The 57,671-nt window shown below is 63.6% G+C and carries 51 protein-coding genes (2 of these 51 only partly in view); 32 read left to right on the plus strand and 19 right to left on the minus strand.

The window, feature by feature from the left end; translation table 11 throughout:
* From HWX91_RS15815 to HWX91_RS15825, 3 genes are all read right to left on the minus strand, one after another.
* On the minus strand, positions 1–1,569 hold the 5' portion of the coding sequence (locus tag HWX91_RS15815) for an MFS transporter (protein ID WP_028196268.1). It extends 90 nt beyond the left edge of the window; 1,569 of the gene's 1,659 nt are visible here — the first part of the coding sequence; it begins with the start codon at positions 1,567–1,569; its stop codon lies beyond the left edge, outside the window.
* A 231-nt stretch (positions 1,570–1,800) separates the two neighbouring features.
* A complete protein-coding gene (locus tag HWX91_RS15820; protein ID WP_028196267.1) occupies positions 1,801–3,339 on the minus strand; it encodes a sensor histidine kinase in 1,539 nt (512 codons plus the stop codon).
* A gap of 9 nt (positions 3,340–3,348) precedes the next feature.
* The gene (locus tag HWX91_RS15825) at positions 3,349–4,125 is read right to left on the minus strand and encodes a response regulator transcription factor (RefSeq protein WP_028196266.1); all 777 of its coding nucleotides are present in this window, start codon (positions 4,123–4,125) and stop codon (positions 3,349–3,351) included.
* A 232-nt stretch (positions 4,126–4,357) separates the two neighbouring features.
* Between HWX91_RS15825 and recA the strand changes: the two genes are divergently transcribed.
* The 8 genes from recA to HWX91_RS15865 all read left to right on the plus strand — a co-directional run bounded on the left by recA (position 4,358) and on the right by HWX91_RS15865 (position 12,736).
* Positions 4,358–5,434, plus strand: coding sequence for a recombinase RecA (recA, locus tag HWX91_RS15830; RefSeq protein ID WP_028196265.1), 1,077 nt, complete (start codon positions 4,358–4,360; stop codon positions 5,432–5,434).
* Between the two features lie 7 nt (positions 5,435–5,441).
* On the plus strand, positions 5,442–6,167 hold the full coding sequence (gene recX / locus HWX91_RS15835) for a recombination regulator RecX (RefSeq protein ID WP_028196264.1): 726 nt from the start codon (positions 5,442–5,444) through the stop codon (positions 6,165–6,167).
* Between the two features lie 125 nt (positions 6,168–6,292).
* On the plus strand, positions 6,293–7,033 hold the full coding sequence (locus tag HWX91_RS15840) for a DUF2889 domain-containing protein (RefSeq protein ID WP_028196263.1): 741 nt from the start codon (positions 6,293–6,295) through the stop codon (positions 7,031–7,033).
* Positions 7,030–8,199, plus strand: coding sequence for an ADP-forming succinate--CoA ligase subunit beta (gene sucC, locus HWX91_RS15845; protein WP_028196262.1), 1,170 nt, complete (start codon positions 7,030–7,032; stop codon positions 8,197–8,199). The genes HWX91_RS15840 and sucC overlap by 4 nt, the downstream gene beginning before the upstream one ends.
* Before the next feature lie 127 nt (positions 8,200–8,326).
* Entirely contained in the window at positions 8,327–9,208 is an 882-nt protein-coding gene (sucD, locus tag HWX91_RS15850) for a succinate--CoA ligase subunit alpha (protein WP_028196261.1), read from the plus strand.
* Positions 9,209–9,353: 145 nt separating this feature from the next.
* Positions 9,354–10,058, plus strand: a complete 705-nt coding sequence (locus HWX91_RS15855; RefSeq protein ID WP_028196260.1) for a TerC family protein — start codon at positions 9,354–9,356, stop codon at positions 10,056–10,058.
* A gap of 134 nt (positions 10,059–10,192) precedes the next feature.
* Positions 10,193–10,816, plus strand: coding sequence for a pilin (locus HWX91_RS15860; protein WP_028196259.1), 624 nt, complete (start codon positions 10,193–10,195; stop codon positions 10,814–10,816).
* 135 nt (positions 10,817–10,951) lie between these two features.
* Positions 10,952–12,736, plus strand: coding sequence for a PglL family O-oligosaccharyltransferase (locus HWX91_RS15865; protein WP_028196258.1), 1,785 nt, complete (start codon positions 10,952–10,954; stop codon positions 12,734–12,736).
* An 85-nt stretch (positions 12,737–12,821) separates the two neighbouring features.
* Here the strand turns inward: HWX91_RS15865 and moaC are convergent, their stop codons facing one another.
* Positions 12,822–13,298 carry a cyclic pyranopterin monophosphate synthase MoaC gene (gene moaC, locus HWX91_RS15870; protein ID WP_028196257.1) on the minus strand — a complete coding sequence of 159 codons (477 nt, stop codon included), beginning with the start codon at positions 13,296–13,298 and terminating at the stop codon, positions 12,822–12,824.
* Positions 13,299–13,432: 134 nt separating this feature from the next.
* On the opposite strand from moaC, the gene HWX91_RS15875 reads away from it, so the two are divergent.
* Positions 13,433–15,157 carry a M48 family metalloprotease gene (locus tag HWX91_RS15875; protein WP_028196256.1) on the plus strand — a complete coding sequence of 575 codons (1,725 nt, stop codon included), beginning with the start codon at positions 13,433–13,435 and terminating at the stop codon, positions 15,155–15,157.
* Here HWX91_RS15875 and HWX91_RS15880 read toward each other — a convergent pair.
* The 6 genes from HWX91_RS15880 to HWX91_RS15905 all read right to left on the minus strand — a co-directional run bounded on the left by HWX91_RS15880 (position 15,154) and on the right by HWX91_RS15905 (position 19,923).
* Entirely contained in the window at positions 15,154–15,726 is a 573-nt protein-coding gene (locus tag HWX91_RS15880) for a DUF2946 family protein (RefSeq protein WP_028196255.1), read from the minus strand. The two genes, HWX91_RS15875 and HWX91_RS15880, sit on opposite strands and share 4 nt — an antisense overlap.
* On the minus strand, positions 15,719–16,843 hold the full coding sequence (locus HWX91_RS15885) for a YheT family hydrolase (RefSeq protein ID WP_028196254.1): 1,125 nt from the start codon (positions 16,841–16,843) through the stop codon (positions 15,719–15,721). The genes HWX91_RS15880 and HWX91_RS15885 overlap by 8 nt, the downstream gene beginning before the upstream one ends.
* A 60-nt stretch (positions 16,844–16,903) precedes the next feature.
* Positions 16,904–17,350, minus strand: coding sequence for a nuclear transport factor 2 family protein (locus tag HWX91_RS15890; RefSeq protein WP_028196253.1), 447 nt, complete (start codon positions 17,348–17,350; stop codon positions 16,904–16,906).
* A gap of 178 nt (positions 17,351–17,528) precedes the next feature.
* Positions 17,529–18,554: a lipopolysaccharide heptosyltransferase II gene (waaF, locus tag HWX91_RS15895; protein WP_028196252.1), complete on the minus strand. Its 1,026-nt coding sequence runs from the start codon at positions 18,552–18,554 to the stop codon at positions 17,529–17,531.
* A 170-nt stretch (positions 18,555–18,724) separates the two neighbouring features.
* The gene (locus HWX91_RS15900; RefSeq protein WP_007180502.1) at positions 18,725–18,919 is read right to left on the minus strand and encodes a zinc-finger domain-containing protein; all 195 of its coding nucleotides are present in this window, start codon (positions 18,917–18,919) and stop codon (positions 18,725–18,727) included.
* A gap of 80 nt (positions 18,920–18,999) precedes the next feature.
* Complete coding sequence (locus tag HWX91_RS15905; protein ID WP_028196251.1) at positions 19,000–19,923, minus strand: branched-chain amino acid transaminase; 924 nt, start codon at positions 19,921–19,923, stop codon at positions 19,000–19,002.
* Positions 19,924–20,117: 194 nt separating this feature from the next.
* On the opposite strand from HWX91_RS15905, the gene HWX91_RS15910 reads away from it, so the two are divergent.
* The 9 genes from HWX91_RS15910 (at position 20,118) to HWX91_RS15950 (ending at position 29,787) form a co-directional block, all read left to right on the plus strand.
* Entirely contained in the window at positions 20,118–20,864 is a 747-nt protein-coding gene (locus tag HWX91_RS15910) for an AzlC family ABC transporter permease (protein WP_028196250.1), read from the plus strand.
* Entirely contained in the window at positions 20,861–21,184 is a 324-nt protein-coding gene (locus tag HWX91_RS15915) for an AzlD domain-containing protein (protein ID WP_028196249.1), read from the plus strand. Before HWX91_RS15910 ends, HWX91_RS15915 begins: the two co-directional genes overlap by 4 nt.
* Positions 21,185–21,456: 272 nt before the next feature.
* Positions 21,457–22,650 (plus strand): phosphoglycerate kinase, encoded by a 1,194-nt coding sequence (locus HWX91_RS15920; RefSeq protein WP_028196248.1) that lies wholly within the window; start codon positions 21,457–21,459, stop codon positions 22,648–22,650.
* A gap of 415 nt (positions 22,651–23,065) precedes the next feature.
* Positions 23,066–24,502: a pyruvate kinase gene (gene pyk, locus HWX91_RS15925; protein WP_028196247.1), complete on the plus strand. Its 1,437-nt coding sequence runs from the start codon at positions 23,066–23,068 to the stop codon at positions 24,500–24,502.
* Positions 24,503–24,769: 267 nt separating this feature from the next.
* On the plus strand, positions 24,770–25,834 hold the full coding sequence (gene fba / locus HWX91_RS15930) for a class II fructose-bisphosphate aldolase (RefSeq protein ID WP_028196246.1): 1,065 nt from the start codon (positions 24,770–24,772) through the stop codon (positions 25,832–25,834).
* A 131-nt stretch (positions 25,835–25,965) separates the two neighbouring features.
* A complete protein-coding gene (locus HWX91_RS15935; RefSeq protein ID WP_028196245.1) occupies positions 25,966–26,856 on the plus strand; it encodes a phosphoribosylaminoimidazolesuccinocarboxamide synthase in 891 nt (296 codons plus the stop codon).
* Between the two features lie 51 nt (positions 26,857–26,907).
* A complete protein-coding gene (gene purE / locus HWX91_RS15940) occupies positions 26,908–27,426 on the plus strand; it encodes a 5-(carboxyamino)imidazole ribonucleotide mutase (RefSeq protein ID WP_028196244.1) in 519 nt (172 codons plus the stop codon).
* Between the two features lie 101 nt (positions 27,427–27,527).
* Complete coding sequence (locus tag HWX91_RS15945; protein ID WP_028196243.1) at positions 27,528–28,724, plus strand: 5-(carboxyamino)imidazole ribonucleotide synthase; 1,197 nt, start codon at positions 27,528–27,530, stop codon at positions 28,722–28,724.
* Positions 28,725–28,734: 10 nt separating this feature from the next.
* Positions 28,735–29,787, plus strand: a complete 1,053-nt coding sequence (locus HWX91_RS15950) for an L-threonylcarbamoyladenylate synthase (protein WP_028196242.1) — start codon at positions 28,735–28,737, stop codon at positions 29,785–29,787.
* An 838-nt stretch (positions 29,788–30,625) separates the two neighbouring features.
* Here HWX91_RS15950 and HWX91_RS15955 read toward each other — a convergent pair.
* The 3 genes from HWX91_RS15955 to dacB form a co-directional block, all read right to left on the minus strand.
* Entirely contained in the window at positions 30,626–31,858 is a 1,233-nt protein-coding gene (locus tag HWX91_RS15955; protein WP_028198014.1) for an SGNH/GDSL hydrolase family protein, read from the minus strand.
* A 92-nt stretch (positions 31,859–31,950) separates the two neighbouring features.
* Entirely contained in the window at positions 31,951–32,901 is a 951-nt protein-coding gene (locus HWX91_RS15960; RefSeq protein WP_028198013.1) for a sterol desaturase family protein, read from the minus strand.
* Between the two features lie 195 nt (positions 32,902–33,096).
* Positions 33,097–34,770, minus strand: a complete 1,674-nt coding sequence (gene dacB / locus HWX91_RS15965; RefSeq protein ID WP_028198012.1) for a D-alanyl-D-alanine carboxypeptidase/D-alanyl-D-alanine endopeptidase — start codon at positions 34,768–34,770, stop codon at positions 33,097–33,099.
* A 215-nt stretch (positions 34,771–34,985) separates the two neighbouring features.
* On the opposite strand from dacB, the gene HWX91_RS15970 reads away from it, so the two are divergent.
* From HWX91_RS15970 to HWX91_RS15995, 6 genes are all read left to right on the plus strand, one after another.
* The gene (locus tag HWX91_RS15970) at positions 34,986–35,648 is read left to right on the plus strand and encodes a response regulator (RefSeq protein ID WP_028198011.1); all 663 of its coding nucleotides are present in this window, start codon (positions 34,986–34,988) and stop codon (positions 35,646–35,648) included.
* Positions 35,649–35,652: 4 nt separating this feature from the next.
* Positions 35,653–36,954, plus strand: coding sequence for an ATP-binding protein (locus HWX91_RS15975; RefSeq protein ID WP_028198010.1), 1,302 nt, complete (start codon positions 35,653–35,655; stop codon positions 36,952–36,954).
* 156 nt (positions 36,955–37,110) lie between these two features.
* Complete coding sequence (locus HWX91_RS15980; RefSeq protein ID WP_028198009.1) at positions 37,111–38,619, plus strand: DegQ family serine endoprotease; 1,509 nt, start codon at positions 37,111–37,113, stop codon at positions 38,617–38,619.
* Between the two features lie 231 nt (positions 38,620–38,850).
* Complete coding sequence (locus HWX91_RS15985; protein WP_028198008.1) at positions 38,851–39,345, plus strand: hypothetical protein; 495 nt, start codon at positions 38,851–38,853, stop codon at positions 39,343–39,345.
* Between the two features lie 176 nt (positions 39,346–39,521).
* The gene (locus HWX91_RS15990) at positions 39,522–39,914 is read left to right on the plus strand and encodes a DUF427 domain-containing protein (protein ID WP_028198007.1); all 393 of its coding nucleotides are present in this window, start codon (positions 39,522–39,524) and stop codon (positions 39,912–39,914) included.
* Between the two features lie 33 nt (positions 39,915–39,947).
* The gene (locus HWX91_RS15995) at positions 39,948–40,709 is read left to right on the plus strand and encodes an SRPBCC family protein (RefSeq protein ID WP_028198006.1); all 762 of its coding nucleotides are present in this window, start codon (positions 39,948–39,950) and stop codon (positions 40,707–40,709) included.
* An 84-nt stretch (positions 40,710–40,793) separates the two neighbouring features.
* On the opposite strand, the gene HWX91_RS16000 is transcribed toward HWX91_RS15995, so the two are convergent.
* Positions 40,794–41,789, minus strand: a complete 996-nt coding sequence (locus HWX91_RS16000) for a helix-turn-helix domain-containing protein (protein WP_028198005.1) — start codon at positions 41,787–41,789, stop codon at positions 40,794–40,796.
* A 179-nt stretch (positions 41,790–41,968) separates the two neighbouring features.
* Between HWX91_RS16000 and HWX91_RS16005 the strand changes: the two genes are divergently transcribed.
* Entirely contained in the window at positions 41,969–42,601 is a 633-nt protein-coding gene (locus HWX91_RS16005; protein WP_028198004.1) for a cysteine hydrolase family protein, read from the plus strand.
* A 31-nt stretch (positions 42,602–42,632) separates the two neighbouring features.
* Here the strand turns inward: HWX91_RS16005 and HWX91_RS16010 are convergent, their stop codons facing one another.
* A complete protein-coding gene (locus HWX91_RS16010) occupies positions 42,633–43,280 on the minus strand; it encodes a TetR family transcriptional regulator (protein WP_028198003.1) in 648 nt (215 codons plus the stop codon).
* Between the two features lie 426 nt (positions 43,281–43,706).
* Here HWX91_RS16010 and HWX91_RS16015 point away from each other — a divergent pair, with 426 nt between their 5' ends.
* The 3 genes from HWX91_RS16015 to HWX91_RS16025 are packed head-to-tail and all read left to right on the plus strand — an operon-like array spanning position 43,707 to position 49,698.
* Positions 43,707–44,939 carry an efflux RND transporter periplasmic adaptor subunit gene (locus HWX91_RS16015; protein WP_028198001.1) on the plus strand — a complete coding sequence of 411 codons (1,233 nt, stop codon included), beginning with the start codon at positions 43,707–43,709 and terminating at the stop codon, positions 44,937–44,939.
* An 18-nt stretch (positions 44,940–44,957) separates the two neighbouring features.
* A complete protein-coding gene (locus HWX91_RS16020) occupies positions 44,958–48,179 on the plus strand; it encodes an efflux RND transporter permease subunit (RefSeq protein ID WP_028198000.1) in 3,222 nt (1,073 codons plus the stop codon).
* Position 48,180: 1 nt separating this feature from the next.
* A complete protein-coding gene (locus tag HWX91_RS16025) occupies positions 48,181–49,698 on the plus strand; it encodes an efflux transporter outer membrane subunit (RefSeq protein WP_028197999.1) in 1,518 nt (505 codons plus the stop codon).
* A gap of 205 nt (positions 49,699–49,903) precedes the next feature.
* Here the strand turns inward: HWX91_RS16025 and HWX91_RS16030 are convergent, their stop codons facing one another.
* Positions 49,904–51,316 carry a nucleobase:cation symporter-2 family protein gene (locus tag HWX91_RS16030; protein WP_028197998.1) on the minus strand — a complete coding sequence of 471 codons (1,413 nt, stop codon included), beginning with the start codon at positions 51,314–51,316 and terminating at the stop codon, positions 49,904–49,906.
* Between the two features lies 1 nt (position 51,317).
* On the opposite strand from HWX91_RS16030, the gene HWX91_RS16035 reads away from it, so the two are divergent.
* The 4 genes from HWX91_RS16035 to fghA all read left to right on the plus strand — a co-directional run bounded on the left by HWX91_RS16035 (position 51,318) and on the right by fghA (position 55,465).
* Positions 51,318–51,533, plus strand: coding sequence for a prephenate dehydrogenase (locus HWX91_RS16035; protein ID WP_162181303.1), 216 nt, complete (start codon positions 51,318–51,320; stop codon positions 51,531–51,533).
* Between the two features lie 208 nt (positions 51,534–51,741).
* The gene (locus HWX91_RS16040; RefSeq protein WP_028197997.1) at positions 51,742–53,193 is read left to right on the plus strand and encodes a xylulokinase; all 1,452 of its coding nucleotides are present in this window, start codon (positions 51,742–51,744) and stop codon (positions 53,191–53,193) included.
* A gap of 256 nt (positions 53,194–53,449) precedes the next feature.
* Positions 53,450–54,556 carry an S-(hydroxymethyl)glutathione dehydrogenase/class III alcohol dehydrogenase gene (locus HWX91_RS16045; protein ID WP_028197996.1) on the plus strand — a complete coding sequence of 369 codons (1,107 nt, stop codon included), beginning with the start codon at positions 53,450–53,452 and terminating at the stop codon, positions 54,554–54,556.
* Between the two features lie 15 nt (positions 54,557–54,571).
* Positions 54,572–55,465 (plus strand): S-formylglutathione hydrolase, encoded by an 894-nt coding sequence (gene fghA, locus HWX91_RS16050; RefSeq protein ID WP_042275722.1) that lies wholly within the window; start codon positions 54,572–54,574, stop codon positions 55,463–55,465.
* Here the strand turns inward: fghA and HWX91_RS16055 are convergent.
* The 3 genes in view from HWX91_RS16055 to HWX91_RS16065 are tightly spaced (each overlapping or abutting the next) and all read right to left on the minus strand, a layout consistent with a single transcriptional unit that may run on beyond the window.
* Entirely contained in the window at positions 55,413–56,195 is a 783-nt protein-coding gene (locus tag HWX91_RS16055) for a metal ABC transporter permease (RefSeq protein ID WP_028197995.1), read from the minus strand. The two genes, fghA and HWX91_RS16055, sit on opposite strands and share 53 nt — an antisense overlap.
* Complete coding sequence (locus tag HWX91_RS16060; RefSeq protein ID WP_028197994.1) at positions 56,188–57,159, minus strand: ABC transporter ATP-binding protein; 972 nt, start codon at positions 57,157–57,159, stop codon at positions 56,188–56,190. The genes HWX91_RS16055 and HWX91_RS16060 overlap by 8 nt, the downstream gene beginning before the upstream one ends.
* Positions 57,156–57,671, minus strand: partial view of a metal ABC transporter solute-binding protein gene (locus tag HWX91_RS16065; protein WP_028197993.1) — the 3' portion only. It continues 459 nt past the right edge of the window; the window shows 516 of its 975 coding nt (coding positions 460–975); its start codon lies off the right edge, out of view; its stop codon occupies positions 57,156–57,158. Before HWX91_RS16065 ends, HWX91_RS16060 begins: the two co-directional genes overlap by 4 nt.

Consider the following 57,671-nt stretch of genomic DNA (forward strand, 5'->3'; position numbering starts at 1 on the left):
CCACAGCCCCGAGTAGATGTTGCCCTTGGCCGCCACGATCGCGAAGGCAGTCGCCGGCAGGAAGCCGCCGAACCAGCCGTTGCCGATGTGATACGGCAGCGACATCGAGGTGTAGCGGATGCGCGTCGGGAACATCTCCACCAGCATTGCCGCAATCGGCCCGTAGACCATCGTCACGTAGATCATCATGATCGTCAGGATCACCACGCTCATCGGCCAGTTGATCTGCGACGGATCGGCCTTCGGCGGATAGCCGGCGGTCTTCAGCGTGGTCGCGAGCGTCTTGTCGAACGCCTTGCCCTGGTCCTTGGCGTCGGCGGCCTTGCCGTCATACGTGTTGATCACCGTATCGCCGACCTTGATCTCCGCCAGCGTGCCAGCCGGCGCCGCAACGTTCTCGTAGTTCAAGCCGGCTTTCGAAAGCGCGCTCTTGGCGATGTCGCAGGAACTCGTGAACTTCGCCGTGCCGACCGGGTTGAACTGGAACGAACACTCGTCCGGGTTGGCGATCACGACGATCGGCGACTTCGCCGTGGCCGTTTCGAGCGCCGGGTTGGTGTAGTGAGTCAGCGCCTTGAACAGCGGGAAGTACGTGCAGGCTGCCAGCAGGAGGCCGGCCATGATGATCGGTTTGCGGCCGATGCGGTCCGACAGCGAGCCGAAGAACAGGAAGAACGGCGTGCCGATCAGCAGCGCGATCGCAATCAGGATGTTGGCCGTCGCGCCGTCGACCTTCAGCGTCTGCGTCAGGAAGAACAGCGTGTAGAACTGACCCGTGTACCAGACCACGGCCTGGCCGGCGGTCAGGCCGATCAGCGCGAGGATCACGATCTTCAGATTCTTCCACTGGCCAAATGCTTCGGTCAGCGGCGCCTTCGAGGTTTTGCCTTCGGCCTTGATGCGCTCGAACACCGGCGATTCATGCAGTTGCAGGCGAATCCACACCGACACGCCGAGCAGGACGATCGACGCGATGAACGGAATGCGCCAGCCCCATGCGGCGAACGTGTCTTCGCCCATGGCGGTGCGCACGCCGAGAATCACCAGCAGTGAGAGGAACAGGCCGAGCGTGGCAGTCGTCTGGATCCATGCGGTGTAGAAGCCGCGGCGGCCAGCTGGCGCATGTTCCGCGACGTAGGTGGCCGCACCGCCGTATTCGCCGCCGAGTGCGAGGCCTTGCAGCATCCGCATCGCGATGAAGATCACTGGCGACGCAATGCCAAGCGACGCATAACCGGGCAAAAAACCGACCAGGAAGGTCGACAGCCCCATGATCACAATCGTGACGAGGAACGTGTATTTACGCCCGACCATATCTCCAAGGCGGCCGAATACGATCGCGCCGAACGGCCGAACTGCGAAGCCCGCGGCGAAGCTAAGGAGCGTGAAGATGAAAGCGGCAGTCGGATTGACGCCGGAGAAGAAGCTCTTGCTGATGAAGATGGCGAGTGAACCGGCCAGATAGAAGTCGTACCACTCGAAAACCGTACCCAGCGACGATGCGAAGATCACCCGCTTCTCTTCGTGCGTCATCGGCGCCTGGGAGAGTTGTCCGCCAACGGTAGCCATATGTCGTCTCCAATATTGATATGTACACGTGGTCCGCCGGTAAAGGCGTTCCCGTGAAACGGATTATTGGAGTGGAAACTTACGGCCTACTGACGTGGAAGGGTCAAATGTCAGTATCGGCTGCACGCTATAAAATTCTGCAAAAGTACGGTAATTGACGCCTAAGTTCTTGCAAAATATGATAACGCCATCTCAATATGATGGCGGTCCTGATGGGTGCTTTTGGCCTCCCTAGGGTAAGTCCTGTGCCCGTTCGAGCACGTGCAAGCTGACACGGACAAGCGTTCCGGCAAGCCGCGGGGAGGTTTGGTAGACGTTGTCGTCGATTGTCATCTCGCCGCCGTGCATGGTTGTGATCTCGCGTACGATCGCAAGCCCGAGGCCGCTGCCGTCGCCCTCGCGACCGAGAATCCGGTAAAAGCGCTCGACCACCCGCGGGCGCTCGGCCACCGGAATGCCGAGTCCGGTGTCTTCCACTTCCAGATGCACGCGCCGCGCCGTCGCGTCGTGCCGCACCCGCACGGTGATCCGGCCGCCGGCCGGCGTGTAGCGGATCGCGTTGTCGATCAGGTTCGACAACATTTCGCGCAGCATGACCGGATTGCCGTCCACTTCGACCGGTTCTTCGGGCGCTTCGTAGCCGAGGTCCATCTGCTTGGCGAGCGCGGCCTGGACCCAGTCGCGCACCGCGCTGCGCGCGACTTCCGTCACCTCGACGGGCGTGAAAATCTGGCCCGACATGCGGTTTTCCGCGCGCGCCAGCGCCAACAACTGGGTGACGAGGCGCGCCGCATGCTCCGAACTGGTGGCGATCTGTTCGAGCGAGCGGTGGACTTCCGCGGAGGCGTCCTGGCGCAGCGCCAGTTCAGCCTGGGTGCGCAGGCCGGCCAGCGGCGTTTTCATCTGATGCGCGGCGTCGGCGATAAAGCGCTTTTGCAACTCCATGTTTTGTTCGAGACGCGTCAGCAGATCGTTGAACGACGTCACCAGCGGCTCGATTTCCGGCGGCGCGCGGCGCGCTTCAAGCGGCGACAGATCGTCCGGGCGGCGCGCGCGAATATGCGCCTGCAGCGCATGCAGCGGCGCGAGTCCGCGCGACAGGCCGAACCACACCAGCAGGATCGCCAGCGGCAGGATCACGAATTGCGGCAGGATCACGCCTTTGATGATGTCGTTGGCAAGCTGGCTGCGCTTGTCGAGTGTTTCGGCGACCTGTACCAGCACCGGCTGCGCGCCGGGCGTCTGCGGAAACTCGACGGTCGTATAGGCGACGCGGATATCGTTGCCGCGCAGCACGTCGTCACGAAATTCGACGAGGCCCGGCGGCGGCCGGTCTTCCTCGTGCGGCAGCGGCATGTCGCGCTCGCCGCCCACCAGTTCGCCGCGCGTGCCGAGCACCTGATAGAACACGCTGTCGACATTGTCGGCGCGCAGAAAGTCGCGGGTGGAATCGGGCAGCGACAGCTCCGCCACGCCATTGATCGGATGAATCTGGCGAGCTAGCACGTAGGCGTCGGTTTCGAGCGCGCGGTCGAACGGACCGTTGGCGATCGACTTGGCGACCAGGTAAGTGATCGCGAGGCTCATTGGCCAAAGCAGCAGGAGCGGCGCCAGCATCCAGTCGAGAATTTCGCCGAACAGCGAACGTGGGCGCGCTTCAGCGGCGGCTTCGGTCTCGTCGGGCGGGGCGAACGGATTGGCGTAGCGCTCGTCGCGCGCTTCGTCGAGGTCCGCCGCGTGCGCCGTGGCGCGGTCTGCGCGTGCGGACATGGGGGCTCTCTATTTGTAGTGATGACTCGCCGGCATCGCGGCCGACGGCGGCGATGCCGGTGGTTCGGGCTCGGCGGAACCGGGCGGCGCGAGCGCGCCGGCGCTGACGTTAGAAGGCTGGGCGGCTTTCTCGAGGCAATACCCGAGGCCGCGCACGGTGATGATGCGCACGCCGCTCGGCTCGATCTTCTTGCGCAACCGGTGCACGTAGACTTCGATTGCGTTATTGCTGACTTCCTCGCCCCATTCGCACAGATGGTCGACCAGTTGTTCCTTCGATACCAGCCGCCCGATCCTTTGCAGCAGCACTTCGAGCAGACCTAGTTCACGCGCCGACAGGTCGATCACCAGCTCGTTGACGTAGGCGATCCGGCCCACCTGATCGAACGACAGCGAACCGTGCCGCACTACGGTCGGGCCGCCGCCCGCGCCGCGTCGGGTCAGCGCGCGCACGCGCGCCTCGAGCTCGTTCAGGGCGAAGGGCTTGGCCATGTAATCGTCGGCGCCGAGATCGAGGCCCTTGACGCGTTCGTCGACGCTGTCAGCGGCCGTGAGAATGAGCACCGGCAGGTTCGAATTGCGGGCGCGCAGGCGGCGCAGCACCTCGAGCCCCGACATGCGCGGCAGGCCCAGATCGAGGATCAGCAGGTCGAAAGTTTGCATGGACAGGGCGGTGTCGGCTTCGACGCCGCTCTTCACATGATCGACGGCATAGGCCGATTGGCGGAGTGATCGAACCAGACCGTCCGCGAGTATGCTGTCGTCTTCGGCAATCAGAATTCGCATGGTGCGCCAACCTGGCCTTGCCGGCACCGTGGGGTGTTTCCCCGGCGCACAGCGGTCTCCGAAAATTATTGTGGGTAGTTGGGCAGCGCGACGGTAAAAATGCGCGTTCGCATGAGAATCGCGCTTGCCAAAACTACTGTTTTTTTATACAGTGTCTGGGTTTCGTGTGCGGTCCGCTAAAAAGGGCGGCACATCTGCCTCAGACGCCGTTCATCATAGCAAAGGACGATTCATGGAAGAAAGCAAGAAAGGCTCGGCTGGACTGACTGCTGAAAAGAGCAAGGCACTGGCTGCCGCACTCGCGCAGATCGAAAAGCAGTTCGGCAAAGGGTCGGTCATGCGGCTCGGCGCAGGTGAGGCGGTCGAAGATATCCAGGTGGTCTCAACCGGATCGCTCGGCCTCGACATCGCGTTGGGCGTCGGCGGTTTGCCGCGTGGCCGTGTGGTCGAAATTTATGGCCCGGAATCGTCCGGTAAAACCACGCTGACGCTGCAAGTCGTCGCCGAAATGCAGAAGCTCGGCGGCACGGCAGCGTTTATCGACGCGGAACACGCGCTGGATATCCAGTACGCGGGCAAGCTCGGCGTGAACGTCAGCGACCTGCTGGTTTCGCAGCCGGATACCGGCGAACAGGCACTCGAGATTGCCGACGCACTCGTGCGCTCGGGCTCGATCGACATGATCGTGATCGACTCGGTCGCGGCACTCGTGCCGAAGGCCGAAATCGAAGGCGAAATGGGCGACTCGCTGCCGGGTCTGCAAGCGCGTCTGATGTCGCAAGCGCTGCGCAAGCTCACCGGTACGATCAAGCGCACGAACTGCCTCGTGATCTTCATCAATCAGATCCGTATGAAGATCGGTGTGATGTTCGGCAATCCGGAAACCACCACGGGTGGTAACGCGCTGAAGTTTTACGCGTCGGTGCGCCTCGACATTCGCCGGATCGGTTCGATCAAGAAGAACGACGAAGTGATCGGTAACGAAACGCGTGTGAAGGTGGTGAAGAACAAGGTTGCGCCGCCGTTCCGTGAAGCGATTTTCGACATTCTGTACGGCGAAGGCATTTCCCGTCAGGGCGAAATCATCGACCTCGGCGTGCAGGCAAAAATCGTCGACAAGGCCGGTGCCTGGTACAGCTACAACGGCGAACGTATTGGTCAGGGCAAGGACAATGCACGTGAATTCCTGCGTGAGAATCCGGACATTGCCCGTGAGATCGAGAACCGTATCCGCGAATCGCTGGGCGTGAATGCCATGGCGGAAGCGGTGACCGGCGCAGGCGCTGAAGTCGCAGACGAAGAAGAGTAACCCGCACGTGATACGCAAGGGCCGGCCGCTGTCCAATGCTGCTAACGCTGGACGCAACGCGGACGGCCCGCGTGTCGGTGACGATGATCCGCGCGATCCGTTTGATCCGTTCGATCCTTTCGAGTCATTCGACGCCCACGATCGCGCAGAGGGCCGCCAGTCGCGGCCCGATTCCTCCGCCCAAGCTGCAGCGGACCCGTCCGAAACCACCTACAGCCGCTCGCGCCGCACACCCGGCGAGGCGAAGCCAGGTCAGGACGACGCAAAAAAATCCCAACGCCCAGCCCGTTCGCTAAAAGGACGTGCGCTCGGCTATCTGTCCCGGCGTGAATACAGCCGCACCGAACTCGCGCGCAAGCTCAAGCCGTTCGTCGAAGAAACCGATTCGCTCGATACCTTGCTCGATTCACTGGAAGCCGAAAACTGGTTATCCGATTCGCGCTTTGCGGAAAGCCTGATCCATCGGCGCTCGTCGCGTTTGGGCGCGAGCCGGATTGTCGGCGAATTGAAGCAGCATGCGGTGGACCAAACGCTGGTCGAAGAAGCGAGTGCGCAGCTGCGCGAAACCGAGCTTGCGCGCGCTCAGGCCGTCTGGCGGAAGAAATTCGACCGGCTTCCGGAAACGGCGGCCGAGCGGGCCAGGCAAGCGCGCTTTCTGGCGTCGCGTGGGTTCTCGGGTGCAACCATCGGCAAAATTCTCAAAGGGCTCGACGAGGAGTGGAGCGGCGAGTAGCCCCACTTTGAGATAGCATCCGCCGCGCGCCCCGGCCCGCGGTGCGGCCCTGCGCGTTCCGCGCTGTCCCAAATACCCAGTATGCTAAAATCCGGGGGTTTTCCAATCCGGCCTTTCCTTCCCGCATGCCGCTCTCCCCGCCAGTGTCCCGTCAGTTGCGCCACCGTCGCGCAATCAGAGCGGAAGCCTATGAGCGAGCCGATGGCCTGTGGGATGTGGAAGCGTGCTTGACCGACGAAAAACCGCGTGATGTGGTGCTTGCGTCGGGCGTCCGGCCCAATGGTCAGCCGATCCATGAACTCTGGCTTCGCATCACCATCGATCGCAAGCTCAATGTCGTCGACGCCGAAGCGTCGTCCGACTGGGTGCCCTATCCAGGGTTGTGCCAAGCCAGCAATCCCGCCTACCGTGCCCTCATCGGGCTCAATCTGTTCAACAATTTCCGTCGCGATGCCGCCCGTTTGCTGGCCGGCACGGCTGGTTGCACGCATCTCACCGAGTTGTGCGCACTCCTGCCGACCGCTGCAATCCAGGCATTCGCCGGCGACGTGTGGAACACCAATGAAGGCACGCCGGGCGCGGAGGCGGGTTCAGGGAACGGCTCGTCGCACGGCAAAGACGAGCATTCCAACGATAAACCGCCATTCCAGCTGGGACGCTGCCACGCGCTGCGTTTCGACGGCGAGGCGGTGCAACAGTTTTATCCGCGCTGGTATGGCCGCGCTCCGTATACAGCGGATCGCGCGGCATCGTCAGGCGCCGGGGCAGCCCGCCAGACAGGCGAGGGCGGCAACGCGTCCGGCATGAACGACGGCAGCGGAAACGATGTTCAATCCAACTCTCAGACTGAAGGGAATCACGCATGAAGATTCACGAGTACCAGGGTAAGGAAATCCTGCGGAAATTCGGCGTCGCGGTACCGCGCGGCAAGCCGGTCTTCTCGGTGGATGATGCGGTCAAGGCCGCGCAAGAGCTCGGCGGCCCGGTATGGGTCGTGAAGGCTCAGATCCACGCGGGTGGCCGTGGCAAGGGCGGCGGCGTGAAGGTCGCCAAGTCGCTGGATCAGGTTCGCGAGTATTCGGAGCAGATCCTCGGCATGCAGCTCGTCACGCACCAGACCGGTCCGGAAGGCCAGAAGGTGAATCGCCTGCTGATCGAAGAAGGCGCTGACATCAAGAAGGAACTGTATGTCGGCCTGGTGATCGATCGCGTTTCGCAGAAGATCGTCGTGATGGCATCGAGCGAAGGCGGCATGGACGTCGAAGAAGTCGCGGAAAAGACGCCTGAGCTGATCCACAAGATCGCCGTCGATCCGTCGACCGGTCTGAAAGACGCCGAAGCCGACGAGCTCGCCACGAAGATCGGCGTGCCCGCCGCTTCGCTGCCGCAAGCACGCGCGATCCTGCAAGGCCTGTACAAGGCATTCTGGGAAACCGACGCATCGCTGGCCGAAATCAACCCGCTGATCCTGACCGGCGACGGCAAGGTCATTGCGTTGGACGCGAAATTCAACTTCGATTCGAACGCACTGTTCCGTCACCCGGAAATCGTCGCGTACCGCGATCTGGACGAAGAAGATCCGGCTGAAGTCGAAGCGTCGAAGTTCGACCTCGCCTACATCTCGCTCGACGGCAACATCGGCTGCCTCGTGAACGGCGCAGGCCTCGCAATGGCAACGATGGACACCATCAAGCTGTTCGGCGGCGAACCGGCGAACTTCCTGGACGTGGGCGGTGGCGCCACGACCGAGAAGGTCACGGAAGCGTTCAAGATCATGCTGAAGAACCCGAACCTGACCGCGATTCTGGTCAATATTTTCGGTGGCATCATGCGCTGCGACGTGATCGCGGAAGGCGTGATCGCGGCGTCGAAGGCCGTGTCGCTGAAGGTGCCGCTCGTGGTCCGCATGAAGGGCACGAACGAAGACCTGGGCAAGAAGATGCTGGCTGAATCCGGCCTGCCGATCATTGCGGCAGACAGCATGGAAGAAGCGGCTCAGAAGGTCGTCGCGGCCGCTGCGGGCAAGGCGTAAGCCAAACCCCAAGCGCGTTTACCAGGATTACGAATGGCGGCGCGTGTGTGATGCATGAGCGGCGCGGGCGAAGAACATCCCGCCGCGCCACGCACCACCGCGACGCCAAACGAACAGAGGTCAATACATGTCGATTCTGATTAACAAAGACACCAAGGTCATCACGCAGGGCATTACCGGCAAGACCGGTCAGTTCCACACGCGTGCTTGCCGTGAATATGCAAACGGCCGCGAAGCGTACGTTGCAGGCGTGAACCCGAAGAAGGCCGGCGAAGATTTCGAAGGCATTCCTATCTACGCTAGCGTCGCTGAAGCCAAGGCTGAAACGGGCGCAACCGTGTCGGTGATTTACGTTCCGCCGGCAGGCGCTGCTGCTGCGATCTGGGAAGCCGTCGAAGCCGAGCTGGATCTCGCAATCTGCATCACGGAAGGCATTCCTGTCCGTGACATGATCGAGCTCAAGGCACGCATGCGCGCGAAGAACAGCAAGACGCTGCTGCTCGGACCGAACTGCCCGGGCACGATCACGCCGGACGAACTGAAGATCGGCATCATGCCGGGTCACATCCACCGCAAGGGCCGCATCGGCGTCGTGTCGCGTTCGGGCACGCTGACGTATGAAGCAGTCGGCCAGTTGACGGCGATCGGCCTCGGCCAGTCGTCGGCAGTCGGTATCGGCGGCGACCCGATCAACGGTCTGAAGCACATCGACGTGATGAAGATGTTCAACGACGATCCGGAAACGGACGCCGTCATCATGATCGGCGAGATCGGCGGTCCGGACGAAGCGAACGCTGCTGAGTGGATCAAGGACAACATGAAGAAGCCGGTGGTTGGCTTTATCGCCGGTGTCACGGCGCCTCCGGGCAAGCGCATGGGCCACGCCGGCGCGCTGATCTCGGGCGGTGCGGACACGGCTGAAGCCAAGCTGGAAATCATGGACGCATGCGGCATCAAGGTCACGAAGAACCCGTCGGAAATGGCGCGTCTTCTGAAGGCGATGCTGTAAATCAAAATTCGCGGCTCGCACAGCGCGTTTTTTGATACGCTTACGAGATCCTTTCGTAAGCGTGCGGTCCTAAAAAGCGGGGGAGTTTTCAACTCCCCCGTTTTTTTGTTGGCTGCGTGTCCGATTCCTTCTTATTCTTCCTTTCATGCTCGAGTTCTTCGCCACCCTCCATTGGGGCGCAGTCATCCAGATCATCGTCATCGACATCCTGCTGGGTGGCGATAACGCCGTGGTGATCGCGCTCGCTTGCCGCAATCTCCCGCCCGCGCAGCGGACCAAGGGCGTGTTGTGGGGCACGGCCGGCGCGATTGTGCTGCGCGTCGCGCTGATCGCGTTTGCCGTGGTACTGCTCGACGTGCCGTTGCTGAAGTTCGCGGGCGGGCTGCTGCTGTTGTGGATCGGCGTACGTCTGATGGCGCCCGCGCATGACGCCCATGAGAACGTGAAGCCGGCCGACAAGCTCATCTCGGCGATCAAGACCATCATCGTCGCGGATGCGGTGATGAGCCTCGACAACGTGATCGCGATTGCCGGCGCGGCCGAGGCGGCCGATCCCGAGCATCGTCTCGCGCTGGTGATTTTCGGGCTGCTGGTGAGTATTCCGCTGATCGTGTGGGGCAGCCAGCTGGTGCTGAAACTGCTCGACCGCTTTCCGATCGTCATCACGCTCGGCGCGGCGCTGCTCGGCTGGATCGCGGGCGGCCTGATCATCAATGACCCGGCCGGCGACCGTTGGCCGATCCTCGATACGCCGGCGGCCGAATACGGCATGAGCATTGCCGGCGCGCTGTTCGTCGTGATCCTTGGTTACCTGCTCAAGCGCCGCAACGCGAAGGGCGCGGCCGCCTGACCCGCAAGCCATGACGCGATGCTAGCGCAGCGTTAGCCATCTGGCTGACTGTGTGGAACAGGCTGCGCTGGCTACGATTGAAACGCCTGTCCCCGATTCGAGGGGCAGGCGTTTTTCGTTTCAGGAGCTTGCCGATGATCGTTACTTTGCCGTACTCCCCTTATTCACAGTCCACGCTGTCCCCGCAGCGCGCATTCGAACGGGCGCGCTGGGTTGTGCCGCTCGTTCGCGCGTGCCGCTGCTTCAGCGTCGGTTTCACGCTGATCGAGTTGATGATCGTGCTTGCGATCGTCGGCGTCATCGCGGCTTATGCGATTCCGGCGTATCAGGACTACTTGGCCCGCAGCAGAGTGGGCGAGGGTCTCTCGCTCGCCTCATCCGCGCGGCTTGCGGTGTCCGAAAACGCAGCCAGCGGCAATGCGTTCGGTGGGGGCTACGCGTCGCCGCCTGCTACTCGTAATGTCGAATCCATTCATGTCGATGACGACACCGGCCAGATCACTGTCGCATTCTCGACGCGCGTTGCGCCCGCCGGTTCGAACACGCTGACGCTTGTGCCATCGGTGCCCGATAACGCCGAGGCGCCGACTGCGCGGGTCGCCCTGAGCAAGGGCGTCGTGCAGGTGGGCGCCGTCACCTGGGAGTGTTTCAGCGGCGGCAAAACGGCCTCCTCGCTACCTGCTCCTGGCGCCGGGCCCTCGCCAGTCGATGCGCCATCGCTGCCGTCGAATCTTGCGCCACCGGAGTGCCGTTCGTAAGCAGGCGGGTGGACGATCGGGGAGCTGTTATCCGAACGTAAAACACTGATTTCCGGGATATTTCAGCCCAGCCGGCGCACAGCAGGAGGATTTTTTTGTATAGTGCGCCGGTTGCTGACGCCCTCCGGTTATTCGATGCCCACCCCATTTGCGCGCTACCTGTCTCTCATTCTGTTGTCTCTTGCGTTGGTGCTGCCTTATGCAGTCGTCGGCCATACGTATCCGATTCCGACCTTCTACGCTGAATTCACGGCGCTCGCGCTGTATCTATTGATGGGTGCGGGTGTGGTGCTGCTGGTCTCGACGGCCAGGCCGCGGGTCACGTTCGCGTCGCCGATGGTCGCGCTCGTGCCGTTGCTGTTCGGGCTGGTGCTGGTGGCGCAGTCGGTGCTGCTGCCGGTCTCGCAGCCGTCGATGAACTGGCTTGGCGGCGGGTACCTGCTCGCCGCGTTGATGGCGACGCACGCCGGCTACGGCTTCACGCGCGTCAAGCTGAACGAAACGGCGCTGCGCTGGGTTGCCGGGGCGTTGATTGTTGGCGGCCTGTTTGCGGTGTTCTGCCAGGTGATCCAGTTGTTTCACCTCGAGGCGCGTGTGTCGCCGCTGGTTGTCGCCTATAACGTGCTCGTCGAGCGTCGGCCGTTCGGCAACATGGCGCAGGCGAACCATCTCGCCACCTATATCTCGTTCGCGATGGCGGGCGCGCTGTTCCTCGTGCAGACACGCCGCCTTGCCATCAGCATCTGGCTGCTCGTGTCGACGGTTTTTTCCGTCGGCCTCGCGCTGACCGTGTCGCGCGGCCCGTGGCTGCAGATGGGCGTAATCGTGATCGCGGGTTTCTGGATGGCTTTCGCGCAAACGCGTAGTCAGCCGCTTCTGCGCCGCAGCAATCGCGAATGGCTGATTCCGATTGCGTTGGCGGTGCTGTTCTTCGTCGTCAATGCGCTGGTTCGGTGGGCCAATGTCCACTATCACCTGGAACTCGCGCAGTCCGCGGCGGATCGGTTCAAGGACGCCGGCCAGATCGCGCCGCGCCTTGCGCTGTGGAAATACGGCTGGACGATGTTCAGGACGCATCCGCTGCTGGGGGTCGGCTGGGGCGAGTTTCCGAGTTACCAGTTCGAGTATGTGAAATCGCTGGGCGGTGTCGAGATTGCCAATAATTCGCACGACATCTTCATCGACCTGCTCGCAAAAACCGGGTTGATCGGTCTCGCCATCGTGCTGTTCGGCCTGATCACGTGGCTCGTGCGCGTGGTTCGCGCGCCGCAAAACGCCGCTCGTGTATTTGGCATCGCGCTGATCGGCGTGCTGGTCATGCATGCGCTGGTCGAATATCCGCAGCAGTACATGTTCTTCCTCCTGCCGGCGATGTTCGTGTTCGGCTTGCTCGAAACGCGGTCGCTGCGTCTCGTGCCGGCGCGCCTGTCGTTCGGTGCGTTCGCCGTCATCGTGTTCGGCGGCATCGCTGCGCTGTATCCGGTGTATCGCGACTACGCCCGTGCCGAGGTGCTGTATTACGGCTCGCGTCCAGCCGAGCAGTATCGGGCGGATCCGTCGTTCCTGTTCCAGGCGTGGGGCGAGTACGGCATGGCGACCCTGGAACCGATGAATTCGATGAATCTGCAACACAAGCTCGCCATGCATAAACAGGCGATCGCACTGCTGCCGGGTGAGACCGTGCTGCGCCGGTATGCGGTGCTGCAGGCTCTGAGCGGCGATACGGCGGGCGCATACGACACCGTCGAGCGCCTGAAGATCTTTGCTCAGGAGTTGAAGGACTGGCCGTCGCAATTGGCCTATCTGTACGAGTTGTGCGACGAGCAGAAGACGCTGACCGGTTTCAAGGCGGAGCTGGTCAAGCGCTACGGCATGCCGCCGAGCGACGTCAATCAGGACGACGACAGCGACGACGATTGACGATGATTCAGGCCGGCTGCGCGCTGCGCAGCCGTGCCGTAGCCGCAGCTTAAGAGGTGCAGCGGGGCGATGACCTTGGCCGTCGTCAACCCGCCACCCAATCTCCCGACTTCCCGCCGTGCTTCTCCAGCACGCGCACATCGGTGATCGTCATGCCGCGATCCACCGCCTTGCACATGTCGTACACGGTCAGCAGCCCCACCTGCACCGCGGTCAGCGCTTCCATCTCCACACCCGTACGCCCCAGCGTCTCCACCTGCACCGTGCAATGCACACCGGGCAGTTTTTCATCGAGATCGAAGTCCACCTTGACCCGCGTGAGCGCGAGCGGATGACATAGCGGGATCAGATCGGCAGTGCGCTTCGAGCCTTGAATCGCGGCGATGCGTGCGATGCCGATCACGTCGCCCTTCTTGGCGTTGCCGTCGCGGATCAGCGCGAAGGTCTCCGGCAGCATGCGGATCGAGCCACGCGCGACGGCGATGCGTTTGGTCTCCTGCTTGCCGCCGACGTCCACCATATGCGCCTGGCCGGCTGCGTCGAAATGAGTGAGTTCAGGCATGGTTGGGCTCCTTCAGAGGGCGCCTATCATAGCAGTGCGGTCGGGCGGCCCGGGATGATTACAATTACCCTGTGCCCGCTATATTAGTCCGAGCGGCGGGTGTCGCTTTTCGACTTCGTCATACCGACTTCGCGATGCGTTCGAAATCGTTTCTCGCTGTGTTGTTGTCCGTCGCGCTTGCGGCTCCGCCGGGCGCGTTCGCGCAATCGCGCACCGCTTCGGATACGAGCCTCGCGCTCAGCACGCAGTCCGCGGAACCGCCGTTGGTAAGCGGTCCGGTCGAGACTTTCGCCGACCCGATCGTGCCGCCCGACATCGCGCAAGGCGTCTTTGGCGTGTATGGCGGCGCGCAGAGCCGCTTCTCCGGCAATAGCGGTGCGGCCACAGGCTGGCGCGCGCCGATCGTCACGCAGCAGTTGCCCGATCTCGGCAACGGCGGCTCCGGCTCATTGACGCCACAAGCCGAGCGCAAGCTCGGCGAGCGCGTGATGCGCGAGGTGCGCCGCGACCCCGACTATCTCGACGACTGGCTGGTGCGCGACTATCTGAACTCGGTCGCCGCGAAACTTTCCGCGGCGGCGAGCGCGCTGTACATCGGCGGCTACCGGCCGGACTTCGATCTGTTCGCGATCCGCGACCCGCAGATCAATGCCTTCTCGCTGCCGGGTGGGTTTATCGGTGTGAACACCGGTCTGATCGTGACGACGCAAACCGAGTCCGAGCTCGCCTCCGTGCTCGGTCACGAGATGGGGCATGTCTTGCAGCGGCACATTTCGCGGATGATCACCACCGGCGAACGCAGTTCCTATGCTGCACTTGCCGGCCTGCTATTCGGCATTGTGGCGGGCGTACTCGCGCACAGCGGCGACCTGGGCAGCGCAATTGCGATCGGCGGCCAAGCCTATGCGGTCGACAACCAGTTGCGCTTTTCGCGCTCCGCCGAGCATGAAGCGGACCGCGTCGGCTTTCTGCTGCTGGCCGGCGCCGGTTACGATCCCTACGCGATGACGACGTTTTTCGGCCGCCTCGATCGCGCGGCCATGAGCGACACGGGCATCCCGGCCTACGCGCGCACTCATCCGCTGACGGGCGAACGGATTGCCGACATGGAGGATCGCGCGCGTCGCGCGCCATACCGGCAGCCGCATCAAACGCCCGAATATGGTTTTGTGCGGGCGCGGGCGCGCCTGCTGCAGGACCGCTCGCGCAGCGAATACGCCGATGAGATTTCGCGCCTGCGCTCCGAGATCGAGGACCGCACCGCGGTGAACGTTGCCGCGAACTGGTACGGGATTGCCTATGGGCAGATGCTGCTCGAACGTTACGACGACGCGGCGGCGTCGCTGGCTGCATCGCGCTCGGCGTTTGCCACCGGTGAGCGCGGTGAGGGCGGTGAAGGTGAGCTCATGCGCAGTTCGCCGAGTCTCGACGTGCTGGCGGCCGATATCGCGCGCCGCGCCGGGCATGACGACGAGGCAGCGCGTCTTGCCGAGTTTGCGCAACGGCGCTGGCCGCAGTCGAACGCCGCAATCGACATGCATATCCAGACCTTGCTGACCTTGAAGCGATTTGCCGACGCGCAGGCGCTGGCTTTGAAGGAAACGCGCGCGCAACCCGATCAGCCGGCCTGGTGGTTGTATCTCGCCCAGGCCAGTGCCGGCACTGGCGATACGTTGACGCGGCGTCGGGCGCTGGCCGAGAAGTTCGCCCTCGAGGGGGCCTGGCCGTCGGCCATCCGGCAACTGAAGGAAGCGCGGGATATGAAGGACATCGGCTACTACGATCTCGCGACCGTCGATGCCCGGTTGCATGAGATGGAGAGCCGCTATAAAGAGGAGCGGCTTGACGAGAAGAGCTAGGCGTTTGCTGCCGGACTCTCGACAAATCCGAATCGCGCGGCTACCCCGTTTCGCTGCACGCTCTGCAAAGGTAACTCGATGCCGTGGTTCCAGCGAAACACGCCGCTCATCGAGTCATCGCCCAGGCTTGCGTGATCGGAGAAAACCTCGAGATCGTGATCGTGCAAAACCGCGACCCTCGGCGGCGTCGAGCCATCGACGAACAGAATCCCGCCTTCATCGTCGACAAATACGGCCGTTGGCTCGAAAGTCCCACCGGCCTGGTCGGTCAGGGAAAGCTGCCCGGCGGCATCGGCTGACAACCTCACCACCCACGGCGTGTAACCCAGCTCGACATAGACCCGTTGCGGACCATTCTGAAAAAACCACTGTCCGTGTTCATCGGCGGCGTAATTCCGGTTGATAAATCCAAGCAAGGCTTCATGCCGGATCGGCGTGCCGGGCGCACCGCTGGCCTGCGCAGCTTCGTCCCGCATGCGCCAGTTGCCGCGCCGGTCCAGCATCAGCCAGCCGGTGCAACTCGGCACATTGGGCCATTTGGCCAAGGCCTGCTTGACGATGTCATCCATGATCGACGTAGCGCTCCAGATAACCGAGCACGCGCCGCGACAACCAGTCGATGCGGCCCGGGAACGGCCCGGTCATAAAGCCGGCGTGGCCGCCATGCCGGGGTTGATCGAGTTCCACCGATGCCGATACCTCATGCTGCGCCGGCAACGCTTCGGCCGGCAAGAACGGGTCGTTGCGCGCGTTCAGCACCAGGGTCGGCACGGCGATGCCGTGTAGCAGCGGCCGCGTGGTCGCGCTGCTCCAGTAGTGGTTGGTATCGCGAAAGCCGTGCAGCGGCGCCGTCACCACGTTGTCGAAGTCGTACATCGTGCGGCTTGCCAGCATCGCATCGCGGTCGAACAACCCCGGAAACTGCAGCAGTTTCTGCTCGGCTTTCTGCTTCAGTGTCTTCAAAAAACTGCGCGTGTAGACCATATTGAAGCCCTGCGACAACGCGCGGCCGCCCGCGTGCACGTCGATCGGCGTTGAAATTGCCGCGGCGGCCGAGAGCACCGGCACCGCATCTTCGCGCCGTTCGCCGAGCCAGCGCAGCAGCACATTGCCGCCGAGCGACACGCCCGCCGCCACGATCGGCCCGCGATGCGTGCCGCGCAGACGGCGCAGGATCCAGTCGACTTCGTTGCTGTCGGCAAGATGATAGAAGCGCGGCAACAGGTTCAGCGATCCACTGCAACTGCGAAAGTGCGGCACGACGCCGTGCCAGCCATACTCGCGCGCGGCCGCCATCAAGGTGGCGGCGTAGTGCGAGGCGGAACTGCCTTCCAGGCCATGGAACAGCACGAGCAGCGGCGCGTCTTCTGCCGGTGCGCGAGGCACGGGGGGAGGGCTTAGCGCAGAGGCCGGTTGGCCGTCATGCACGACCCAATCGAGATCGATGAAATCGCCATCCGGCGTATCCCAGCGTTCGCGCCGGAACCTGATCGCCGGACGCCGCCCGAACAGCGACGGGACAATGGTCTGCACATGCCGGTTCGGCAGCCAGAGCGGCGCGCGGTAGAGCAGATCGACAGTGCCCTCGATGCCGCGCTCGACGGCGGCTACGGCGCGCGCTGCGCCGTTAGCGGTGGATTGATCGTGTGTTGTCCCCGTGAGGGACTTTCTGCGAGGCGTACTCATGCCAGCGTCGAAGCCAAAAGGTGAAACCGGTGAAACAGGCGAAAAAATGCCCGCCGGGCGTCAGTGCAGCGACCCCTGGCCATGTCGCATCTTGGTGGCGAACTGACTGGCGGCCTCATTCGGCATCGGGCTCGCGTGAATATGCGCAATTCGCCATTCGCCACGCTCATGGACCATCACGTAAGTGGTGAACACCATGGTGGGCGTTGCTTTCGGATCGGCCGGGCGATGCGCCTCGGCAATGGCGTAGACGACGGTGCCGAGGCTGTCGTAGACGCGAATATCGAGCGGCTCAATTGCCACGGGCGCGGCTTCGAGCTGGATTTGCAAGCCGGCCCGAATGCTGTCGATGCCGTGCAGATGCGAGCCGTCGGCGCAAATGCAGCTCACGAACTCCTCGTCGATCCACAGGCCCATCAAACTGTCGATGTTCATCTCCGCGACGGCCTGGTAATAGGCGTTCAGCGTGTCGGCGGCGGCTTCGAAGATATGGGCAAAACGTGGCATGGCTCGTCAGTCTCTTGTGCGCGGCGCGCGGTTGCGGGGCAGCGGTCAGCGGGACAGTCCGGAGCACCGGACAATCGCACCCAAGCGCGAGGATGCCCGCGCCGCAAGGCGCGAACATGACGCAACGCGCTCGGGGGCGTGCGGTGTTGCGTGCAAGTATCAGCCGAATCAGTCTGGTTCAGCGTTGCGCAAGCAACATGCCGCGCAAATCGCCGAATACCTGCTCCGCGCTCAACTGCTTAAGGCAGTTCAGATGCCCAAGCGGGCATTCGCGCTGGAAACAGGGGCTGCATTCGAGATGGAGCCATTGTACCTTCGCAAGCTCGGACAAGGGCGGCGTGTGGCGCGGATCGGTCGAACCGTACACGGCCACCAGCGGCCGGCGCAGCGCGGCGGCTACGTGCATCAGACCGGAATCGTTGGTGACGACGGCGCTGGCCCGCGAAATCAGTGCGCAAGCCTCGCCCAGCGCGGTCTGGCCGCACAGGTTACGCACGTTCGGCGCTTTGTCGGCGATGGCCTGGGCAAGCGGCGCGTCTTTGGGCGAGCCTAGCGCGATGATCTGCGTGTACGGGAACGACTGGCCGACGATCTGCGCGAGCGCCGCGAAATGCTCGGGCGGCCAGCGCTTGGCCGGACCGTACTCGGCGCCCGGACAGAACACCAGCAGCGGCACGCGCGTATCCAGATTGAAGCGCGCCGAAACCCGCGACGCTTCGTTCAGGTCCGCGTCGAGCCGCGGCATGGGCAAGTCGTCGGGGATCTTGGCGCCTGGCGCGTAGGCGAGGGCGGCGTAGTGGCCGACCATGGGCGGGCGCTCGTCCTTGCGCGGATTCGCGTGGCGCACGTTCAGCAAGCCGTAGCGGCTTTCGCCGGTGTAGCCGATGCGCAGCGGAATGCCCGCCATCCAGGGAATCAGCGCCGATTTGAGCGAATTCGGCAGGACATAGGCCGCGTCGTAGCCGACATCGCGCAAATCGCTCGCCAGTTGCCAGCGGCGCAGCATTTGCAGCTTACCGTGCGCGAGGTCGGTTGCGTAGACGTCGCGGATCTCGGGCATCCGTTCGAGTACGGGCGCGACCCACGTGGGCGCGACTGCGTCGATCACGATGCGCGGATGCAATTTCACGAGGCGCGCAAACAGCGGCTGCGCCATCAATGCGTCACCGATCCAGTTCGGTGCGATAACCAACGCGCGACGCATCAGAGTGAGTGTCCGGTGTCGAAACGAAGCGCCGCGCGCGTCATGCGCGTGGCGTTCGGAGGGGTAAATGGGAATAAGCCGCGCGCCGCGGGGCGCGAGCCCGGCAAAGCCGGACGCGCCGCAGCGGCGGCAAGCGTGTCGCGCTCAGTGGTCTGGCCCAGTGCTCAGGTTTAGTGACCCTTGACCACTTCGCCGTCGCGCAGCTTGTAGCGCGTGCTGCAATACGGGCATTTGGCTTCGCCGTGCGTGACGTCGATAAAGACACGCGGATGCGCGCTCCAGCGCGGCATCGCGGGATTCGGGCAATACGCCGGCAGGTCTTTTGCCGACAGTTCGACCAGCGGCATTTCCTTGATTTCGCTCATGAGGATTTTCTCGTTGTATGCAGGGTGCGTACGTTGCGCCGGCAAAAAGGCCCGGGGCCAAAGGGCCGGCGCAGCGCGCGTTAGATCTTGGTCAGCCAGTGCGCGTACTTGTCGCTCTTGCCGTTCACGATATCGAAGAAGCCCGCTTGCAGCTTCTCGGTGATCGGGCCGCGTGCGCCCGAGCCGATCGTGCGGTTGTCGAGTTCGCGGATCGGCGTGACTTCGGCGGCTGTGCCAGTGAAGAACGCTTCGTCGCAGGTGTAGACCTCGTCGCGCGTGATGCGCTTTTCGATCACCTGGATGCCCGCGTCGCGCGCCAGCGTGATGACCGTGTCGCGCGTGATGCCGTCGAGGCACGACGACAGATCCGGCGTGTACAGCTTGCCGTTGTTCACGAGGAAGAAGTTCTCGCCGGAGCCTTCCGACACGTAGCCGTCCACGTCCAGCAGCAGCGCTTCGTCGTAACCGTCGGCAATCGCTTCCTGGTTGGCGAGGATCGAGTTCACGTACCAGCCCGACGCCTTGGCGCGGACCATGGACACATTCACGTGATGGCGCGTGAACGACGAGGTCTTCACGCGGATGCCCTTGGCGATCCCGTCTTCACCGAGGTAAGCGCCCCACGGCCAGGCGGCGATCGCCACGTGGATCGTGTTGCCCTTGGCCGACACGCCGAGCTTTTCCGAGCCGACCCAGATGATCGGGCGCAGGTAGCAGGATTCCAGCTTGTTTTCGCGGACCACTTCGCGCTGCGCGGCTGCCAGCGTTTCGTGGTCGAACGGCACATCCATCTGGAAGATCTTGGCCGAGTTCAGCAGGCGCTTGGTGTGTTCCTGGAGGCGGAAAATCGCCGTGCCGCCGTCTGCCGTCTTGTAGGCGCGGACGCCTTCGAAAACGCCCATGCCGTAATGCAGCGTGTGGGTCAGCACGTGGATCTTGGCGTCGCGCCAGTCGATGAGCTTGCCATCCATCCAGATCTTGCCGTCGCGGTCGGCCATTGACATAAGATTCTCCAGCGGGTGCGGTGAAAGAGCGTCATTTTAGCTTCTTTTGCACACGAAACGGGCATTTGGCCGCACGTCGGGCGCTATAATTCGGCGCACGCATAATTCAAATCCGGATGCGCCAGCGGGTGCTTGACGACCTGGCGCCGACTTCCCTTCGTTGGGGCGCTGCCTCGCGCCCGCGTTTCGCCTTCATGCTCGCTCGCCTGTCAGATATCGATCGCCGCGCCTTCCGTCAGGGCGCGCGCGACTATTCGCCCACGCTCATGGCGATATTCTCCTGGGGCCTCGTGACCGGCATTGCGATGAGCAAGTCCGTGCTCACCGTGCCGCAGGCGCTCACCATGTCGCTGCTGTGCTACGCCGGTTCCTCGCAACTGGCCGTGTTGCCGCTGCTGGCCGCCAAGCTGCCGTTGTGGACCGTGCTGCTGACCGCCGCCATGGTCAATACGCGTTTCGTGATCTTCAGCGCCGGGCTCGCGCCGCATTTTTCGTATCTGCCGATGTGGCGGCGCATCGTGCTCGGCTACTTCAACGGCGACGTGATCTATCTGCTGTTCCAGAAGAAGAGCTTTCAGACGGGTTATGTACCGGGCAAGGAGGCGTACTTCTGGGGCATGGCGGCGTGCAGCTGGCTGTCGTGGCAGGTGTCGTCGATCGTCGGCATCCTGCTGGCGAGCCTGATTCCGGACAACTGGGGCCTCGCGCTCGCGGGCACGCTGGCGCTGCTGCCCATCATGGTGTCGGCGATCGCCAACCGTTCCACGCTGGTCGCCGTCAGCATCGCCGGCCTCGTTTCGCTGCTCGCTTTCGACCTGCCGTACCGGCTCGCGCTGCCGCTGGCCGTGATCGCGGCGATTATCGCGGGCAGTGCCGCCGACCTGATGGTCGAGCGTGCCGACTTGCGCCGCATCCGTAACAGCGCCGGAGATTCCCCATGACATCCACGCAGATCTGGCTGGCCATTATCGGCATGACCTTCGTCACCGCCGTGACACGCGCCATGTTTCTAATCGGCGGCGAGCGGACGGTGTTGCCGGAGCGCGTGCAGCGGATGCTGCGCTATGCGCCGGCCGCGGCGCTGGCCGCCGTGGTGCTGCCCGACGTGCTGGCGACGCCGGAGGGACTCTCGTTCGCGCCGTCGAACCATGAGTTTTACGCGACGCTGTCCGGTCTCGTGTGGTTTTTGTGGCGGCGCACCATGCTCGGTACGATTGTCGTGGGAATGGTTGTATTCACGCTCTTGCGCCTCTTTGTGTAATTGACCGGAGTGGAAATGCTGCGTTGCGGCATGCGCGGCGCATCCTCCAAATACGGGACATTCGCCTCGTCGCGGGTCAGAAGGCAGTGGGGATCAGTTAAAATGCTCGTTTCCGGGATAACCGCGCCGCTGCATGGCGCGACAGCCGCGGCCTCGTCGCCGGCACCCGATTCAGTGGAGCCGCTGCCGTGCCGAAGCGCTGGTGTTTGCCGCGCCAGGTTGCTGGCGCGTCGTCCACCACCGCCTTCTCATCAACTCGCACATACACGCCCATGAACAAGGTATTGCGTCTCTCCGATCTGATCGCCGAAGGCAAGCTATCCGGCAAACGCGTGTTCATCCGCGCCGATCTGAACGTGCCGCAGGACGATCAAGGCAACATCACCGAAGACACCCGCATCCGCGCCTCCGTGCCGGCGATCAAGGCCGCGCTGGACGCTGGCGCCGCTGTCATGGTCACGTCGCACCTGGGCCGTCCGACCGAAGGCGACTTCAAGCCGGAAGACTCGCTGGCGCCGGTCGCGAAGCGTCTCGCCGAGTTGCTCGGCCGTGACGTGCCGCTGGTTGCGAACTGGGTCGAAAACGGCGTGAACGTGGCGCCGGGCCAGGTCGTGTTGCTGGAAAACTGCCGCGTCAACAAGGGCGAAAAGAAGGATTCCGACGAGCTCGCGCAAAAAATGGCGAAGCTTTGCGACATCTACGTGAACGATGCATTCGGCACTGCGCACCGCGCCGAAGCCACCACGCACGGCATCGCCAAATACGCGCCGGTCGCCTGTGCCGGCCCGCTGCTGGCCGCTGAACTCGAAGCGCTCGGCAAGGCGCTGGGCGCGCCGAAGCGTCCGCTGGTGGCGATCGTCGCCGGCTCGAAGGTGTCCACCAAGCTGACCATTCTGAAGTCGCTCGCCGACAAGGTCGATCAGTTGATCGTCGGCGGCGGCATCGCCAATACGTTCATGCTGGCGGCCGGCCTGAAGATCGGCAAGTCGCTCGCCGAAGCCGATCTGGTCAACGAAGCCAAAGCCATTATCGACGCGGCGAAAGCCCGCGGCGCCTCGGTGCCGATTCCGACCGACGTGGTCACCGCCAAAGAATTCTCGCCGACCGCCAAAGCCGAAGTGAAGGCCGTCGCCGACGTGCAGGACGACGATCTGATCCTCGACATCGGACCGGAAACCGCCAAAGTGCTCGCCGCACAACTGGAAAAAGCCGGCACGATCGTGTGGAACGGCCCGGTTGGCGTGTTCGAATTCGACCAGTTCGGCAACGGCACGAGGACCTTGGCTGACGCCATCGCCAAATCGTCGGCGTTCTCGATTGCCGGCGGCGGCGATACGCTGGCGGCGATTGCCAAGTACGGCATTCACGACAAGGTCAGCTATATCTCGACGGGCGGCGGCGCCTTCCTCGAGTTCCTCGAGGGCAAGACGCTGCCGGCGGTCGCTGTTCTGGAATCGCGGGCTTAACGTGGCGACGCGCTCCCCCTCGGCGAAGTCTGCAAAAGCGCGCGGCGGCAAGCCGCGCAATACCGCAGCAGCAACGGCAGGGGAGCGCGAAGCGCGCTCCACCGCCCCGGCAGCGGTGACCACCCAGCAGGAAGAATCCGGGTCGCCCCTCGCGCTCGCGGAGTTGACCACTGCCGGCGAGGCAGCGGAGTTGTCCACCGGACAATCCGCTCACTCAGCGGCAGAACTCCCGGACGCAGAGGTCGCACCCGCACCCCCACCGGCACCCCCCGTGCTGGTGTCGAACACCGCTTCACCCCATAAAGCGACGCTGGTTTCAACCGGCGCGCAGCCCCCCGTAGCACCCTTCGGTGCGCAGCCTCCGCATCCGACTCGCAGCGCTCATTCCAGCGATCCCATCCAGACGAGGAGACTCATGCATCGCGCTACCAAGATTGTCGCTACCATCGGACCGGCTTCCAGTACGCCGGAAATCCTGCTGCAAATGATTCGGGCAGGGTTGGACGTGGTGCGGCTCAATTTCTCGCACGGCACCGCCGACGACCACCGCCAGCGCGCCGAATTCGTGCGCGAGGCGGCCCGCCAGGCCGGCCGTGAAGTTGCCATCATGGCTGACCTGCAAGGCCCGAAGATTCGGGTCGGCAAATTCGAAAACGGCAAGACCACGCTCGTTCCCGGCAATTCGTTCATCCTCGACGCCGAGTGCGAACTCGGCAACGACGAGCGCGTCGGTCTCGACTACAAGGATCTGCCGCGCGATCTGAAACCGGGCGACGTGCTGTTGCTGAACGACGGTCTGATCGTGCTCGACGTCGTGCGCGTGCTCGGCAGCGAGATCCACACCACCGTGAAGGTCGGCGGCGATCTGTCGAACAACAAGGGTATCAACCGCCAGGGCGGTGGCCTGACGGCACCGGCCCTGACGGCCAAAGATATGGAAGACATCCGCACGGCGATGTCGCTCGGCGTGGATTATGTCGCGGTGTCGTTCCCCAAGAACGCCACCGACATGGAAATGGCCCGTCAGCTCGCGAACATTGCGGGCGCGCCCTACGGCATCAAGCCGAAGATGATCGCGAAGATCGAGCGCGCGGAAGCGATTCCGGCGCTGCAAGGCATCCTCGACGCGTCGGACGGCATCATGGTGGCGCGCGGCGACTTGGCCGTGGAAGTGGGGAATGCCGCAGTTCCCGCGCTGCAAAAGCGCATGATTCGTATGGCGCGTGAATCGAACAAGTTCGTGATCACCGCGACCCAGATGATGGAATCGATGATCTACGCGCCGGTGCCGACCCGCGCGGAAGTGTCGGACGTTGCCAACGCGGTGCTCGACGGCACAGACGCGGTAATGTTGTCGGCCGAATCCGCAGCGGGCAAGTACCCGGTGCAGACCATCGAGACGATGGCGGCGATCTGCCTCGAAGCCGAGAAGTCGGAACAGTCGGAGCTGGACAAGGATTTCCTCGACCGCACGTTCACGCGGATCGACCAGTCGATCGCGATGGGCGCGCTGTTCACGGCGTTTCACCTCGGGGCGAAGGCGATTGTCGCGTTGACCGAGTCGGGATCGACCGCGCTGTGGATGTCGCGTCACTGGACGCATGTGCCGATTTTCGCGCTCACGCCGCGTGTCGGCAGCGAGCGGGCAATGGCGATTTATCGCAATGTCACGTCGCTGCATCTGGACACCAGCACCGATCGCGACACGGCCTTGCAGCAGGCGCTGGAAACCGTGGTCAGCAAGGGCTACGCGTCGCGCGGCGATATGGTGGTGCTGACCGTCGGCGAGCCGATGGGTCAGGCAGGCGGCACGAATACGCTGAAGATCGTGCGCGTCGGCGAGCCGTATTGATTCGTGGTGTACCGCTCGATCGGCACGGACTGGGTGGGACTGGAGTAGGAGCTAAAGCGCCAACTCTGGTCAACGAAGTTTTGATGAGCGAAGCAGGTTGTCATGCCCCGCGAGAGGCGGCGCACAGACTCCAATTGCGCATGCGGTAAAGGTCCGCAGGCAGTGCGCTTTAGGGAATGTGTGACGGGTATGCAGCTTGCTTCGCGATAAAATTGCCATACAAGATGCCGACGGCACAGAATTCGTTTCAATCTAAGGAGTTACAGCATGCCTCTCGTATCAATGCGTCAACTGCTGGACCATGCCGCCGAAAACGGCTATGGCATCCCGGCATTCAACGTGAACAATCTGGAGCAGGTGCAGGCCATCATGGCCGCGGCCGACAAGGTCAATGCCCCGGTCATCATGCAGGCGTCGGCCGGCGCGCGTAAGTACGCGGGTGAGCCGTTCCTGCGTCACCTGATCGAAGCCGCCGTCGAGTCGTATCCGCATATTCCGGTCGTGATGCACCAGGACCACGGCCAGTCGCCGGCGGTCTGTATGGCGGCGATCCGCAGCGGGTTCACCAGCGTGATGATGGACGGTTCGCTCGAAGCCGACGGCAAGACGGTCGCCTCGTACGAATACAACGTCGAAGTCTCGCGCAAAGTGGTTGAAGCGGCGCATTCGATCGGCATCACGGTGGAAGCGGAACTCGGCGTGCTCGGTTCGCTGGAAACCATGAAGGGCGACAAGGAAGACGGCCACGGCGCGGAAGGCACGATGACCCGCGAACAGCTGCTGACCGACCCGGAGCAGGCTGCCGACTTCGTCAAGCAGACGCAATGCGACGCCCTGGCGATCGCGATCGGCACGTCGCACGGCGCGTACAAGTTCAGCAAGAAGCCCACGGGCGACATTCTGTCGATCCAGCGCATCAAGGAAATTCATCAGCGCATTCCGAACACGCACCTGGTGATGCACGGTTCGTCGTCGGTGCCGCAGGAACTGCTCGCGGAAATCCGCGAATTCGGCGGCGACATGAAGGAAACCTACGGCGTGCCGGTCGAAGAAATTCAGGAAGGCATCAAGCACGGCGTGCGCAAGGTCAATATCGACACCGACCTGCGTCTGGCGATCACCGGCGCGATCCGCCGCTACATGGCGACCAATCCGGGCAAGTTCGATCCGCGCGACTACCTGAAGCCGGCGCGCGAAGCCGCGATGAAGATCTGTCTCGAGCGCTTCACCCAATTTGGCTGCGAAGGCCAGGCAGGGAAGATCAAGCCGGTTTCGCTTGATAAAATCGCGGAGAAGTACAAATCGGGCGAGCTCGCGCAAGTTGTCCGCTAAGCTATAAACAGGCTCTGCACCTGGCCGATTGGCCAGGTTGTCGTTCGATCGCCGTTCCCGCATCATCCGGGGAACGGCGTTTCCCTTTTGTTCCGGTCCCATTTTTGCCCCACTTTTAGCGAACCACGACGATGTCTACCCTTTACGAATCCACGCTCCACTCGCTGCCGCTGCTCGGCCGCGGAAAAGTCCGCGACAACTATGCGGTGGGCAACGACCAGTTGCTGATCGTCACGACCGACCGTCTGTCGGCGTTCGACGTCATCATGGGCGAGCCGATTCCGAACAAGGGCCGCGTGCTCAACGAAATGGCGAACTTCTGGTTCGAGAAGCTCAAGCACGTGGTGCCGAATCACCTCACGGGCGTGGCGCCCGAATCCGTGGTGGCGGCTGACGAGGTCGAGCAGGTCAAGGGCCGCGCGGTGGTGGTGAAGCGCCTCGAGCCGATCCTCGTCGAGGCGGTGGTGCGCGGCTATCTTGCCGGCAGCGGCTGGAAAGACTACCAGGCAACCGGTTCGGTATGCGGTGTTGAACTGCCGCCCGGTCTGCAGAACGCACAAAAGCTGCCTGAGCCGATTTTCACGCCGGCAGCCAAGGCCGAAATGGGCCATCACGACGAAAACATCACGTACAACGAGATGGAGCGCCGCATCGGCACCGAACTGTCGGCCACGATCCGCGACATCTCGATCAAGCTGTACAAGGAAGCTGCGGATTATGCCGCCACGCGCGGCATCATCATCGCGGATACGAAGTTCGAATTCGGTCTGGACAACCACGGCCAGCTGTATCTGATGGATGAAGCACTGACCGCCGACTCGTCGCGCTTCTGGCCGGCCGACCAGTATCAGGTCGGCACCAACCCGCCGTCGTTCGACAAGCAGTTCGTGCGCGACTGGCTCGAAACCCAACCGTGGAAGAAAGAGCCGCCCGCGCCGAAGCTGCCGGACGACGTGGTCACGAAGACGGGCGAGAAATATCAGGAAGCGCTCGAACGCCTGACCGGACACAAGCTCGCTTGATTACGCGCACCTGTTCGACCCGCACAGCTTGAGAAACAAGGAAGCCGTAAGATGAGTGAAGTCCAGACTGCCCATATGCATGACGCGCCCGTTGTCGGCGTGCTGATGGGTTCCAGTTCCGACTGGGAAGTAATGCAGAACGCCGTCGCGATCCTGCAGGAATTCGGTGTGCCGTACGAAGCCAAGGTGGTGTCCGCGCACCGCATGCCCGACGAGATGTTTGAGTACGCCGAGCGCGCACGCGAGCGCGGCATTCGCGCGATCATCGCGGGAGCGGGCGGTGCGGCGCATCTGCCGGGCATGCTGGCCGCCAAGACCACGGTGCCGGTACTCGGCGTGCCGGTGGCGAGCAAGTATCTGAAGGGTGTCGATTCGTTGCACTCCATCGTGCAGATGCCCAAGGGCGTGCCGGTCGCCACGTTTGCCATCGGCGAGGCGGGCGCGGCGAACGCGGCGCTGTTCGCGGTGTCGATTCTGAGCGGCACGAGCACCGACTATGCGGAGAAGCTGGCGGCGTTCCGCGTGCGCCAGAACGAAGCGGCCCACGCCATGGTGCTGCCGGCGCTGTGAGCGCCAAGGCTGATTGCTTTTAGACGTCCCTCTGTCTGACCCTCGGCCGGATGCCGCTATTGCACGTTTTGCAGCGCATCCGGCCGCGACCGACCACTAAGATGAATCCAGACAACACACCGGTTTCACCGATTCTGCCCGGCGCATGGCTTGGCATGGTCGGTGGCGGCCAGCTTGGCCGCATGTTCTGCTTTGCCGCTCAGGCGATGGGCTATCGCGTCGCCGTGCTCGACCCGGACGAAAGCAGTCCCGCGGGCACCGTGGCCGACCGCCATATCCGCGCGTCTTACGACGACGAAGCGTCGCTCACCGAACTCGCGCGGCTGTGCGCGGCGGTGTCGACTGAGTTCGAAAACGTGCCGGCCACGAGTCTCGATTTCCTCGCCAAAACCACGTTTGTGAGCCCCGCCGGCCGCTGCGTCGCCGTGGCGCAGGACCGGATCGCCGAGAAGCGCTTTATCGCGTCGTCGGGCGTGACGGTGGCGCCGCACGTGGTGATCGAATCGTCGGACGCGCTCGCCGCGCTTGACGATGCGAAGCTCGAGGCGGTGCTGCCCGGCATTCTCAAGACTGCTCGCATGGGCTACGACGGCAAAGGCCAGATCCGTGTGCGCAATGCGGAAGAAGTGCGCGAGGCGCATGCGTCGCTCGCGGGCGTGCCGTGCGTGCTGGAAAAACGCTTGCCGTTGAAGTTCGAAGTGTCCGCGCTGATCGCGCGCGCGGCGAGCGGCGCGTCGGTCGTATATCCGCTGGCGCAGAATACGCATCGTGACGGCGTGCTGTCGCACACCATCGTGCCCGCGCCGGATGCAAACCCGACGCTAGTCGAGCAGGCGCAACAGGCTGCGCTGCAAATCGCGGACAAGCTCGGCTATGTCGGCGTGCTGTGCGTCGAGTTCTTCATTCTCGAAGACGGATCGCTCGTCGCCAACGAAATGGCGCCGCGTCCGCACAACTCCGGCCACTACACGGTCGATGCGTGCGCGACCAGCCAGTTCGAACAGCAGGTTCGGGCAATGACCGGTATGCCGCTGGGCGACACGCGCCAGCATTCGCCGGCCGTGATGCTGAACATTCTCGGCGACGTCTGGTTCCCGGACGGCCCGAAGGGCGCGTCGGTCACGCCGCCGTGGCACGAAGTCGCTGCGATGCCGGCGGCGCGTCTGCATCTGTACGGCAAGGAAGAAGCGCGTTGCGGGCGCAAGATGGGTCACGTGAACTTCACGTCCGCGACGCTTGAAGAAGCCCGCACGGCGGCGCGCGATTGCGCGCGGCTCCTGCATATCGTCACGAGCTGACGCGAACGCCATGCCGGATCAAAGCAAACCCGTCGAAGCTGGCGCCGCGAGCGTCTTGCCGGTGAGTGCGGCGCAGATCGAGCACGCTGCCGCGCTGCTCGATGCGGGCGGCCTCGTCGCGTTCCCGACGGAGACGGTCTACGGACTTGGCGGCGACGCCGAGAATCCGGATGCGGTTGCGCGTATTTACGCGGCGAAGGGCAGGCCGGCGAATCATCCGGTGATCGTGCATCTGGCGCCGCAGGGCGACCCGAACTATTGGGTCGAGCATTTGCCGGCTGAGGCGCAGCGGTTGATCGACGCGTTCTGGCCGGGGCCGCTCACGTTGATCCTGAAGCGGGCGGCGCGAATCAACGCGGCGGTGAGTGGCGGGCAGGATTCAGTGGGCTTGCGTTGCCCGTCGCATCCGGTTGCTCAGGCTCTGCTGGAGGCGTTTAGCGCGTTGCGTGGCGGGCATGGTGGGGTGGCTGCGCCGTCGGCGAATCGTTTTGGTCATGTGAGCCCGACCACGGCGCAACATGTGCGCGACGAGTTTGGCGGTGCGATTCACGTGCTGGACGGTGGTGCGTCGGAGGTCGGGATCGAGTCGACGATTCTCGATTTGTCGCGCGGGTTTCCGGCGCTGTTGCGGCCTGGGCGAGTCACGCCGCAGGAAATCGCCGACGTGCTCGGCGAGGCGCCCCGTTTGCCGGATGGGTCGGATGCGACGGCTCCACGTGCATCGGGTACGTTGAAGGCGCACTATGCGCCGCGCACGCCGTTGGCGTTGTTGCCTTTTGATGCCTTGCAGGCTTTGCTCGCGGCGCGTCGGGGCGACGAACGCGTGGCTCTTGTGGCGCGGGTTTCTCGCGCGGGCGAGTGGGCTCATGCTGAGGGAGTGCATTTCATTGCTGCGCCTGAGGATCCGCATGTTTATGCGCGTGAGTTGTATGGGTTGCTTAGAGCGCTGGATCGCGCGGACGTGACGCGGATTTTGATCGAGAAGTTGCCGGATACGATTGAGTGGATTGCTGTTAATGACAGGTTAGGGCGGGCTGCGGCTGCGTTTGAAGCGCAGACTTAGAGGAGGGGCCTGCTCGGCGGTTTTGTTGTTAAGCTGGATTTTGGGCGGTGCCTTGCTGGGTTCGTGGTGTGTTTGGCGTTGCCCTTCTGCCCTTCTGGTCTTTTGGCCTTTCCTTGAATTGTTAGTGGTCTATTAGCGTTGCCCCTGTGCGGGGCGGCACCTACTTTTCTTTGCCTGCCGCAAAGAAAAGTAGGCAAAAGAAAGCGGCTCAAACCGCCAGCTCATAAGCGGGTCCCCCGCACAGCCGCGGTAGTGGTGCATCTGGAATCCGTGCCCCCGCACACTCCGCGCAGCGGGACCCGTCGGCTTCGCCTCGGCGAGGCGCCCCCGCTCTGGTTGGCCAATCCCATTTCAAATGAATGTCGGTACGTCGATTTCGCTATCGCGATTGTGCTTCCAGCAGCGATGTAACGACGAGTGGGGGGCGGACCAAACCGCGGAAGCGAAAATCCGGCGGGCGATTTTATGAACCGGGTATCGGCGCGCGCAGCGCCGCCGGAGGTATGACTGCCTTGTCACTAAGGTGGAGTGTGCGAGGCGACAGATTCCAGATGCACCACTACCGCGACTGTGCGGGGGACCCGCTTAAGAATTAGCGGTGTGAGCCGCTTTCTTTTGCCTACTTTTCTTTGCGGCAGGCAAAGAAAAGTAGGTGCCGCCCCGCACAGGGGCAACGCTAATAGACCGATAAGAAAACAAGGAAAGGCCAAAAGACCAACAACAAGCCAAAAGACCAGACCACGATCACTGCAAGAAAAAGCCCAAAGAACCAGACCAGGAAAAGGCCAACGCCGCAGGCAAAAAAAACCAACCCACACCGAGGCCTCGCCTCAAAAAATCACTTCCCTAATCCCGTCGCAGCAACCTGCTGCTGCACATACTGCGCGAACAGTGCATGCGTATGCGTACTCGGGTGCACCAGATCCGCGAACATGTAAGTCTGATCAGCGCCAGCGACCGTATAAGTCTGCGGTGAGCAGAACAACGACGAGCCGAACTGAGAGCCGTACTGCGCCGGCGTCAACCCATTCGTTGCGGCCGGATTGGCAGTGGCATACGCAGTTGCGTTCGCCACCATCGACGTCAGATTACACGCCGTGCCTGTGTTGGACACCGTGAAACCCAGCGCCTGGTAGTTCGGCAACTGCTGATCCAGCCAGGTGAACGCATCGGCCACAATAACCTTGCCAGTACCCAGCAGGCCGAGGCTGGTCATTTGCTGGACCAGCATGTAGTTATACGCCGCGGTAATCCCCGTCAACAGCGCAGCCGCACCCGGCGAAGCCGCGTTGGCCTGAATGCCTTGCGGCGTATTGCCGATGTCCGGCACCGTCGACACCACCACGTGAGTCGCGCCCGAATTGACAATGGTCTGGACCTGCGCGGCAAGCGCGGCAGCGGCCTGCGCGATCTGCGGGTTGGACTGCTGCTGCAGATAACCGACGATGAACCCGACCTGACCCGCCTGCGTGTTCGGCACGACGCCGTGTGCCAAGGCCGTCTGCAGCGCGGTGCCAAGCGCCGTCAGATTGGCAGCGGTCGAGAACTGGAAAATGTCGTTCGCGCCGCCGTTCACCAGCACGAGCTGGTTCGAGTTGAAGCTGGTGTGCGCGCCCAGGTAGTTTGCCACCTGCGTCACCACCGGCACCGTCGTCGCCGCCATGTTGTTGGGCGCCCAGCCTTCGCCTTGCGGATTGACGACGTCCGAGCCGCCCTGCGCGTAGCCAAACCCGCCCGTCGCGACCAGCGGTTGACCGAAGCCGCCGACATACGCAGCAGTCAATGTGCCGCCGTAGTACTCGGCGACTTTCTGCGTCCACACCTCACCCGGGTTGGTCGTGAAGCGGCCGCCGCCGAAGCTCGCTTGAATCACCGGCGCGTACGTGCCGACGTCCGACAAGCTGTCGCCAAACGACACGACCTGCAATTTCACGCCGCCCGCCGGCGTGCTGCTCGAATTGTTGTTGTCGCTGCCACCGCCGCAAGCGGCCAGTAGCGCAAACGCAGCACTGGCGATCGCGATCTGTGTGACGCGGACGAAATTGCGTTGCTTCGATGCTGTTTGTTTCATTGACTACATCTCCTCGTATGTGTGGCCCTGATGCCATGTGTTGCAGGCGGCGCCCGCCGCGTCGGCGGCGTGACGACAGCTTACAGAATCTTCTACGGCCTGCGCGGGGTTTGAAACGCGGCCGTATGCTTGTCTTCAATATTCGAATTCCCGCCCGACCCCGCGACAAGGGTACTCGCGCCGGCGGCGCGGCGCGCGTGATAATCCGCGGCCCATGCGGGCGGTGCGAACAGCGCGCGCAACTTGTTGCGCCAGCCTCGTACGCTCACGAAGTCGGCCGCCATCGACGCCCATTCGTGAAATGTCGCCTTCAGCGGGTTATACGTGTGAAGCGGCTCGACGATGCCGTACACCGGCGCATCGTGCGGATCTTCCTCGACGTAGCTGCCGAACAGGCGATCCCAGATCACCAGCACGCCGGCATAGTTGCGATCGATATAGCGGTCGTTGCGCGCGTGATGCACCCGGTGAATCGACGGCGTATTGAACACGTATTCGAGCCAGCCGAGTTTGCCGATCGCCTGGGTATGCACAAAGAACTGAAAGCCGAGATTGATCAGCACGATGGCGACGATCTGCTTCGGCGGAAAGCCCAGCACGGCGAGCGGAATCCAGAAGAGCCACATGCCGGCAACCGGATACATCAGGCTCTGGCGGAACGCGGTCGAGAAATTCATCCGTTCCGATGAGTGATGCACGACATGCGCGGCCCACAACCAGCGCACGCGGTGGCTGCACCGGTGGAACACGTAGTAGAGCAGATCCTGCGCGACGAACAGCACGACAAACGACACCCAGGTCGCCGGCCACGTGGCGACGCGATAGTGATCGTAGAAGAATGCATAAACGGGAATGATCGCGAGCCACGCGAGCTTGTCAGCGGCTTGCTGCATCAGTGCGAGCGCGGCGTTGCACAACGTGTCGCGCCAGCTATAAAGCTGCGCTCCGGGGCGCGTACGCCGCAGGTGCCACGCCTCCCAGCCAATGCATGCGAGAAAGACTGGCGCCATGGCGAGCAGCAGCAATTCGGCATCGAATTGCATGGTGTCTTCCTCCGTGGTCCCTGGCCGCTGCGTTTGCCGCAACGGACGTTGTCGTTTTCGTTTGAGCGGGCCACGCCACCGTAACGGCTACGCGGCTCGTGCGCTACGCGTTGCGTTTTACGCGCGCCTCAAACACTGCCCGACAGCGTACACGCTTGGGCGCGTTGCGGCGCGCGGGTTCTATAGAAGGAATCCTCAATGGGCGTTGCGCTTGTGCGGGTTTTTCCTGGGCTTGCTGCCGCGCGGTTCGGCAACGGTGTCGGAGACCTTCGTAAATCCCTGGGACGGACCCTGATAGACCCATTCGAGCAAGGCGTCGTGTGCGGCGCGCGCGGCTTCCGAATGCGGGTCGTTGATCAGGCTCACCACCACGTAGCTATTGCCGTCCGCCGAGGCCACATAGCCGGCGATCGCCCGCACGTCGCGCAGGGTGCCGGTCTTGATGTGCGCGTTGCCGCCCGCGCCCTGGTTGGTCAGGCGGTTGCGCATCGTGCCGTCGACGCCGGCAATCGGCAGCGATTCCACGAACACCTGGGCGACCGGGCTCGCGTTGGCCCGCTGCAGCAGATCGGCGAGCGAGAGCGCGCTCACGTGCTCGTCGCGTGACAGGCCGGAGCCGTTGTCGAGCGTCAGATCCTGCATGTCCACACTGTCGCGGCGCAGGAACGCCTCGATGGCTCGTGCCGACTTGGCGGGCGTGGCGGGTGGCCTTTCTTCCGTCGCGCCGATCGTCAGAAACAGGTTGCGCGCCATCGTGTTGTTGCTGAACTTGTTGATGTCGCGAACGATGTCGGACAGCACCGGCCCCTGGTGCGTGGCGACGAGGCGCGCGCCGGCCGGCACCGCGCCTTCGCGGGTCGCGCCAGTGAAGGTGCCGCCGGTTTGCTGCCACAGCGCGAGGAAGCCGCCCGCGAAAAACGCGGTGTGATCGAGCACGGCGACGTTGAGCGTGCGCGGACCGCAGCGCACCGAATACTCGCCGTCGAACGACGCCACCACGGTGCCATTGGGCTGCGGCGTCACGGTGGGCGAGACGGAGGCGGCGTCGCCGCGGCACGGGCCATTCACCGCACGCATATGGTTGTCGATCTGCAACTGCGAGAGCGCCGGCAGCACGTCGATTGTGACGGTGCCGTCCGGGGACGGCGTCAACGTGAACGACAGCGATTTGAACGCGTATAGCAGCGGATCGGGGCCGACGTTGTACGGCGCGGTGGCGTCGTCGTCGAACGGCGGCAGATCGCGCGTCGAGGGGTCGAAGTAACGCTTGTCGAGCACCAGCGCGCCATCCACGCCGGTGATGCCTGCCTTGTGGATCTTCTGCACGAGGTCGATCAGTTCTTCGGGGACGAGTTTCGGATCGCCCGTGCCCTGAATGTACAGATTGCCGTGCAGCACGCCGTTGGCGTCGAGTGTGCCGTCCGCATAGGCATTTGTGCGCCAGCGATAGTCCGGACCGAGGATCGACAGGCCGGAGTAGGTAGTGACGAGCTTCATTGTCGAGGCGGGCATCATCGGCTTGGCCGCGTTCAGCGCGAGGATCGGCGTGCGGTCGCCGACTTTTTCGACCACCACGCTGATCGACGACAAGGGCACGTGCGCGCGCTGCAGACCGACCATCACCGATTGCGGCAACACCGTCGTGACATTGACACTCGGATGGGCGGCCTTGACGCGTGCCTGCGCGGCAAGCGGCAGCGCCGCGCCGCTGCCGAGCGCGGCGCAGGCAAAGAGCCATGCCGCCGTGCGCGGCGCGAAGCGGCGCGGCAGAGCGTTGGCAGAGACCGATGAGCGTGGCCCTGGCGCAGCGCGGCGTGCTAAGGAAGGCAAACAGGCGGACAAAAAAGCAGGGAAAAAAACTTGCGTCATGGACGAGGCGAAGAAGCAGGATTTCAGGGCGCGGCGGCGCGCGGCAAACCAGAGTGTGTCGAAGCACTTGTCACGCGCGGAAAACCGCGGCGCGACGCAAAGCGCTCATTGTAGAGACATGCCGCGTGGCTGCGGTGAAAAAGCGTCGCTTGGCGTGCATGGGGAGCCGGGCGCTAGAATGCGGCATCATCAAATGTTTCGGGACCGATTCAACCATGCGCATATTGCTAGTCGAAGACGACCGGATGATCGCCGAAGGCGTGCGCAAGGCGCTACGCAGTGAAGGCTTCGCAGTGGACTGGGTGGAAGACGGCGAAGCGGCGCTCAGCGCGGCGACCGGCCAACCTTACGATCTGGTGCTGCTCGATCTCGGCCTGCCCAAACGCGACGGGCTCGAGGTGTTGCGCACGCTGCGCGCCAAGGGCCACGCCACGCCGGTGCTGATCCTCACCGCGCGCGACGCGGTCGCCGATCGCGTCAAAGGGCTCGACGCCGGCGCCGACGATTACCTTGTCAAACCTTTCGATCTCGATGAACTCGGCGCCCGTATGCGTGCGCTGATCCGCCGTCAATCGGGCCGCAGCGATTCGACGATTCGCCATGGCAACCTGACGCTCGATCCCGCCTCGCATCAGGTCACGCTAGACGGCGCGCCGGTCGCGTTGTCAGCGCGTGAATTCGCGCTGCTCGAGGCGTTGATCGCCCGGCCCGGTGCGGTGCTCTCGAAGAGCCAGCTCGAAGAAAAGATGTACGGCTGGGGTGAGGAGATCGGCAGCAATACCGTCGAGGTCTACATTCACGCGCTGCGCAAGAAGCTCGGCGCGGACCTGATCCGCAACGTGCGCGGTCTTGGCTACATGATCGCCAAGGACGCCTGAGCCGATGCGTTCGATTCGCCGTCAATTGCTGTTCTGGCTGCTCGCGCTGGTGTTGCTCGGCGTCGGCATTGCGGGTTGGCTGATCTACCGGCAGGCGCTTGCCGAAGCCAACGAACTATTCGATTACCAACTGGAGCAGATTGCCGCGGCGCTGCCGTCGGAGCCGTTCTCGCAGGTGCTCGGTTCGCGCGATACCGGCGACGAAGGCATCGTGCTGCAGATCTGGAACCGCAACGGCGTGTTGATGTACTACTCGCGCCCGCGTGCGCCGCTCGCGCCGCGCGCCGAACTCGGCTTTTCGACCGAGCGCACGGAGCGCGGCGACTGGCGGGTGTACGGTGCGATCGTCGGCGATAACGTCGTGCAACTGGCGCAGCCGGTGTCGGTGCGCAACCGGCTCGCGGCAAACGTCGCATTGCGAACCCTCTGGCCGTTGATCGTGCTGTTGCCGCTGCTGGGGCTGGCGGTGTGGGTGACCGTCGGGCGCGGGCTGCGGCCCTTGCGGCGCGTGACCAGTGCACTCGACGCGCGCCACCCCGAAGCGCTCGACCCGTTGCCCGATCAGCGTCTGCCGCTCGAAGTGCAGCCGCTCGTGCGCGCGTTGAACGGCCTGCTCGAACGGCTCGCCACCGCGCTCGATATTCAGAAGGCATTTGTCGCCGATGCCGCGCACGAATTGCGCACGCCGCTCGCCGCCGTGCAGATCCAGACGCAATTGGTGGCTCGCGCGAAAGACGATGCCGCGCGCAGCGAGGCGCTGGCCGATCTGCAGGCGGGTGTCACGCGCGCCACGCGGCTTGCCGAACAGTTGCTGGCGCTCGCGCGTTCGGAACCCGATGGTCTTGCCGTCACCAATACGATCGATCTGCGCGCACTGTTGCAGGACTGCGTGGTGGCGTACGCGCCGCTTGCGCAGAATCGCGGCGTCGATCTCGGTATCGAGGCGAGCGAACCCGCTACGGTGACCGGCGACGCCGACGCGCTGCGCGTCATGTTCAACAACCTCGTGGATAACGCAACCAAATACACGCCGCGTGGCGGGCGCGTCGACGTCAGTCTGTCGGTCGAGGAAGGGCATCCGGTGGTGCGGATTGCAGACAGCGGGCCGGGTATCGAGCCGGCCGAACGCGAGCGTGTATTCGATCGCTTCTACCGGGCCGGCGCCGGCGCGGATCGTGCGCGCACGGACGTGGCGGGCAGCGGTCTGGGCCTCGCGATCGTACGCCGCATCGCGACCCAGCATCATGCGACGGTGACGCTCGACGAGTCCGCCGCGGGCGGTCTACAGGTTGAAGTGCGCTTCTGAAGCTGAGGCTTTCTGTTCGTAAAGTGATTCCAACTGGGCTTAAGCGAGGCTTAAAAATGGACTGGAAGCGATCTGGCGCTGCTTAAGACTCTTTTAAGCGATGCCACGTACGCTTCATCTCATTCCAAAGCCTTTTTCTCCAGTCAGGAGTACACGATGAACGCGAAAACCTTGTCCCGCAGCGCTGTTGCAGTGGCTGTCGCCGTAGCGCTTTCCGCCGGCTATGTGGCGGGGCATCGCGACGTGCCCGCGCCGCAGGTGATCACGCCGGCGCAGGCCGCGATGATGCCTGCTGAAGCCGCCGCGAAGACCGGCATCCCCGATTTCTCGGGCCTCGTTGAAACCTATGGCCCGGCGGTCGTCAACATCAGCGCGAAGCATGTGGTCAAGCAGACGGCATTGCGCAGTAACGGCGGCAACGGCGGCAGCCAGCTGCCGATCGATCCGAGCGACCCTTTCTATCAGTTCTACAAGCACTTCTTCGGCGGCATGCCGGGCATGCAAGGCGGCGACGGCGGCGATGCGCCCGATCAGCCGAGCGCGAGCCTCGGCTCGGGATTCATCGTCAGCAGCGACGGCTACATCCTGACCAATGCCCACGTGGTGGACGGCGCGAACGTCGTCACCGTGAAGCTGACCGACAAGCGCGAATTCAAGGCGAAAGTGGTCGGCGCCGACAAGCAGTCCGACGTCGCCGTGCTGAAGATCGACGCGAGCAATCTGCCGACCGTGAAGATCGGCGATCCGCGTCAGAGCAAGGTCGGCCAATGGGTGGTCGCGATCGGCTCGCCTTACGGTTTCGACAATACGGTGACCTCCGGCATCATCAGCGCGAAGTCGCGCTCGCTGCCGAACGAAAACTACACGCCGTTCATCCAGACCGACGTGCCGGTGAACCCGGGTAATTCGGGCGGCCCGCTGTTCAATCTGCAAGGCGAAGTGATCGGCATCAACTCAATGATCTATTCGCAGACGGGCGGCTTCCAGGGCCTTTCGTTCGCGATTCCGATCAATGAAGCGATCAAGGTCAAGGACGACCTCGTCAAGACCGGCCACGTGAGCCGTGGGCGCCTCGGCGTCGCGGTGCAGGGCATGAATCAGACACTGGCCGATTCGTTCGGCATGCAGAAGCCGCAAGGCGCGCTCGTCAGTTCGGTCGATCCGGGCGGTCCGGCCGCCAAGGGCGGTTTGCAACCGGGTGACGTGATTCTGTCGGTGAACGGTGAGCCGGTCGGCGACTCGTCGGATCTGCCGTCGCAGGTCGCGGGTCTGGCGCCGGGCAGCAAGGCCACCGTGCAGGTGTGGCGCGACAAGGCCACCAAGGACCTGACGGTGACGATCGGGTCGTTGTCGGATGCGAAGGTGGCCTCGGATAAGGCCGATCAGCCGACCCAGTTGCAAGGCCGTCTCGGCGTGGCGGTGCGCCCGCTCACGCCGGAAGAGAAGAGCAGCGCGTCGGTGTCGCACGGTCTGCTGGTGCAGCAGTCGGGCGGCGCGGCTGAGAACGCCGGCATCCAGCCGGGCGACGTGATTCTCGCGGTCAACGGCCGGCCGGTCGCCAGCGTCGATCAGTTGAAGCAGATGATTGCCAGCGCGGGCAACAGCATCGCGTTGCTGATCCAGCGCGACAACGCGCAGATCTTCGTGCCGGTCGATCTCGGCTAAGGGGGATCGAGGTAACGTATGCCGGTCCATTTGCACTTACTGCCGACGGACCGGCACTTTTTTACCATCCTGCCGCTGCGTAGCCGTGAGAAAGGGTGCTCTGAGCCGCACAGCATGGCGCAGCAGCAGTTTCTGGCGACGCAAACCGATGCCTGGCATGCAGGTTGCGTCTATCTTGATCCGGACCCACGGGGGATCCCGGACGACAAGATACTAAAAAGGAGCGAACCGATGAAAACACAACGCAATCAGCAAAGGATCGTAGCCGCCGCGATATGCGCGGCGCTCACGCTCGGTCTGGCGGGCGGCGCGTATGCACAGGCGAGCGACGTAACGGGCGGCACCACCACGGACAACGGCAGCGCGGGCAACGCCAACGGCGCCGGCATGCCGCAAATCCAGCAACAGGGCGACGTGTCGTTCGTGTCGGGCGGCGTCGGTCTCGACGAATCCACGGCATTGCGGCGCGCGGAGAGCCAGTGGCCGCTGTCGCTGCGCTTCACGGGCCCCGGCTCCGATTTTCTTGCCGACGTCCACGTGCGAATTGTCGACGCGCACGGCGGCGATGTGCTGGGCGCCACCTCGCGCGGGCCGTACATGCTGGTCAAGTTGCGTCCTGGCCGCTACACGGTGCATGCGCAATATAAGGACCGCGATCAGACCCAGACGGTGACGGTCCCGGCGAAGGGCACAGCCAAGGCGGCGTTCTACTGGAAGACGCAGTAAGAAGCACCGGGAGAAGCGCCGCGCCTTCCTGCGCGACGCCGGGTGGGATATGCCGGCGCCATGCATGAAGGCTGCGCATTCGGCAGGAGTTTGGCCGATAATGAAGCCACGGGCCCACCCCGTGGCTTTATTCTTTGCGCGATCGCGCGCGTTGCACACCACTCCGGAGCCGAGACATGAGCGATGCCTTGACACCCCACGGAAGTCCCGGCGCAAGCTCGGGCGCGCATGCCATTACGATTCGCGCCAATGGTCACCGGGTGCGGGTGATTCATGGCGGCGTGACCATGGCCGACACCCAGTCGGGCCTGACGCTCGCGGAAACCGGCCTGCCCGACGTGTTCTATTTCCCGCGTGGCGACGTGAACATGGCGCGCCTCGAACGCTCGACACATACTTCGCACTGTCCGTTCAAGGGCGAGGCCTCCTACTTCCATCTGCGCACCGAAGACGGCCTGATCGAAAACGCGGTATGGAGCTATGAGACGCCGCTCGAGCCAGTGGCACAAATAAAAGGGTATCTCGCGTTTTACGCATCGCGCGTCGACCGTATCGATCAGACATCCTGACCGGGCCGTCGAGCGCTTATCGGGGAGGCTGCCATGGAGCTGAACGACGCGTTGAGAATTCCGCTTGCGCCGTCCGACGTTTGGGACGCGTTGCAGGATCTCGCCTTGTTGCGCGCCAGCCTCGACAATTGCGAGTCGTTCACGCGGCTAGGCCACGGCGAATTTGCACTCACCATGACCGTGCCGCTTGGGCCGTTGCGCGCGCGTTATGACGCGCGCGCTCACGTAGCCGGTCAGGATTCCGGGCCGGCGGAGGCGCAGCGCCGCACCATCAACTTCAAGGCGCGCGCCGAGGGCATCGGCGCACTGCGCGGACAGATCGAAGTGAAGTTGCGCGCGGACGATGCCTCGCACGGCATCGGCAGGGAGCGGGGCACACTGATCGAGTACACGATCTGGGCAACCTCGTCCGGGCCGCTTGCCGAACTGCCTACGCGCCAGCTCGAACACGCGCTGCATCAACTGGCCGACGATTTCTTCGACGAATTTGGCGCGGTGGTTCGCGCCAAGCACGGGCAAGGTCCGAACCGGGCGCGTGGTTCCGCGGCGCGGCGGCAGCACGTGTTTCTTCGGCCAATCGCGTTGAGCGGCATCGCGCGACGGACCCGCATGGATCATGGCCATACGCTGACCGGACGGGCGGCGAGCGCGTCGCACGGCGGCTCTCACGGCGTGTCGCACGGGGTCTCGCATCAAGATTCCGGTCCGCATGCGATGCCGAACTGGGCATGGGCGGCGATGATTTTTCTGGTGGCGCTGCTGTTGTACGTGGCGCGCTGGTTCAGCGAACACTGAACGCATGGTCAGCCTGGCCGGCGCCGTGACGAAGTCTTGGTAATACGCTACCAGCGGCGCTGGTGGCGCGGCCCTCATACTCCCTCATACGCCGCGAAACTCCCGCCGCCACGCTGATGGCGAAGTGCGGAACGCCTCCGCGAAATGTTGCCGCAGCGAGGCGGTCGAGCCGAAACCGGCAATTCCCGCGATCGTTTCCACGGACTCATCCGTGCTCTCCAGCAGGTGCTGCGCGCGGGCGAGGCGCTGGGTCAGCAGCCACGCGCCGACGGTTGTGCCGGTGGCGAGCCGGAAGCGCCGCGTAAAGGTGCGACGGCTCATCAAGGCGCGCTCGGCGAGCGTGTCGAGCGTATGCGGCGCATCGAGATTTCCGCTCACCCAATCGAGCAGGCCGGACAAGCGGTCGCCGCGCACATTCGGCGGCACGGGCTGGTCGATGAATTGAGCCTGACCGCCTTGCCGGTGCGGTGGCACGACCAGCCGGCGCGCGACGTAGTTCGCCACCTGCGCGCCGCACATCTTGCGCAGCACGTGCAGACAGCAATCGAGCCCGGCAGCCGTGCCGGCCGAGGTCAGCACGTTGCCATCGTCCACATACAGCACGTCGGGATCGAGCCGCACGCGCGGATAGCGGCGCGCGAAATCGTCCGCCCACGCCCAGTGGGTGGAGGCCGGACGGCCGTCGAGAATGCCCGCGGCGGCCAGCACGAATGCACCCAGACACAGCCCGACCAGTTGCGCCCCGCGCGCATGGGCGGCGCGCAGTGCGTCGAGCAGCGCGGCGGGCGGGGGTTCGTCCGGATCGCGCCAGCTTGGCACGATGATCGTATCCGCGTCGGCGAGCGCCTCGAGCCCGTGCGTGACGGCGATCGAAAAGCCCGCGGTAGTGGTCAGCGCGCCGGTTTCGGCCGCGCAAACGCGGAAGTCGAAGCCGGGCACGCCGCCGCCACTGCGGTCCTCGCCGAACACCACGCACGGCACCGAAAGGTGGAATGGGCTGATGCGATCGAAAGCGACAACCGCGACGACGTGGCGGGGCGCGTCGTCGCGGTGCCCGATGGAGGAGCAATGGGTGGCCATAGATTGCGGCGCCGTGAGAAATTGCGTGATGGCCCGATTCTAGCGAATCTTGTCATCTGGGTCACTGGCGGGGAAATCGGTGGAAGCGAACAATGCAGTTCATCGCCGCTGCCTCTTCAACGCCCATTTGGCGCCGTGCAGCGCGAGCCTTAACCGCTCAACCGAAAAGGAGTCTTGCCATGACCGCACCCCGCCGCGCGCTGATCGTCATCGATGTGCAAAACGAGTACGTCACCGGCGATCTGCCGATCGAATATCCCGACGTGCACACCTCGCTCGCCAACATTGGCCGGGCGATGGATGCGGCCCACGCCGCCGGTGTGCCCGTGGTGGTCGTGCAGAATTTCGCGCCGGCCACTTCGCCGCTGTTTGCTCGGGGCAGCGCCGGCGCGGAGCTGCATCCGGTGGTGGCGGCGCGTCCACACGATCACTATGTGGAGAAGTCGCTGCCCAGCGCCTTTGCCGAGACGGACCTGGCTGACTGGCTCGCCGCGCAGCGGATCGACACGCTGAGCGTGACCGGCTACATGACGCACAACTGCGACGCCTCGACCATCAACCACGCGCTTCACTCAGGGCTCACGGTCGAGTTCCTGCACGACGCGTCGGGCTCGGTGCCGTATGAGAACAGCGCCGGCTTTGCGAGCGCGCAGGACATTCACCGGGTGTTCAGCGTGGTCTTGCAATCGCGCTTCGCGGCCGTGGCGAGCACGGACCAATGGATTGCGGCAGTGAAAAGCGGCGCGCCGCTCGAACGCGGCAACATCTATGCGTCGAATCAGAAGGCGCGCGCGAGAAAGACCGCTGCATAACGGGCTGCCCGCAGGCCGGCCTCATTTCCCTTCAGCCGGCCTTATTTCCTTTGCGTAACGCGGGACTCAGCCGCAGCGCATCGAACATCCCGGCGATCATCTGCTCGGCATGTTTGCCGAAATCGGTCGCGTCCGGCAGGAACAGCATGTCGCGCAGCGAGCCGCTGACGAACGCATGCACCATCGCCGCCGCGATCCGGGTGTCGAGATCGGCGGGCAATTGCCCTTTGGAGATCGCGTTGCGCAGACCGCCTTCGATCTTCTGCAGCCCTTCGCGCATGTTCGTCTGATAGCGGATCATCACCGGACCCATCTCTTCGACCAGTTCGCACTTCAAAAACAGGATATCGAACACCCGCCGGCGACGCGGGTCGTTGGCGGTATCGCGCAGACAGACTGTACAGATTTCCGTAAGGCGGCCGAGCGGATCGGGCTCATTGGGGTCTTGCGAAGCAGCCTTGAGTTCGTCCAGCGGCAGCAGCACGCGGTCGAACATTTCGGTAAACAGATCGCTTTTGTGAGCGAAATGCCAATAGATCGCTCCACGCGTGACGCCGGCGGCCTGCGCAATGTCGGCGAGCGAGGTGCGCGACACGCCTTTCTCGAAGAAAACCCGTTCGGCCGCGTCGAGAATGCTATTTCGCGTCTCCTGCGCCTCTTCTTTCGTTCTTCTGACCATATTGGTATGCCCTGCAATGATTGTGGGGTTTTCCCGGGCGCTTTTAAGTACGCTCGATGACAATCTGTCCGCGGGTGAGCATTTTGCGGAGCGATCCTGCAGGCCTCCCGCCTGCGAAGATTGAAACGCACTTTTACATCCATTCGTGAATGTATATATAATAGCACCCCACGATCGGATAGCCCAAGCCGTGACGACCGGTTAATATCCGTCACTGTTGCCTTTCAAAACGCTCTTGCGCCGTGCCCCGACGGGCGGCGCCGTGCGGCATTTCTCCGGTATGGCGCATTTCGCTCAGGATGCCCTTGCAGGTGTTTGCATCCTCGGGCTTCCGGTCAGGCGTCGCAAGACGCATGTGTGCGCTGTCGTCCCCGGGGTAGGGATGCGCGCACTTTTTCATTCTCAGTCATTGACAGAGGTCGCTCCATGCGCGTCGAACGGGTTCCATTCCGCTTAATCAGTGCCGCGACGGCTGCCGTATTGCTGGCAGCGTGCGGACCAAAACAATCTGCCCCGCCGCAACAAACGCCCGAAGTGGGCGTGGTCACCGTCCAGCCGACGGCCGTGCCCGTCGTCACCGAATTGCCCGGCCGCACTAGCGCCTTCCTCGTCGCGCAGGTGCGTGCGCGGGTCGACGGCATCGTGCTGCGCCGCGAATTCACGGAAGGCAGCGAGGTCAAGGCGGGCCAGCGTCTGTACAAGATCGATCCGGCGCCCTATATCGCAGCGTTGAACAATGCGAAGGCAACGCTGGCAAAGGCTCAGGCCAACCTCGTGTCGACCACCGCGCAAGCCAATCGCTACAAGGTGCTGGTTGCCGCCAACGCGGTCAGCAAGCAGGACTACGACAACGCGGTGGCCGCCGAAGGCCAGGCCGCGGCTGACGTGGCCGCCGGCAAAGCCGCGGTCGATACGGCGCAGATCAACCTCGGCTACACCGACGTGGTCTCGCCGGTCACCGGCCAGGTCGGCGTATCGCAAGTCACGCCGGGCGCGTATGTGCAGGCAAGCGCCGCCACGCTGATGGCAACGGTCCAGCAAATCGACCCGATGTACGTGGACCTGACGCAGTCCAGTCTCGACGGTCTGAAGCTGCGCCGCGAAGTGCAGGAAGGACGCCTGAAGACAAGCGGCCCGAGCGCCGCCAAGGTCTCGCTGATTCTTGAAGACGGCCGCACCTATTCGGAACAGGGCAAGCTGCAGTTCACCGACGTGACGGTTGACCAGAGCACCGGCTCGGTGACGGTTCGCGCGATCTTCAAGAACACCGACAAGGTGCTGCTGCCGGGCATGTTCGTGCGCGCGAAGATCGAGGAAGGCGTCAACGAAAACGCGCTGGTCGTGCCGCAAGTCGGCATCACGCACGACCAGAAGGGCACGCCTACCGCGCTGGTTGTAAATAGCGCGAACAAGGTCGAATTGCGCCAGCTCGTTACCTCGGGCACTTACGGTTCGAACTGGGTGGTGGAGAGCGGCCTGAAGGCCGGCGACCGCGTGATTGTCCAGGGCACCGACAAGGCGCACCCGGGGCAGGACGTCAAAGCCGTTGCCGCGCAACTTCCCGCCACACCCGCTTCCGACGCATCCGCTCAGGGTGCGCCGGCCGCCAGCGGTGCTACGCAGACGGCGCAACCCGCTTCTGCCGCATCGGGCGCGTAATAACAGGGAGCCCGCCACATGGCAAAGTTCTTTATTGATCGCCCGATTTTTGCATGGGTGATCGCCATTATTCTGATGCTCGCGGGTATCGCGTCGGTGTTTACATTGCCGATCGCCCAGTACCCGACCATCGCGCCGCCGGCCGTGCAGATCAGCGCAACGTACCCGGGCGCCTCGGCGAAGACGGTGGAAAACACCGTCACGCAGGTGATCGAGCAACAGATGAGTGGTCTCGACCACTTGCTGTATCTGTCGTCCACGTCGGACGACTCCGGTACGGCGACCATCACGCTGACGTTCGCGGCCGGCACCAATCCTGACATTGCGCAGGTGCAGGTGCAGAACAAGCTGCAGCTCGCCACGCCGCTGTTGCCGCAAGCCGTGCAACAGTTGGGCACCAAGGTCACGAAGTCGAGCAGCAGCTTCTTGCTGGTGATGGCGTTCGTGTCCGAAGACGGCAGCATGAGCAAGTACGACCTGGCGAACTACGTCGCGTCGAACGTCGAAGACCCGGTCAGCCGGATCGACGGCGTGGGTACGGTGACGCTGTTCGGCTCGCAGTACGCGATGCGGATCTGGCTGGATGCGAACAAGCTGACCAACTTCGGCCTGACGCCGGTGGATGTGCAGACGGCCTTGCAGGCGCAAAACGTTCAGGTCGCGGGCGGCTCGCTCGGCGGCACGCCGTCGGTGCCGGGGCAGGTGCTGCAGGCAACCATCACGGAAGCCACGCTGCTCAATACGCCTGAACAGTTCGGCAACGTGCTGCTGAAGGTGAACCCCGATGGGTCGCGGGTCCGTATCAAGGACGTGGGGCGGATCGAGCTCGGTGGCGAAAACTACAACTTCGACACCAAGTACAACGGTCAGCCTACGGCCGGTTTCGGTATTCAGCTCGCCACCGGTGCTAACGCGCTGGCAACGGCCAAGGCAGTGCGCGCGAAGATCGACGAACTGTCGAAGTACTTCCCGCACGGTCTCGTCGTGAAGTATCCGTACGACACCACGCCGTTCGTGCGCCTGTCGATCGAAGAAGTGGTCAAGACGCTGCTCGAAGGTATCGTGCTGGTGTTCCTGGTCATGTACCTGTTCCTGCAGAACCTGCGCGCCACGCTGATCCCGACGATCGCCGTGCCGGTGGTGCTGCTGGGCACGTTCGCGATCATGGGGCTGGTGGGCTTCTCGATCAACACGCTGTCCATGTTCGGGCTCGTGCTGGCGATCGGCTTGCTGGTGGACGATGCGATCGTGGTGGTGGAAAACGTCGAGCGGGTGATGGCGGAGGAGGGCTTGTCGCCTCGAGAGGCGACCCGCAAAGCGATGGACCAGATTACCGGCGCGCTGGTCGGCGTGGCGCTCGTGCTGTCGGCGGTGTTCGTGCCCGTGGCGTTTTCGGGCGGTTCGGTCGGCGCTATTTACCGGCAGTTCTCGCTGACGATCGTGGCCGCCATGGTGCTGTCCGTGCTGGTCGCGTTGATTCTGACGCCGGCATTGTGCGCGACGATTCTCAAGCCGATTCCGAAGGGCCATCACGAGGTCAAGAAGGGCTTCTTCGGCTGGTTCAACCGCACGTTCGAGTCGAGCCGCGACAAGTACCACAGCGGCGTGCACCACGTGATCAAGCGCTCGGGCCGCTGGCTCATCATCTATATGGTGGTGATTCTCGCGGTCGGCCTGCTGTTCGTGAAGTTGCCGAAATCGTTCCTGCCTGATGAAGACCAGGGCACGATGTTCGTGCTGGTGCAAACGCCGTCCGGCTCGACGCAGGAAACCACGGCGCATGCGCTGAAGGACGTCTCCGACTACCTGCTCAACAGCGAAAAGAGCATCGTCGAATCGACCTTTACCGTGAACGGCTTCAGCTTCGCCGGCCGCGGTCAGAACGCGGGTCTCGTGTTCGTGCGGATGAAGGACTACGCGGAGCGTCAGCATTCGGATCAGAAGGTGCAGGCGCTGGTTGGCCGCCTCTTCATGCACTTCGCGGGCTACAAGAACGCGCTGGTGTATCCGGTCAATCCACCGTCGATTCCTGAACTCGGCACGGCTGCCGGCTTCGACTTCGAGTTGCAGGATCGCGCGGGCGTCGGCCACGAGAAGCTGATGCAAGCTCGCAACATGCTGCTCGGCATGGCCGCGAAAGATCCGACGCTGGCTCAGGTGCGTCCGAACGGCCTGAACGATACGCCGCAGTTCAAGGTGGATATCGATCACGAGAAGGCTGCCGCGCTCGGCGTGTCGCTGTCGGCGATCGACCAGACGTTCTCGATCGCATGGGCATCGCAGTACGTGAACAACTTCCTCGATACCGACGGCCGGATCAAGAAGGTGTATCTGCAGGGCGACGCCCCGTTCCGGATGAACCCGGAAGACCTGAACGCCTGGTACGTGCGCAATTCGGCGGGCACCATGGTGCCGTTCTCGTCGTTCGCGAGCGGTTCGTGGACCTACGGTTCGCCGAAGCTCGAACGCTACAACGGTATCTCGGCGGTGGAAATCCAGGGCGCGGCTGCACCGGGCAAGTCGACCGGTCAGGCCATGACGGCGATGGAAGCACTCGTGGCGAAGCTGCCGGCGGGTATCGGCTACGAATGGACGGGCCTGTCGTTGCAGGAACGCCAGTCCGGTTCGCAGGCGCCGATTCTGTACGGCATCTCGATCCTGGTGGTGTTCCTGTGTCTCGCGGCGCTGTATGAAAGCTGGTCGATCCCGTTCTCGGTGATCATGGTGGTGCCGCTCGGCGTGATCGGCGCACTGCTGGCCGCTACGCTGCGCGGGCTCGAGAACGACGTGTTCTTCCAGGTGGGTCTGTTGACCACGGTGGGGCTGTCGGCGAAGAACGCGATTCTGATTGTGGAATTCGCTCGCGAGCTGCAGCAGGGTCAGGGCATGGGGCCGGTCGAGGCCGCGCTTGAGGCGGCGCGTCTGCGGTTGCGTCCGATTCTGATGACCTCGCTCGCCTTCATTCTCGGCGTGATGCCGCTCGCGATCAGTAACGGCGCGGGCTCGGCCAGCCAGCACGCAATCGGTACCGGCGTGATCGGCGGGATGTTGACGGCGACGTTCCTCGCGATTTTCATGATCCCGATGTTCTTCGTCGTGATCCGCGCGAAGTTCGGCGGTGAGACAGAAGACCCGGATGAGGCGCTCGCACACTACAACCAGCACCATCCGCATGACGACCAGGGTGGCGGTTCGGCTGGCGGGTCGACGGATGCAGGCTCGGGCAAGGACGGACATTGAGATGCAAAAACACTCTTTGATTGCAGTGGCGGTTGCGTTGTTCGCCGCGGGGTGCACGATGGCGCCGAAGTACCATCGCCCCGCCGAACCCGTGACGGCGACCTTCCCGACCGGCGGCGTGTACGACACGCAACCGGGCGCGGCGGGCGCCGCGCGCACCGCGAATGGCCAGGCGGCGGCCGATATCGGCTGGCGCGATTTCTTCGTCGATGCGCGTTTGCAGCGGCTGATCGAAATCGCGCTGAAGAACAACCGCGATCTGCGCGTGTCGGTGCTGAATATCCAGGCATCGCAGGCGCAGTACCAGATTGCCCGCGCGGCGCTGTTCCCGACGCTCGACGCAGCGGCGTCGCAAAGCAAACAGCGCACGCCTAAGGATCTCTCCTTCAACGGGCAGACGATCAGCAACAGCTATTCGGTCGGCCTGAACGCTTCGTGGGAAATCGATTTCTTCGGGCGGATTCAAAGCCTGAAGGATCAGGCGTTGGCGCAGTACCTGGCCACCGCACAGGCGCGCAAGGCGGCGGAAATCGCGCTGGTCTCGCAAGTGGCCAACCAGTACATGACGGTGCTCGAACTGGACGATCTGCTGAAGGTCACGCAGAACACGCTGAAGACCGCGCAGGAGTCGTACCGGATCGCCAAGCTGCAGTTCGACAACGGCACGGGTTCGGAACTGGATCTGCGCCAGTCGGAAACGGTGGTCGAGCAGGCGCAGGCGAACCTGCAGTCGCAGGCGCGTCTGCGGGCACAGGCGGATAACGCGCTCGTGCTGCTGCTCGGCGAGCCGTTGCCGGATGACCTGCCGCCGGGCATGCCGCTGGATAGCCAGAATCTCCTGACGGATATTCCGGCGGGCTTGCCCTCCGATCTGCTGACGCGTCGTCCGGACATCATGGAGGCCGAAGAGAACCTGCTTGCGGCCAACGCCAACATCGGCGCGGCGCGCGCGGCGTTCTTCCCGAAGGTCTCGCTGACCGGCAGCTTCGGCACGCTGAGCCCGTCGCTCGGCGGTCTGTTCAAGCCGGGTTCGGCGGCATGGAGCTTCGCGCCGTCGATCACGTTGCCGATCTTCGAAGGCGGCCAGAACAAGGCCAATCTCGATCTCGCCACCGTACAGAAGAACATCCAGATCGCGACATATGAAAAGGCGATCCAGACGGCCTTCCGCGAAGTGGCGGACGCACTGGCGGCGCGCGGCACGTACGACCAGCAGATCAAGTCCCTGGAACGTAATGCTTTTGCCGAACAGCGCCGGCTGGATCTGTCGGACCTGCGTTATAAGAACGGCGTCGACAGCTATCTGTCGGTGCTGACCGCGCAGACCGATCTGTATTCGGCGCAGCAGTTGCTGGTGACCGCGCGCATGCAGCGTCTGCAGAACCTGGTCACGCTGTACCAGGCACTCGGCGGCGGCTGGATCGAACGGGCCGGCGATCAGCCGCGTCCGGCCGATGCACCGGTCGATTACGGTGCGGCGAGCGCGCCGGTGGCCGCTTCGGCAGCGACCGCGGGTTGAGGTTGGTCGTCTTGCAATAGCAGGCGCGCAGGGCGGCTTTCGGTTCTATCGGAAAAGCCGTCTTGCGCAACTGGTGATAAAAAAAAGCCACGGCATGCCGTGGCTTTTTTATTGATGCCTGGATCGAACCTAATTTGGCCCGGCGCCCCGGCGCCCCGGCGCTCAGCGCGATCTATGTCGCACAGCGCCGGTTCCAGCTAGACGCTCAATGCGCATCCGCGGCGCGCAGCAGTTCGTCGCCCGCGGACGGTTCATTGCCGCCGCGCCCGTCGAAATCATGTCCGGCCCGGCGAATTTCGCACTGTGCTTTCTTCTCGCTCTTCACACCGTTGAAGATCAGGTTCAGCACGACCGCCGACACCGACGCCAGCAAGATCCCGCTATGCAGCAGCGGCGACAGCGCCGGCGGCAGCTTCGAAAAGAATTGCGGCGACACCACCGGCACCAGACCCATGCCGATACTGACCGCGACGATGAACAGGTTGTGGTGGTTCTTCACGAAGTCGACCTTGGCCAGTACCTTGATGCCGTTTGCCGCGACCATGCCGAACATCACGATGCCCGCGCCGCCCAGCACGAAGGCCGGCACCGAAGCAACCACCTGCGCCATCTTCGGGAACAGACCCAGCAACACCAGGATCACGCCGCCCATCGCGCAGACAAAGCGGCTCTTCACGCCGGTCACGCCGATCAGGCCGACGTTCTGCGAGAACGAGGTATGCGGAAACGAGTTGAAGATGCCGCCGATCAGCGTACCCAGACCATCCACGCGCAGACCGCGCACCAGCGTCTTCTGATCCACCGGACGATCCACCATATCGCCGACCGCGAGGAACATGCCGGTCGACTCGATGAAGGTCACGAACATCACGGTGACCATGGTCGCGATGGCGAGGGGATCGAAATGCGGCAGGCCGAAGTGGAACGGCATCACGAAGCCGACCCACGGTGCGTGCGTGACGCCGTCCATGTTGACGCGGCCAAGTGCCAGCGCGATCACGAAACCCGCGACGATACCGAGCAGCACGGAGATATTCGCCATGAAGCCCTTGGCGAACTTGTTGATCAGCAGAATCAGCATCAGCACGACCAGCGACAGGCCGAGGTAGATCGGATTGCCGTAATCAGGATTGCCGACACCGCCGGCTGCCCAGTTGATGCCCACTTCCATCAGTGAGAGGCCGATCACCGAGATCACCACGCCGATCACCACTGGCGGGAAGAAGCGCAATAGCTTGCCGACCGCCGGCGCGAGGATGATGCCGATCACGCCGGCCGCGATCGTCGAGCCGAAGATATCGAGGATACCGAGCGAGGGATTCGTGCCGATCGCGACCATCGGACCGACGGCGGCGAATGTGCAACCCATGATGACCGGCAGACGAATGCCGAAGATCCACAGACCGAGCGTCTGAATCAGCGTAGCGATGCCACAGGAAAACAGATCCGCGCTGATCAGGAACGCGATCTGGTCTTTCGGCAGCTTCAACGCGGCGCCAATGATGAGCGGCACCGCAACTGCGCCTGCGTACATCACCAAAACGTGCTGAATGCCGAGCGTCAGCAACTGGCCCGCGGGCAGTCGCTCGTCGCACGGGTGAACCGTGTTCGATTGCATTTTGTCTCTCTCCACCATCTCGTTTTGGGATGACTCCAAGGTATGCGGAACGAAAAAGCGCAACAAGACCACTGGGGCCTATTCCGGCATTCCCGGTGACGATATGCATGAGACTCGTTTGAAAGCAAAAAGAAATGACCGCACCGCACAAATCGGCCGTCAGGCCCATGCAGTGGCGATGGGCGCTCATGCGCGGCGCGCGCTCGCCTCAACGTGATATGTGTGAGAATCAATGGGGTGTATCTCGCTCAACGCATAGTGCTGTTTTTGTACAACTCGCGACAGGGCGGGGTTAACCCGCGATTTCCGGTTTTCAGCGTGCATCGGGGTGCGCTTCCGAACCGACGCAGCGGTGATTGAAAATATGCCGTTCCAGACATCTTTCGCGTGCTTGTCTCCACGCTCAAATTGACGTTCTATCGCCCATGAGTTTTCTTGGCATCGACCTCGGCACCGGCTCGCTCAAAGTAGCAATCGTCGACAGAAGCGGCCGCGAACTGGCTGCGGCGAGTGTCGCGTACGCACTCGAAACACCGCATCCGGGCTGGGCCGAAACTTCGGTGCACACCTGGTGGCGCGCGCTTCGCGAAGCGGCGGCGCGTTTGCCTGAGGATTTGCGCCGCGAGGTGCAGGCAATCGGTTTCTCCGGACAGATGCATGGCGTGGTTCTGATCGACGCAAATGGCGAAGCAGTGCGCCCCGCGATGCTCTGGCCCGACACGCGCGCATTGGGTTTGCTCGATCAATGGCCCGAGCCGCAGCCGAATCCGGTTGCGCCCGGCATGGCCGGTCCTTTGCTGCGCTGGATCGTGCAGAACGAACCGCAAGCCGCGCGCAGGACGCGTTGGGCGCTGCAACCGAAAGACTGGCTGCGCGTCGCGCTGGGCGGTGTGCTCGCAACCGATCCGTCCGATGCCTGTGCGACCGCGCTTGCCGATCCGGCAGGCGTATGGGACCTGACGCTGCTCGACCGGTTCGCGTTGCCGCATGAATGGTTTGCGCCGCTCGCACCTTCCTATGCGGCGGGCGGCACGCTGTCGCGCGAAGCGGCACAGGAGCTGGGCCTGCGCGCCGGCATCGTGCTCGCGATCGGCGCGGCCGATACGCCGTGTGCCGCTCTGGGCAGCGGTCTCGCGAGCGATGGCGACGCATTGCTCACCACCGGCACCGGTGGCCAAATCGTCGTGCTCGCCGAACACGCACCGCCAGCCGTGAGAGGTCTGCATCGCTATCGCGCCGCGAGCGATCACTGGTATCGCATGGCGGCGATGCAAAACGTCGGCGTCGCGCTCGAACGCGTACGGGGCTGGCTGTCGTACGAGTGGGCCGATGCGTATCGCGACGCGTTCGATGATGCGGCCGGCGCTAACGCACCCGCCACGACCGCAACCGGCCTTACCTTTCTGCCGTATCTCACCGGCGAGCGCACTCCATGGCTCAACCCGGCGGCACGCGGCGGTTGGCTCGGCCTCGCGCTCGACCACACACGCGGCACGATGATGCGCGCCGCGTTCGAAGGCGTCGCCTTCTCGTTGCGCGCCGGGCTCGACGCGATCCGCGCGAGCGGCGCTACGGTGACGGCCCTGAAACTCGCGGGCGGCGGTTCCGTCGATGCGCGCTGGCGGCAGTTGCTTGCCGATGCGCTGAACGTCGAACTCTACGCGGTGGATTGTCCCAACGCGGCGCCACGTGGCGCGGCCATCCTCGGTGGGTTGGCGAGCGGGCATTGGCATGCGAGGGATCTCGCCGCACTTGCCCCAGGCGCGACGCGCGTTGCCGGACCGCAAGGCGACGCGGCCCTTGCCGAACGTTATGCGCGCTTTCTGGATCTGTATGGCCGCGTCGAATCCTGGTTCGGCGAACGGCCGCTTCGATAACCCCAGCGATGTCAGCTACGGACAATGCCGCGACGCACTTTGCAATACCATGACGGCTTTTGCACGCTAAGGTGTAGGCCGGCCCGTGATGGCGGACGAAAGCAGCGTCGTCCGTTCATAGCTCGGCACAAGAATTAGCTGCGGCAGGCGAACCTGCTGCAGGCGAACCTGCGGCAAGCGACCCGCGACACCGGCGCGCCGCGCGATATTTCAGCGCGACGCGCCAGCCATTCACAGACTTACAGGAGTATTCACCATGAAGACCAAAGCAGCAATCGCATGGAAAGCCGGCGCCCCGTTGACGATCGAGGAAGTGGATCTGGAAGGCCCGCGCGCCGGTGAAGTCCTGATCGAAGTGAAGGCCACCGGGATCTGCCATACCGATTACTACACGCTTTCCGGCGCCGATCCGGAAGGCATTTTCCCGGCGATTCTCGGCCACGAAGGCGCGGGCGTGATCGTCGATGTCGGTCCGGGTGTCGGCACGCTGAAGAAGGGCGACCACGTGATTCCGCTCTACACGCCGGAATGCCGCCAGTGCAAATTCTGTCTGTCGCGCAAGACCAATCTTTGCCAGGCGATCCGTTCGACGCAAGGCAAAGGGTTGATGCCCGACGCGACCTCGCGCTTCTCGCTGGATGGCAAGCCGCTGTTTCACTACATGGGCACATCCACGTTTTCGAACTACATCGTCGTGCCGGAAATCGCGGTGGCGAAGGTGCGTGAAGACGCTCCGTTCGACAAGATCTGCTACATCGGCTGCGGCGTGACGACGGGCGTGGGCGCGGTCGTGTATTCGGCGAAGGTCGAAGCGGGCGCGAACGTGGTGGTGTTCGGTCTGGGCGGCATCGGCCTGAACGTGATTCAGGGCGCGAAGATGGTCGGCGCGGACAAGATCATCGGCGTCGACCTCAATCCGGGACGCGTCGAACTGGCGAAGAAATTCGGCATGACCCACTTCATCAACCCGAACGAAGTGGAGAACGTGGTCGATCACATCGTGCAGCTCACCGATGGCGGCGCGGACTACTCGTTCGAATGCATCGGCAACACCAAGGTGATGCGTCAGGCGCTGGAGTGTACGCACAAGGGCTGGGGCCAGTCGTTCATCATCGGCGTGGCGGCGGCGGGCGAGGAAATCAGCACGCGCCCGTTCCAACTGGTGACGGGCCGCGAGTGGAAGGGCTCGGCGTTCGGCGGCGCACGTGGGCGCACGGACGTGCCGAAGATCGTCGACTGGTACATGGAAGGCAAGATCAATATCGACGATCTGATCACGCATCGTCTGCCGCTCGAACGCATCAACGAGGGCTTCGACCTGATGAAGAAGGGCGAGTCGATCCGCTCGGTCGTGCTGTACTAAAGCGGGAGTTTCGCCATGCTCGAACTATTGTCGTCGCATGCCTGCCATGGCGGCGAGCAGCGCATCTATCGTCACGACTCGCAGACCGTCGGTCTGCCGATGCGTTTCTCGGTGTATCTGCCGCCGCAGGCCTTGCAGGCCAACGCGAATGTGCCCGCGCTGTTCTATCTCGCGGGCCTGACCTGCACGGAAGAAACCTTTCCGGTCAAGGCGGGCGCGCAGCGCTTCGCGGCGCAGCACGGTATCGCGCTGATCGCGCCGGACACCAGTCCGCGCGGTGCGGGCGTGCCGGGCGAAAGTGCAGCATGGGACTTCGGCGTGGGTGCGGGCTTTTACGTCGACGCGACCCAGCAGCCGTGGGCGAAACATTACCGGATGTACTCGTACGTGCGCGACGAATTGCGCGAAACGGTGCTCGCGAATCTGCCGGTGGACGGCGCGCGTCTGGGCATTTTCGGGCATTCGATGGGCGGTCATGGCGCGTTGATGCTGGCGCTGCGCAACCCGGAGATCTACCGCTCGGTGTCGGCGTTCGCGCCGATCGCGGCGCCTTCACAGTGCCCGTGGGGCGTGAAAGCGTTCAGCGGATATCTGGGTGAAGACCGGGAAGAGTGGCGCAAGTACGACTCGAGCGAACTCGTCGCTCACGCGTCGCGCAAGTTCAAGGAAGGGATTCTGGTCGATCAGGGACTGGCGGATCAGTTCCTTGCCGAGCAGTTGAACCCGGATGTGTTCGAAGCGGCCTGCAAAGCCGCGGGGCAGCCGCTGACATTGCGCCGTCACGCAGGCTACGACCACGGCTACTACTTCATCTCTACGTTCATTGAAGACCACATCGCGCATCACGCGAGGGTGCTCAACGCCGCCGCAACAAACTCCCGCCATACACCACCGCCGACAGCACCGTGATCCAGAAGCTCGTCGGCCAATCGGTATAGAACGCCAGCGTCAGACCCAGCCACGCCTGAATCAGCGCAAACACGGCGGCGAGTACGAGACCGGTCGAGAGCCGCGTCGTCATGTTTTGCGCCGCGGCGGCCGGTCCCACCATCAGCGTGAAGACCAGCAGCACGCCGACAATCTGCGTGCACGCCGCAACGGCCAGCGCGGCAATCGCCAGAAACAGCACCGACACCTTGCGCAGCGACACACCCTTGGCTTCGGCCAATTCCGGTTGCAGCGAAGCAAATAGCAACGGTCGCATGATCGCTGCAAGCGCCAGCAAACTGACAATACCCAAGCCCGCCAGCACGCCGAGCGTCGACGCATTCACGCCGAGCACATTGCCGAACAGCAGCGCGGTCACCTGGGTCGCGTACGCGGTGAAGAAGTGCAGGAACAGCAAGCCGAAGCCTAGCGACAGCGACAGGATCACGCCGATCGCCACATCGCGTCCGGCGAGCCGCTCACCGAGCGCGCCCATGCCGATGCCCGCGGCGAGCGTGAAGCCGATCATCCCCCAGATCGGCGAGATGCCGATCAGCACCGCGCCGGTCGCACCCGTGAAGCCGACGTGCGAGAGCGCGTGGCCCGCGAAGGTCTGCCCGCGCATCACCAGAAAATAGCCCACCACGCCTGCCAGCACCGCGACGATCCCCGACGCCGCGAACGCGTTCACCATGAAATCGTATTCAAACATCGTGCGTGTGTCCGTCGCGTGAGTCGTGCTGGTGTGAGTGGCCGTGTGCGTGGCCATGGCCGTGCGAGTGCGAATGCGAATGGCTATGGCCGGCGTTCTCGTCGTGTTCGTGTTCGTGGTCGTGTTTTTCGACTTCGACGTCGCCCGACATCACGAAGATGCGCCCGTTCACGCGCATCACGTCGATCGGCGAGCCGTAGAGGCGCGACAGTACCGGCCGCGTAATGACTTCGTCGACCGTGCCGAGCGCGGCGACGCCGCTACCGAGATACAGCACGCGATCGAGCGCGTGCAAAAGCGGATTCAGTTCGTGCGCCGAGAACAGCACGGCGATGCCGAGTTCCTGCTGAACACGCCGCACCAGTTCGACGACGCTTTTCTGATGATGCGGATCGAGACTGATCAGCGGTTCGTCGAGCAACAGCAGTTTGGGGTTGCCAAGCAGACATTGCGCGAGCAGCAAGCGCTGACGCTCGCCGCCGGACAATTCCGACAACGGCCGCTCGGCCAACTGGCGGCCGCCCACCAGATCCAGCACCCGCTCGACGTCCGCGCGGGTTTTGCTGTCTGCATGGGGCAGGCCCCAGCGGTGTCCGTCGGCGGCCATCGCCACGAAGTCGCGGCCGCGTACGCGGCGCCCGGCCAGCGCGCTGCGTGTCTGCGGCATATAGCCGATCGACGCATTGCCGCGCTCGACCGGCTGCCCCAGCACGCGGATCGCGCCGCTCGCGGCCGGCACGAGACCGAGCACGGCGCGCATCAGCGTGGTTTTGCCCGCGCCGTTCGGCCCGAGCACACCGATGAATTCGCCCTGGTTCACCACGAAGCCGGTGTCGCGCAGAATCGTGCGGCCACCGAGTTCGAGCGTCACGTGCTCGAGTTCGAGCACGGGCGCCGTGCTGCGTCCGCTGATTGATGCATTGTTCGATGCATTAGCTGGCGTGCCGCGGCCAGTCTCGGTCATTGGGTTTTTCCTTTGGGCGCCGTGGCCGCCGCATTCGCTGCACTCGCATCGCCCGCAGCCAGCGCCGTGGAGAGCGCGTCAAGCTGCGTCAGCATCCACGTCTGATAGGTCTTGCCGGCCGGTTCGGTTTCGGTGACGCTCATGGTCGGCACCTTCGATTGCTGCGCGAGCTTCAACATGCGTTTGGTCAGGGCCTCGGTTGCCTGGCTGTTATAGATCAGAACGCGCACGCGCTTTTCGCGCAGATCGCGTTCGAACGCGGCGATATCGGCCGCGCTTGCTTCAGTGTCGTTCATCGTCGCCATCTGGAAGCGCAAATTGCGCATCGAGAGGCCGATCGCATCCGACATATAGCCGAACACCGGCTCGGTCGCCGTGACCGGCACGCCGGCGTAGCGGCCATGCAGATCGGCGACCTTGGCGTCGATCGGCTTCAGCGAATCGAGAAACTTCGCGAGGTTCGCATCGTACGCCGACTTGTGCGCCGGGTCAGCCGCGACGAGCGCCTCGCT

Source organism: Paraburkholderia fungorum (assembly GCF_902833645.1).
Classification (GTDB): domain Bacteria; phylum Pseudomonadota; class Gammaproteobacteria; order Burkholderiales; family Burkholderiaceae; genus Paraburkholderia; species Paraburkholderia fungorum.

Coding starts and splice junctions, on each gene's coding strand:
- HWX91_RS15825 (WP_028196266.1), bottom strand. CDS start 4,125: ATGCGAATTCTGATTGCCGAAGACGACAGCATACTCGCGGACGGTCTG.
- fghA (WP_042275722.1), top strand. CDS start 54,572: ATGCTCGAACTATTGTCGTCGCATGCCTGCCATGGCGGCGAGCAGCGC.
- HWX91_RS16010 (WP_028198003.1), bottom strand. CDS start 43,280: ATGGTCAGAAGAACGAAAGAAGAGGCGCAGGAGACGCGAAATAGCATT.
- HWX91_RS15885 (WP_028196254.1), bottom strand. CDS start 16,843: ATGAGTACGCCTCGCAGAAAGTCCCTCACGGGGACAACACACGATCAA.
- HWX91_RS16000 (WP_028198005.1), bottom strand. CDS start 41,789: ATGGCCACCCATTGCTCCTCCATCGGGCACCGCGACGACGCGCCCCGC.
- HWX91_RS16055 (WP_028197995.1), bottom strand. CDS start 56,195: ATGTTTGAATACGATTTCATGGTGAACGCGTTCGCGGCGTCGGGGATC.
- HWX91_RS15975 (WP_028198010.1), top strand. CDS start 35,653: ATGCGTTCGATTCGCCGTCAATTGCTGTTCTGGCTGCTCGCGCTGGTG.
- fba (WP_028196246.1), top strand. CDS start 24,770: ATGCCTCTCGTATCAATGCGTCAACTGCTGGACCATGCCGCCGAAAAC.
- HWX91_RS16060 (WP_028197994.1), bottom strand. CDS start 57,159: ATGACCGAGACTGGCCGCGGCACGCCAGCTAATGCATCGAACAATGCA.
- HWX91_RS16005 (WP_028198004.1), top strand. CDS start 41,969: ATGACCGCACCCCGCCGCGCGCTGATCGTCATCGATGTGCAAAACGAG.
- HWX91_RS16045 (WP_028197996.1), top strand. CDS start 53,450: ATGAAGACCAAAGCAGCAATCGCATGGAAAGCCGGCGCCCCGTTGACG.
- HWX91_RS15910 (WP_028196250.1), top strand. CDS start 20,118: ATGCTCGCTCGCCTGTCAGATATCGATCGCCGCGCCTTCCGTCAGGGC.
- HWX91_RS15820 (WP_028196267.1), bottom strand. CDS start 3,339: ATGTCCGCACGCGCAGACCGCGCCACGGCGCACGCGGCGGACCTCGAC.
- HWX91_RS15865 (WP_028196258.1), top strand. CDS start 10,952: ATGCCCACCCCATTTGCGCGCTACCTGTCTCTCATTCTGTTGTCTCTT.
- HWX91_RS15970 (WP_028198011.1), top strand. CDS start 34,986: ATGCGCATATTGCTAGTCGAAGACGACCGGATGATCGCCGAAGGCGTG.
- waaF (WP_028196252.1), bottom strand. CDS start 18,554: ATGCGTCGCGCGTTGGTTATCGCACCGAACTGGATCGGTGACGCATTG.
- HWX91_RS15840 (WP_028196263.1), top strand. CDS start 6,293: ATGCCGCTCTCCCCGCCAGTGTCCCGTCAGTTGCGCCACCGTCGCGCA.
- dacB (WP_028198012.1), bottom strand. CDS start 34,770: ATGACGCAAGTTTTTTTCCCTGCTTTTTTGTCCGCCTGTTTGCCTTCC.
- HWX91_RS15980 (WP_028198009.1), top strand. CDS start 37,111: ATGAACGCGAAAACCTTGTCCCGCAGCGCTGTTGCAGTGGCTGTCGCC.
- HWX91_RS15890 (WP_028196253.1), bottom strand. CDS start 17,350: ATGCCACGTTTTGCCCATATCTTCGAAGCCGCCGCCGACACGCTGAAC.
- purE (WP_028196244.1), top strand. CDS start 26,908: ATGAGTGAAGTCCAGACTGCCCATATGCATGACGCGCCCGTTGTCGGC.
- HWX91_RS15900 (WP_007180502.1), bottom strand. CDS start 18,919: ATGAGCGAAATCAAGGAAATGCCGCTGGTCGAACTGTCGGCAAAAGAC.
- HWX91_RS15960 (WP_028198013.1), bottom strand. CDS start 32,901: ATGCAATTCGATGCCGAATTGCTGCTGCTCGCCATGGCGCCAGTCTTT.
- HWX91_RS15950 (WP_028196242.1), top strand. CDS start 28,735: ATGCCGGATCAAAGCAAACCCGTCGAAGCTGGCGCCGCGAGCGTCTTG.
- HWX91_RS15860 (WP_028196259.1), top strand. CDS start 10,193: ATGATCGTTACTTTGCCGTACTCCCCTTATTCACAGTCCACGCTGTCC.
- HWX91_RS15955 (WP_028198014.1), bottom strand. CDS start 31,858: ATGAAACAAACAGCATCGAAGCAACGCAATTTCGTCCGCGTCACACAG.
- pyk (WP_028196247.1), top strand. CDS start 23,066: ATGCATCGCGCTACCAAGATTGTCGCTACCATCGGACCGGCTTCCAGT.
- HWX91_RS16020 (WP_028198000.1), top strand. CDS start 44,958: ATGGCAAAGTTCTTTATTGATCGCCCGATTTTTGCATGGGTGATCGCC.
- HWX91_RS16030 (WP_028197998.1), bottom strand. CDS start 51,316: ATGCAATCGAACACGGTTCACCCGTGCGACGAGCGACTGCCCGCGGGC.
- HWX91_RS15995 (WP_028198006.1), top strand. CDS start 39,948: ATGGAGCTGAACGACGCGTTGAGAATTCCGCTTGCGCCGTCCGACGTT.
- HWX91_RS15875 (WP_028196256.1), top strand. CDS start 13,433: ATGCGTTCGAAATCGTTTCTCGCTGTGTTGTTGTCCGTCGCGCTTGCG.
- HWX91_RS15920 (WP_028196248.1), top strand. CDS start 21,457: ATGAACAAGGTATTGCGTCTCTCCGATCTGATCGCCGAAGGCAAGCTA.
- moaC (WP_028196257.1), bottom strand. CDS start 13,298: ATGCCTGAACTCACTCATTTCGACGCAGCCGGCCAGGCGCATATGGTG.
- HWX91_RS16040 (WP_028197997.1), top strand. CDS start 51,742: ATGAGTTTTCTTGGCATCGACCTCGGCACCGGCTCGCTCAAAGTAGCA.
- sucC (WP_028196262.1), top strand. CDS start 7,030: ATGAAGATTCACGAGTACCAGGGTAAGGAAATCCTGCGGAAATTCGGC.
- recA (WP_028196265.1), top strand. CDS start 4,358: ATGGAAGAAAGCAAGAAAGGCTCGGCTGGACTGACTGCTGAAAAGAGC.
- HWX91_RS16015 (WP_028198001.1), top strand. CDS start 43,707: ATGCGCGTCGAACGGGTTCCATTCCGCTTAATCAGTGCCGCGACGGCT.
- HWX91_RS16025 (WP_028197999.1), top strand. CDS start 48,181: ATGCAAAAACACTCTTTGATTGCAGTGGCGGTTGCGTTGTTCGCCGCG.
- HWX91_RS15905 (WP_028196251.1), bottom strand. CDS start 19,923: ATGTCAATGGCCGACCGCGACGGCAAGATCTGGATGGATGGCAAGCTC.
- HWX91_RS15855 (WP_028196260.1), top strand. CDS start 9,354: ATGCTCGAGTTCTTCGCCACCCTCCATTGGGGCGCAGTCATCCAGATC.
- HWX91_RS15985 (WP_028198008.1), top strand. CDS start 38,851: ATGAAAACACAACGCAATCAGCAAAGGATCGTAGCCGCCGCGATATGC.
- HWX91_RS15945 (WP_028196243.1), top strand. CDS start 27,528: ATGAATCCAGACAACACACCGGTTTCACCGATTCTGCCCGGCGCATGG.
- HWX91_RS15880 (WP_028196255.1), bottom strand. CDS start 15,726: ATGGATGACATCGTCAAGCAGGCCTTGGCCAAATGGCCCAATGTGCCG.
- sucD (WP_028196261.1), top strand. CDS start 8,327: ATGTCGATTCTGATTAACAAAGACACCAAGGTCATCACGCAGGGCATT.
- HWX91_RS15915 (WP_028196249.1), top strand. CDS start 20,861: ATGACATCCACGCAGATCTGGCTGGCCATTATCGGCATGACCTTCGTC.
- HWX91_RS15990 (WP_028198007.1), top strand. CDS start 39,522: ATGAGCGATGCCTTGACACCCCACGGAAGTCCCGGCGCAAGCTCGGGC.
- HWX91_RS15935 (WP_028196245.1), top strand. CDS start 25,966: ATGTCTACCCTTTACGAATCCACGCTCCACTCGCTGCCGCTGCTCGGC.